Origin of the sequence: Streptomyces sp. D2-8 (assembly GCF_023184515.1) — a bacterium.
Classification (GTDB): Bacteria; Actinomycetota; Actinomycetes; order Streptomycetales; family Streptomycetaceae; genus Streptomyces.
On record NZ_JAAHBP010000018.1, the window covers coordinates 56,777 to 114,447 of the forward strand.

47 protein-coding genes and 4 pseudogenes (2 of these 51 running past the window's edge) are annotated in these 57,671 nt (G+C 70.0%); 34 read left to right on the top strand and 17 right to left on the bottom strand.

Annotated elements, in window-relative coordinates; all coding sequences use genetic code 11:
* The 5 genes from G3I77_RS27500 to G3I77_RS27520 all read right to left on the bottom strand — a co-directional run.
* Positions 1-1,271, bottom strand: the 5' portion of a protein-coding gene (locus G3I77_RS27500; protein WP_374387061.1) for a glycoside hydrolase family 3 N-terminal domain-containing protein. 1,027 nt of this gene lie to the left of the window's left edge; 1,271 of the gene's 2,298 nt are visible here — the first part of the coding sequence; the start codon lies at positions 1,269-1,271; its stop codon lies off the left edge, out of view.
* A 167-nt stretch (positions 1,272-1,438) separates the two neighbouring features.
* Positions 1,439-2,326 carry a carbohydrate ABC transporter permease gene (locus G3I77_RS27505; protein WP_248507999.1) on the bottom strand — a complete coding sequence of 296 codons (888 nt, stop codon included), beginning with the start codon at positions 2,324-2,326 and terminating at the stop codon, positions 1,439-1,441.
* 6 nt (positions 2,327-2,332) lie between these two features.
* Positions 2,333-3,319: a carbohydrate ABC transporter permease gene (locus G3I77_RS27510; RefSeq protein ID WP_189722532.1), complete on the bottom strand. Its 987-nt coding sequence runs from the start codon at positions 3,317-3,319 to the stop codon at positions 2,333-2,335.
* A gap of 48 nt (positions 3,320-3,367) precedes the next feature.
* Positions 3,368-4,666, bottom strand: a complete 1,299-nt coding sequence (locus tag G3I77_RS27515; RefSeq protein WP_248508000.1) for an extracellular solute-binding protein — start codon at positions 4,664-4,666, stop codon at positions 3,368-3,370.
* A gap of 406 nt (positions 4,667-5,072) precedes the next feature.
* Positions 5,073-6,080 (bottom strand): LacI family DNA-binding transcriptional regulator, encoded by a 1,008-nt coding sequence (locus G3I77_RS27520; RefSeq protein WP_248508131.1) that lies wholly within the window; start codon positions 6,078-6,080, stop codon positions 5,073-5,075.
* Positions 6,081-6,619: 539 nt separating this feature from the next.
* Here G3I77_RS27520 and G3I77_RS27525 point away from each other — a divergent pair.
* Positions 6,620-9,178: a GH32 C-terminal domain-containing protein gene (locus G3I77_RS27525; protein ID WP_282574029.1), complete on the top strand. Its 2,559-nt coding sequence runs from the start codon at positions 6,620-6,622 to the stop codon at positions 9,176-9,178.
* Between the two features lie 323 nt (positions 9,179-9,501).
* Positions 9,502-9,678, top strand: a pseudogene (locus G3I77_RS27535) (aminoglycoside phosphotransferase); the annotation flags it as partial.
* Positions 9,679-9,814: 136 nt separating this feature from the next.
* Here the strand turns inward: G3I77_RS27535 and G3I77_RS27540 are convergent.
* Positions 9,815-10,099, bottom strand: coding sequence for a hypothetical protein (locus G3I77_RS27540; protein WP_248508001.1), 285 nt, complete (start codon positions 10,097-10,099; stop codon positions 9,815-9,817).
* Between G3I77_RS27540 and G3I77_RS27545 the strand changes: the two genes are divergently transcribed.
* A complete protein-coding gene (locus G3I77_RS27545) occupies positions 10,099-10,425 on the top strand; it encodes a beta-galactosidase small subunit (RefSeq protein ID WP_248508002.1) in 327 nt (108 codons plus the stop codon). The genes G3I77_RS27540 and G3I77_RS27545 overlap by 1 nt on opposite strands.
* A 31-nt stretch (positions 10,426-10,456) precedes the next feature.
* Here G3I77_RS27545 and G3I77_RS27550 read toward each other — a convergent pair whose 3' ends face one another.
* Positions 10,457-10,642 (bottom strand): substrate-binding domain-containing protein, encoded by a 186-nt coding sequence (locus G3I77_RS27550; protein ID WP_248508003.1) that lies wholly within the window; start codon positions 10,640-10,642, stop codon positions 10,457-10,459.
* A gap of 185 nt (positions 10,643-10,827) precedes the next feature.
* On the opposite strand from G3I77_RS27550, the gene G3I77_RS27555 reads away from it, so the two are divergent.
* From G3I77_RS27555 to G3I77_RS40935, 3 genes and pseudogenes are all read left to right on the top strand, one after another.
* Positions 10,828-11,454: a hypothetical protein gene (locus tag G3I77_RS27555; RefSeq protein ID WP_248508004.1), complete on the top strand. Its 627-nt coding sequence runs from the start codon at positions 10,828-10,830 to the stop codon at positions 11,452-11,454.
* Between the two features lie 293 nt (positions 11,455-11,747).
* Positions 11,748-12,041, top strand: a pseudogene (locus tag G3I77_RS40930) (X2-like carbohydrate binding domain-containing protein); the annotation flags it as partial.
* Positions 11,926-12,255, top strand: coding sequence for a hypothetical protein (locus G3I77_RS40935; protein WP_308311423.1), 330 nt, complete (start codon positions 11,926-11,928; stop codon positions 12,253-12,255). The pseudogene G3I77_RS40930 and the gene G3I77_RS40935, both read left to right, overlap by 116 nt.
* A gap of 220 nt (positions 12,256-12,475) precedes the next feature.
* On the opposite strand, the gene G3I77_RS27565 is transcribed toward G3I77_RS40935, so the two are convergent.
* Entirely contained in the window at positions 12,476-13,537 is a 1,062-nt protein-coding gene (locus G3I77_RS27565; RefSeq protein WP_248508133.1) for a LacI family DNA-binding transcriptional regulator, read from the bottom strand.
* A 433-nt stretch (positions 13,538-13,970) separates the two neighbouring features.
* Here G3I77_RS27565 and G3I77_RS27570 point away from each other — a divergent pair.
* Positions 13,971-14,291: pseudogene (locus G3I77_RS27570) on the top strand (MarR family winged helix-turn-helix transcriptional regulator); the annotation flags it as partial.
* A gap of 110 nt (positions 14,292-14,401) precedes the next feature.
* Here G3I77_RS27570 and G3I77_RS27575 read toward each other — a convergent pair.
* Positions 14,402-14,845: an ATP-binding protein gene (locus tag G3I77_RS27575; RefSeq protein WP_248508006.1), complete on the bottom strand. Its 444-nt coding sequence runs from the start codon at positions 14,843-14,845 to the stop codon at positions 14,402-14,404.
* Positions 14,846-14,952: 107 nt separating this feature from the next.
* A complete protein-coding gene (locus G3I77_RS27580) occupies positions 14,953-15,210 on the bottom strand; it encodes an STAS domain-containing protein (RefSeq protein WP_248508007.1) in 258 nt (85 codons plus the stop codon).
* A 284-nt stretch (positions 15,211-15,494) separates the two neighbouring features.
* Here G3I77_RS27580 and G3I77_RS27585 point away from each other — a divergent pair, with 284 nt between their 5' ends.
* From G3I77_RS27585 to G3I77_RS27620, 8 genes are all read left to right on the top strand, one after another.
* Positions 15,495-16,190 carry a GAF and ANTAR domain-containing protein gene (locus G3I77_RS27585; RefSeq protein WP_248508134.1) on the top strand — a complete coding sequence of 232 codons (696 nt, stop codon included), beginning with the start codon at positions 15,495-15,497 and terminating at the stop codon, positions 16,188-16,190.
* A gap of 452 nt (positions 16,191-16,642) precedes the next feature.
* Positions 16,643-17,728, top strand: a complete 1,086-nt coding sequence (locus G3I77_RS27590) for an S-(hydroxymethyl)mycothiol dehydrogenase (RefSeq protein ID WP_248508008.1) — start codon at positions 16,643-16,645, stop codon at positions 17,726-17,728.
* Entirely contained in the window at positions 17,728-18,363 is a 636-nt protein-coding gene (locus G3I77_RS27595; RefSeq protein ID WP_248508009.1) for an MBL fold metallo-hydrolase, read from the top strand. The genes G3I77_RS27590 and G3I77_RS27595 overlap by 1 nt, the downstream gene beginning before the upstream one ends.
* Positions 18,364-18,673: 310 nt before the next feature.
* Positions 18,674-19,735, top strand: coding sequence for a chorismate-binding protein (locus G3I77_RS27600; protein WP_248508010.1), 1,062 nt, complete (start codon positions 18,674-18,676; stop codon positions 19,733-19,735).
* 201 nt (positions 19,736-19,936) lie between these two features.
* Entirely contained in the window at positions 19,937-20,767 is an 831-nt protein-coding gene (gene folP, locus G3I77_RS27605; protein WP_308311427.1) for a dihydropteroate synthase, read from the top strand.
* A 169-nt stretch (positions 20,768-20,936) separates the two neighbouring features.
* A complete protein-coding gene (locus G3I77_RS27610) occupies positions 20,937-21,299 on the top strand; it encodes a bifunctional 3-phenylpropionate/cinnamic acid dioxygenase ferredoxin subunit (protein WP_248508012.1) in 363 nt (120 codons plus the stop codon).
* A complete protein-coding gene (locus tag G3I77_RS27615) occupies positions 21,296-22,459 on the top strand; it encodes an FAD-dependent oxidoreductase (protein ID WP_248508013.1) in 1,164 nt (387 codons plus the stop codon). Before G3I77_RS27610 ends, G3I77_RS27615 begins: the two co-directional genes overlap by 4 nt.
* A gap of 132 nt (positions 22,460-22,591) precedes the next feature.
* Positions 22,592-23,722, top strand: a complete 1,131-nt coding sequence (locus tag G3I77_RS27620) for an aromatic ring-hydroxylating dioxygenase subunit alpha (RefSeq protein ID WP_248508014.1) — start codon at positions 22,592-22,594, stop codon at positions 23,720-23,722.
* A 64-nt stretch (positions 23,723-23,786) separates the two neighbouring features.
* Here G3I77_RS27620 and G3I77_RS27625 read toward each other — a convergent pair whose 3' ends face one another.
* Positions 23,787-24,533 (bottom strand): IclR family transcriptional regulator, encoded by a 747-nt coding sequence (locus G3I77_RS27625; RefSeq protein ID WP_248508135.1) that lies wholly within the window; start codon positions 24,531-24,533, stop codon positions 23,787-23,789.
* Between the two features lie 209 nt (positions 24,534-24,742).
* Here G3I77_RS27625 and betA point away from each other — a divergent pair, with 209 nt between their 5' ends.
* From betA to G3I77_RS27680, 11 genes are all read left to right on the top strand, one after another.
* Positions 24,743-26,401 (top strand): choline dehydrogenase, encoded by a 1,659-nt coding sequence (betA, locus tag G3I77_RS27630; protein ID WP_248508015.1) that lies wholly within the window; start codon positions 24,743-24,745, stop codon positions 26,399-26,401.
* Between the two features lie 195 nt (positions 26,402-26,596).
* Positions 26,597-28,066 carry an aldehyde dehydrogenase family protein gene (locus tag G3I77_RS27635; protein WP_248508016.1) on the top strand — a complete coding sequence of 490 codons (1,470 nt, stop codon included), beginning with the start codon at positions 26,597-26,599 and terminating at the stop codon, positions 28,064-28,066.
* Positions 28,067-28,085: 19 nt separating this feature from the next.
* A complete protein-coding gene (locus G3I77_RS27640) occupies positions 28,086-29,171 on the top strand; it encodes a glycine betaine/L-proline ABC transporter ATP-binding protein (protein ID WP_248508017.1) in 1,086 nt (361 codons plus the stop codon).
* Positions 29,171-31,180 (top strand): proline/glycine betaine ABC transporter permease, encoded by a 2,010-nt coding sequence (locus tag G3I77_RS27645; RefSeq protein ID WP_248508018.1) that lies wholly within the window; start codon positions 29,171-29,173, stop codon positions 31,178-31,180. Before G3I77_RS27640 ends, G3I77_RS27645 begins: the two co-directional genes overlap by 1 nt.
* A gap of 13 nt (positions 31,181-31,193) precedes the next feature.
* Complete coding sequence (locus tag G3I77_RS27650; RefSeq protein WP_248508019.1) at positions 31,194-32,156, top strand: ABC transporter substrate-binding protein; 963 nt, start codon at positions 31,194-31,196, stop codon at positions 32,154-32,156.
* Between the two features lie 227 nt (positions 32,157-32,383).
* Positions 32,384-34,822, top strand: coding sequence for an FAD-dependent oxidoreductase (locus G3I77_RS27655; protein ID WP_248508020.1), 2,439 nt, complete (start codon positions 32,384-32,386; stop codon positions 34,820-34,822).
* A 22-nt stretch (positions 34,823-34,844) separates the two neighbouring features.
* Positions 34,845-35,708 (top strand): bifunctional methylenetetrahydrofolate dehydrogenase/methenyltetrahydrofolate cyclohydrolase, encoded by an 864-nt coding sequence (locus G3I77_RS27660; protein WP_248508021.1) that lies wholly within the window; start codon positions 34,845-34,847, stop codon positions 35,706-35,708.
* Complete coding sequence (gene glyA / locus G3I77_RS27665; RefSeq protein ID WP_248508022.1) at positions 35,705-36,988, top strand: serine hydroxymethyltransferase; 1,284 nt, start codon at positions 35,705-35,707, stop codon at positions 36,986-36,988. The genes G3I77_RS27660 and glyA overlap by 4 nt, the downstream gene beginning before the upstream one ends.
* Positions 36,985-38,217, top strand: coding sequence for a sarcosine oxidase subunit beta family protein (locus G3I77_RS27670; protein WP_193478683.1), 1,233 nt, complete (start codon positions 36,985-36,987; stop codon positions 38,215-38,217). Before glyA ends, G3I77_RS27670 begins: the two co-directional genes overlap by 4 nt.
* A 20-nt stretch (positions 38,218-38,237) precedes the next feature.
* Complete coding sequence (locus G3I77_RS27675; RefSeq protein ID WP_248508023.1) at positions 38,238-41,477, top strand: sarcosine oxidase subunit alpha family protein; 3,240 nt, start codon at positions 38,238-38,240, stop codon at positions 41,475-41,477.
* A complete protein-coding gene (locus G3I77_RS27680; RefSeq protein WP_248508024.1) occupies positions 41,470-42,075 on the top strand; it encodes a sarcosine oxidase subunit gamma in 606 nt (201 codons plus the stop codon). Before G3I77_RS27675 ends, G3I77_RS27680 begins: the two co-directional genes overlap by 8 nt.
* Before the next feature lie 107 nt (positions 42,076-42,182).
* Here the strand turns inward: G3I77_RS27680 and G3I77_RS27685 are convergent, their stop codons facing one another.
* Positions 42,183-42,974, bottom strand: coding sequence for an IclR family transcriptional regulator (locus G3I77_RS27685; protein WP_248508025.1), 792 nt, complete (start codon positions 42,972-42,974; stop codon positions 42,183-42,185).
* Positions 42,975-43,030: 56 nt separating this feature from the next.
* Entirely contained in the window at positions 43,031-43,903 is an 873-nt protein-coding gene (gene purU, locus G3I77_RS27690; RefSeq protein ID WP_248508026.1) for a formyltetrahydrofolate deformylase, read from the bottom strand.
* A 191-nt stretch (positions 43,904-44,094) separates the two neighbouring features.
* On the opposite strand from purU, the gene G3I77_RS27695 reads away from it, so the two are divergent.
* Both G3I77_RS27695 and G3I77_RS27700 read left to right on the top strand, forming a co-directional pair.
* Complete coding sequence (locus tag G3I77_RS27695) at positions 44,095-45,237, top strand: aromatic ring-hydroxylating dioxygenase subunit alpha (RefSeq protein WP_248508027.1); 1,143 nt, start codon at positions 44,095-44,097, stop codon at positions 45,235-45,237.
* A gap of 3 nt (positions 45,238-45,240) precedes the next feature.
* Positions 45,241-47,535, top strand: a complete 2,295-nt coding sequence (locus G3I77_RS27700; RefSeq protein WP_248508028.1) for an FdhF/YdeP family oxidoreductase — start codon at positions 45,241-45,243, stop codon at positions 47,533-47,535.
* 216 nt (positions 47,536-47,751) lie between these two features.
* Here the strand turns inward: G3I77_RS27700 and G3I77_RS27710 are convergent.
* Positions 47,752-47,937 (bottom strand): annotated as a pseudogene (locus tag G3I77_RS27710) (sulfurtransferase FdhD); the annotation flags it as partial.
* Positions 47,938-47,962: 25 nt separating this feature from the next.
* The gene (locus G3I77_RS27715) at positions 47,963-49,345 is read right to left on the bottom strand and encodes an L-serine ammonia-lyase (RefSeq protein ID WP_248508029.1); all 1,383 of its coding nucleotides are present in this window, start codon (positions 49,343-49,345) and stop codon (positions 47,963-47,965) included.
* A 178-nt stretch (positions 49,346-49,523) separates the two neighbouring features.
* Here G3I77_RS27715 and G3I77_RS27720 point away from each other — a divergent pair, with 178 nt between their 5' ends.
* Positions 49,524-50,795, top strand: a complete 1,272-nt coding sequence (locus G3I77_RS27720; protein ID WP_248508030.1) for an alpha-L-rhamnosidase C-terminal domain-containing protein — start codon at positions 49,524-49,526, stop codon at positions 50,793-50,795.
* Positions 50,796-50,964: 169 nt separating this feature from the next.
* On the opposite strand, the gene G3I77_RS27725 is transcribed toward G3I77_RS27720, so the two are convergent.
* The gene (locus G3I77_RS27725) at positions 50,965-51,465 is read right to left on the bottom strand and encodes a GNAT family N-acetyltransferase (RefSeq protein WP_248508031.1); all 501 of its coding nucleotides are present in this window, start codon (positions 51,463-51,465) and stop codon (positions 50,965-50,967) included.
* A gap of 88 nt (positions 51,466-51,553) precedes the next feature.
* Positions 51,554-52,495: a chlorophyllase gene (locus tag G3I77_RS27730; RefSeq protein WP_248508032.1), complete on the bottom strand. Its 942-nt coding sequence runs from the start codon at positions 52,493-52,495 to the stop codon at positions 51,554-51,556.
* A 277-nt stretch (positions 52,496-52,772) separates the two neighbouring features.
* Here G3I77_RS27730 and G3I77_RS27735 point away from each other — a divergent pair, with 277 nt between their 5' ends.
* From G3I77_RS27735 to G3I77_RS27755, 5 genes are all read left to right on the top strand, one after another.
* Positions 52,773-53,360 (top strand): TetR/AcrR family transcriptional regulator, encoded by a 588-nt coding sequence (locus tag G3I77_RS27735; protein WP_248508033.1) that lies wholly within the window; start codon positions 52,773-52,775, stop codon positions 53,358-53,360.
* Between the two features lie 226 nt (positions 53,361-53,586).
* A complete protein-coding gene (locus G3I77_RS27740) occupies positions 53,587-55,305 on the top strand; it encodes an FAD-dependent monooxygenase (RefSeq protein ID WP_248508034.1) in 1,719 nt (572 codons plus the stop codon).
* 321 nt (positions 55,306-55,626) lie between these two features.
* Complete coding sequence (locus G3I77_RS27745; protein WP_248508035.1) at positions 55,627-56,784, top strand: SchA/CurD-like domain-containing protein; 1,158 nt, start codon at positions 55,627-55,629, stop codon at positions 56,782-56,784.
* Between the two features lie 100 nt (positions 56,785-56,884).
* Positions 56,885-57,298, top strand: a complete 414-nt coding sequence (locus G3I77_RS27750) for a cupin domain-containing protein (RefSeq protein ID WP_248508036.1) — start codon at positions 56,885-56,887, stop codon at positions 57,296-57,298.
* A protein-coding gene (locus G3I77_RS27755; RefSeq protein ID WP_248508037.1) for a beta-ketoacyl synthase crosses the window boundary here: on the top strand, positions 57,295-57,671 show its 5' portion. The gene runs 892 nt beyond the window's last position; only the first 377 of its 1,269 coding nucleotides appear in the window; the start codon lies at positions 57,295-57,297; the stop codon falls past the right edge of the window. The genes G3I77_RS27750 and G3I77_RS27755 overlap by 4 nt, the downstream gene beginning before the upstream one ends.

The following is a 57,671-nucleotide window of genomic DNA, read 5'->3' on the forward strand; positions in this document are numbered from 1 at the left end:
GCCCAGTCGCCGAGCATGGCTTGCGTGCTGTCGGCGTTGGGGCCGATGACCGCGATCGTCCGCGGCCTGTCCCGGCTCCCGGCGCGCCCCGTTCCGTCCGAGGCCAACCCGCCCTCGAGGGGCAGGATCCCCTCGTTGCGCAGCAACACCAGGGAGCGTCGGGCGGTTTCGAGGTTGAGGTCGGCGTGCGCGCGGCAGCCGATCACCTGCGCCTGCCGCTCGGGGTCGGGGGCGCGGGGGTTCTCGAAAAGTCCGAGCTCGAACTTCAGCCGCAGAACCCGCCGTACCGCGTCATCGATCTGCTTCTCTTCGATCAGGCCGCGGGCGACCGCCTCCTGGGCGCCCTCGAAGAACTGCGGCGTGGCCATGATGAGGTCGTTCCCGGAGTTGACGGCGACCGCCGCCGCCTCGGCGTAGTCGGCGCAGGTCCGCTGGTCGTAGACCATCCGGCCGACGTTGTCCCAGTCGGTCACCAGCGTCCCGGTGAAGCCCCACTCGCCCTTGAGTACGTCGTTGATCAGCCACCGATGCGCGGTGATGGGCACCCCGTCGATGGACTGGTAGCCGAGCATGAAGCCGCGGCATCCGGCCCGTACCGCCTGCTCGAAGGGGGGCAGGAACCACGAGCGCAGCTTGCGGGGGCTGAGATCGGCTTCGCTGGCGTCGCGCCCGCCCAGGGTTTCGGAGTAGCCCGCGAAGTGCTTCGCATACGCCAGCACGGCTGTCGGGTCGCTGAGGCCGTCGCCCTGGTAGCCGCGTACCATCGCCGCCCCGAGTTCACCGATCAGGAACGGGTCCTCGCCGAACGTCTCGTTGATCCGGCCCCAGCGCAGGTCCCGGGTGATGCACAGCACCGGGGAGAACGTCCCGTGGATTCCGGTCGCCGCGATCTCGGTCGCGGCCGCTCGGGCGACTCGGTGGAGCAGGGAGGGGTCCCACGTGCAGGCCATGGCCAGCTGGGTCGGGAAGATGGTCGCCCCCGGCCAGAACGAGTGGCCGTGGATGCCGTCGTCGGCTGTCAGCAGCGGTATGCCGAGCCGTGTCCGCCGGGCCAGTTCCATGGCCTGCGGCATGAGGTCGGGAGACACATGCAGGACTGCCCCGGCCAGCTTGGCCGACACGATGTCCGCCAGGTCCCCGTGTTGTGCGTCGAGCATCAGCAGCTGCCCGACCTTCTCCGGCAGGGTCATCCGGGACAGCAAGTCGTCGGTTCTCGCTTCCACGGACACTTCCGGATCCAGGTACGCGGCAGAGTGGACCGGCTGTCCCACGGTGTTCTCCAAGAGATGAGTCGTCACAGATCAGAGAGTTGATGGGCGACGGTGAGTGCTTCGTCGCGCGAACCTTGCCGCCCGGCGCGGCGGGGCTCGCGTGCCGTCCGTCCGCCGCTCTGGGCGGGACAGGTACGGCATGGGGCGGCGGGGCGGGAGCCGGGGTGTCACTTCAGGCCGGTGGTGGCGATGCCGGCCACGAACTGTCGCTGGAAGAGCAGGAAGACGATCATCACCGGCAGCAGGACGACCATGGCGCCGGCGAGCAGGATGCCGAAGCGGGTGAAGGACTGTCCGCTGCTGGCCAGGGCGAGGCCGACGGGGAGGGTGTACTGGCTCTCGTTCTGGGCGACGACCAGGGGCCACAGGAAGTTGTTCCAGGAGCCGAGGAAGGTGATGATCCCGAGGGTGGCGAGGGCCGGCTTGGTCAGCGGAAGGATGATCTTCGCGAAGATGGCCAGTTCGCGGCAGCCGTCGACGCGGGCGGCGTCGATCAGTTCGTCGGGCAGGGTGGAGATGAACTGCCGCATCAGGAACACCCCGAAGGGCGTGGCCAGGAACGGCAGGATCAGCCCGAGCAGGGAGCCTGTCAGCTGCATGTTGGCCACCAGCACGTACAGCGGGACGAAGGTGACCAGGCCGGGGATCATGAGGGTCCCCATGACCAGCAGGAAGACGGCGCGCTGTCCGCGGAACTCCAGCTTGGCCAGGGCGTATCCGAGCATCGAGCAGAAGATCAGGTTGCCCGCGGTCACGGCGAGGGCCACGATCACGGAGTTGGCGAACATGCTCGTGAAGTCGAGCGTGCTGAACAGCTCACCGTAGTTGGCGGTCGTGGGCGCCGTGGGGATCAAGACGGGCGGGACCCTGCGGATGTCGGCCTCGGGCTTGAACGACCCGGACAGCATCCACAGGAACGGCGCGATCATCAGCAGCAGGGCGCCGGCGAGCGGTAGGTACAGCCAGGGCCGGCCCCAGTTCTGCCGGATGCGGCGGCGCCTCAGGGCGCGGTCCGTGCCCGGTTGTGGCGTTCGGAGAGTGGAGAGGGTGCTCATGAGGCATCAGTCCTTGTCTCGCAGCACGCGGAACTGCAGCACGGTCAGCGCGACGATGAGGACGAAGATGACGTAGCCGGCGGCCGACGCCATCTCGTAGTTGCCGTTGCCGAACTGTTTGTAGGCGTACAACGTCGCCGACAGGGTGGAGTCCAGCGGTCCGCCATCGGTCATCACGAACGGCTCGTCGAAGAACTGCAGATAGCCGATGCCGGTGGTCACGGCGGTCAGCAGCAGGGCCGGCCGCAGGAGCGGGAAGGTGACCCGCCAGAACCGCTGCCACGGCCCGGCGCCGTCGAGTTCGGCCGCCTCCATCAGGGATTGGGGCACGGACTGCAGACCAGCCAGCATGATGATCATGACCGTGCCGAGGTTGCGCCACACCGCCATCACGATCATGACGGGCAGGGCGAAGCGGGTGTCCGCCAGCCAGGCCGGACCGTCGATCCCGAACCAGCCCAGGACGAGGTTCGCCAGTCCCGCGCGCGGTTCCAGGAGCGTCTTCCACACCACGGCGACGGCCACGATGCTGGTGATCACCGGCAGGTAGAAGCCGACCCGGAAGACGGCCCGGAAGCGGCGGATGCCCCGGTCGAGGGCAACCGCCGCCGCGAGCCCGGCGGCCAGGGTCAGGGGCAGGGCCACCAGGACGAACACGGCCGTATTGCGCAGAGCCGTGAAGAACTGCGGGTCCTCAAAGAGGCGTACGTAGTTGTCGAAGCCGACGAACGACACGCTCAGCGGTGTGCGCAGGTCCGCGCTCTTGGTGTCGGTCAGGCCCATCAGCAGCGACCACACCACCGGCAGCAGCATGAAGGCCAGGAACAGCGCGAGGAACGGGGCGGCGAGGACCCAGGCGGCCCGGGCCTGCCTGCCGCGCGCCGTGCTCCGGAGCCCGGAGTGCCGGCGATCGGCACTCCGTTCCGACCCTGCGGTGCCCTGCTCGTGAGTGTCGCCCCGCTCGGGGAGCGTTTTCGTGGACATGGATGTCATCCGTCCGTACGAGGGTTGTCCGTACGAGGGGTACGCACGCGGCGGCGCTCAGCGGCCGGTGCCGATGCTGGTGGCCTTGGACTGCAGCGTCTTCTGCACCTCGGCGACGGTGGCCTTGCCGAGGGTGAGCTTCTCCAGTTCGGAGTCGATGGTGTCGGCGATCTGCTGCCAGGTCGTGATGGCGGGCGGCGCCTTGCTGACCTCGAGCTGCTCGGCGAACGCCTTCAAGGTCTCGTCCTCGGTCAGCTTCCCCTCGGTCCACGCCTGGGGCGAAGGAGGCAGGCTGCCGGTGGCCTTGGAATAGGTCGCGAGGTTGGCGGGCTCGGTCAGGAACTGGGCGAACTTCCATGCCGCGTCGGGGTTCTTGGCCTCCTTGAACACCGCCAGGTCGCTGCCGCCGGCGAACCCGGCGGGTTGCTTGGTGTACGGCATCGGCATGGTCTTCCACTTGCCGTCCAGCTCCGGGGCGTCCTTGTGGAGGCTGCCGCCGGCCCACGCACCCTCCTGGTAGACGGCGATCAGCCCGTCGCGGAAGCCCTGCACGTTGTCCGACCTGTCGGTCGGCGCCAGGCCCTGCTTGGGAACGCTCGCGTAGTCCTGCAGCGCCTTGGCGACCTCGGGCGAGTCGAAGGTGAACTTCCCGGTCTTGGCGTCGTAGATGTCACCGCCCTGCTGCCAGACCATCGGCACCCAGAAGATCCAGGAGTTGAAGCCCATCACCAGCCCGCTGGCATGGCGCAGCTTGGGGTTCTCCTTGCCGGTGGTGGCCTGGATGGCCTTGAGGTCCTTCAGGTACCCGGCCCGGTCGCTGGCCAGGGCGCCCTTGATACCGGCCTTCTTGGTGATGTCGGTCCGGTAGAAGACCGCTTGGGTGTCGGCGATGAACGGGACGCCGTAGGAGATGCCCTTGTACTTGGTGGTGTCCCACTGGCCGGGGTAGAAGTCCGAGGGCTTGATCGACGTCGGTGTGGCCTGGAAGCCGTTCAAGGCGGCCATCTCGGCCATCCAGGTGCTGCCCACCATGGACATGTCCGGTGTGTTGCCGCCGGCTATCGCGGTGGTCAGCTTGTCGTGGGCGCCGTCCCACGGGACCGCGGTGATCTTGACGTCTGCGTCCGGATTCTCCTGCTCGAACTTCTTGGCCAGTTCCTTCAGGTCGTCGTCGGGGTCGCCCATGGACCACATGACCACCGTCCCCTTGGCCTTGCCCGCGCCGATCTCGGCGGGGGCATCGTTGCCGGGGCCGGCGTCCTCGCTCCGGCCGCAGCCGGTGGCCACGAGGGCTGCCGTGACGGTGACGCACAGGGTCTGGACGGTTCTGACAGCGTGACGGGTAGTGATACGCATGATGCGGCTCCTTGCCATTGAGCGAGACAGGCGCGGGGGGCGGCGAAGGGTAGGAAGGGGTGGGCGCCCGGATGGGCCGGCTCACGAGTGGGCAGCGTCTGTGGTGACAGCGGCGGTGGTTCCTCGCGGGTCGCGGTGGGAGCGTCCGACGCGGAGTGGGGAGTGGCCGGGCGGGATGTGCCAGGCGCCCCTTCGGTGTCCCGGATCGGGAAACGGCCGGCGGAAAGTGCAGGTGGGCGGTGCCGCGTGAACGCAGGCGCGGCCGCCGGATGTGGTGAGGAAGGCGCCGAAGAGGGTCGCCCAGGTTTCAAGGAGAGAGGTTTCAAGGAGACGGGGGCGGTGCGTCACCGGCAACGCACCGCCCGGCCGCGAGGCGCCATCACTTACGCATCGCGATGACGCCGCGTCAGTTCGAACTCGGCTCTAACGTCGAGCCACGGATCACGAGGCTGGTGGGAACGATGCGCGAGGGAGCGGCCTCCGGCGATCTGCGCACGTGGTCGAGCAGCAGGCGAGCCGCCGCCTCACCCATTTCCCGCATCGGCTGGCGGATGGTGGTCAGCGCCGGATAGGTGTACGACGCCACCTCGACGTCGTCGAACCCCACCACGGCGACATCCCGCGGAATCTTGAGGCCGGCCTCGTGCAGGGCCGCGATCACGCCGGCTGCCAAGGGGTCGTTGTGCCCGAAGACCGCGTCGAACTCCACGCCGTCCGCGAGAGCTTGCGCCACCGCGCTCCGGCCGTCGTCGAACAGGAAGTCGCCGCAGATGATTCTGCGTGGGTCCAATTCGATCCCGGCCTGCGCATACGCGTCGACGAAGCCGCCCAGCCGTTCCTGCGTGCACCCGTACTCATCAGGGCCGGTCACCACCAGAGGGCGACGGCGGCCGATGTCCAGCAGGTGGCGCGCCGCCTGCACACCGCCCTCCCGGTTGGTGGTGGCCACGTAGGGGAATCCCGGCCGCTGGAAGCGGTCGTCGATCAGCACCACCGGCAGTCCGGCCTCGTGCAGTTCCGTGATGGATCCCAGGGCCCCTTCGGGCTCTATCACCAGCAGCCCGTCGAACGACTTGGCAGCGACCTGCAGGCCCAGCCTGCGCAGTGACTCCTCACCGCGGTTCCAGGTCAGCATCCGCAGCCCGAAGCCCTCGGCCTCCAGCGTTTCGACGACCGCCTGCACTATGCCGGCCCAGGCCCAGGCCAGGTCAGGTACCAGCATGCCGATCATCTGTGTCGTGCCGCGTGCGAGCCCCACTGCCCCGGCGCTCGGCACATAACCGAGTTCCGATATCGCCTTGCGGACCTTCAAGACGGTGTTCTCGTTGATCTCGCCCTTGCCGTTCAGCACCCGCGAGACCGTCGTCTTGCTGACCCCGGCCCGCGTGGCCACGTCGGCGATAGTGACTCCCATGTCACCTCCCCTCCCTTCCTGCAGAGGCGGAAGACTTCCCTCCCGCACCGAAGGGCCGATCGTACAGAGCCCCGTGGAACCGGTACCGGAATCGGTCCCGGAACCGGTTTCGGTAGCGGTTCCGGCAGTGAAGCACCGAAAGGCCCGACCGGTCAACAGGCCGGAAACAACTCGTTCACCGGCCCGTCTCGGCGTCGACGATGAGGCCGAAGCTTGCCGGGCGGCCCCCACCCCACCCCTCTGACCTGGGCGGTCACCGAACCCGAGGCCGCCAATGCCAACGGGTCGGCGCGGTTCGCGACCACCGACGACAGCCGATGACCTGCCGGTCATGCCGGAGCAATCGCGCCCGGACCGTTGACGCGGAGGCCGGATTGGGCTTCATAATCGGGCACTCGCTGTCATCGATGACACAAGTCAACGATGACACCCTCGGCCGACGGCACGGAAGCCGGTATCGGCCTGGGGTGCACTTTTCGGTCCGTCGCGCAGAAGCCGCAGTCACCGCTGCGTGGACGGCCGCGGGACTAGGAGACACCATGAGCTCTGCACGCGTATCCCGGCATGCCCGGATACGGCTGATGGCGGCGGTGGCGACCGTCTGCGCCCTGTCCGCAGCTCCGCTCGCCCCTCAGGCCGTCGCTGCGGACACCCCGCCGTACACCGAGACCTACAGACCCCAGTTCCACTTCACTCCGGAGAAGAACTGGATGAACGACCCCAACGGGCTCGTCTATTACAAGGGCGAGTACCACCTCTTCTACCAGTACAACCCCAACGGCAACACCTGGGGCGACATGTCCTGGGGGCACGCGGTGAGCAAGGACTTCGTGCACTGGGAGGAGTTGCCGCTCGCTCTGTCGCACGACGACGAGGAGATGGTGTTCTCCGGCGGCGCGGTCGTCGACTGGAACAACACCACCGGCTTCGGCACCAGGAAGAACCCGCCCATGGTGGCGATCTACACCAGCGCCTACAAGAACGGCGGCAAGCAGGCCCAGTCACTCGCCTACAGCACCGACCGCGGCCGCACCTGGACCAAGTACCAGGGCAATCCCGTCCTCGACATCGGCTCCGACAACTTCCGCGACCCCAAGGTCCAGTGGCACGAGCCGACCAAGAGCTGGCTGATGACGGTGTCGCTGTCCGCCGAGCACAAGGTGCGGTTCTACTCGTCGAAGAACCTCAAGGACTGGGACCTGCTCAGCGAGTTCGGGCCGGCCGGCGCGACGGGCGGCGTGTGGGAGTGCCCCGACCTGTTCCCCCTCGCGGTCGACGGGGACGAGAACGACATCAAGTGGGTCCTGGTCGTCAACATCAACCCCGGTGGCATCGCGGGCGGTTCGGGCTCGCAGTACTTCATCGGCGACTTCGACGGCGAGAAGTTCACCGCCGAGGACAAGGGCACCTACACCCCGCCCACCGGCACGGTGGTGCAGGACTTCGAGGGCACCGACTTCGGTTCGTGGACGACGACCGGAACCGCGTTCGGCCAGGGACCGGCAACCGGGGCGGTGGACTGGCAGGGGGCCGTCGAGGGCTTCGACGGCAGGGGTCTCGCCAACAGCTTCCACGGCGGTGACGGGACCACCGGCACCCTCAGCTCGCCCGAGTTCACCGTCGACAGCCCCTACTTGAACTTCAAGGTCGGCGGCGGACGGCATCCACACGAGGCCGGAACCGTCATGGACAGGACTCCGCCCGAGGGCACGGTCCTCGCCGACTTCGAAGGCGGAACCTACGGCGACTGGACGGCGACCGGAGACGCCTTCGGCAGCGCACCGGCCAACGGCACCCTCCCCGACCAGGGGCAAGTCTCCGGCTTCCTGGGAGACGGGCTGGCCAACACCTTCCTGAACGGCGACTCCACCACCGGCACCCTTACCTCGCCCGAGTTCACCATCGACAGGAAGTACATCAACTTCCTCATCGGTGGAGGCAACCACCCGGCCGGCTCCGACCACCCGACCGCCGTCGAGCTCCTCGTGGACGGCCAGGTCGTCCGCGGCGCCACCGGAAAGGACGCCGAGGCTCTCAACTGGGCCTCCTGGGACGTCGAGGACCTCGTCGGCCAGAAGGCGCGGATCAGGATCGTCGACGACAACACCGGCGGCTGGGGCCACATCAACGTCGACCACATCATGCTGTCCGACGCCGAGGCGCAGCCCGTCTCCCAGGAGACGTCCGTCAACCTGGTCGTCGACGGCAAGGTCGTCCGCAGCGCGACCGGCGCCGACAGCGAGACCCTGGACTGGGCGTCCTTCGACCTGCGCCCGTACGCCGGCAAGAGGGCGCAGATCCAGGTCGTAGACATGAACACCGCCGGCTGGGGCCACGTCATGGCCGACCAGTTCACCGCCGCCGACAAGCCCGCCCTCTCCGCCGTACAGCGCGCCGACTGGGCCGACTACGGCAAGGACTACTACGCGGCCGTGTCCTGGGAGAACGCACCGGGCGGCAAGCGCTACATGATCGGCTGGATGAACAACTGGGACTACGGCCAATCCACCCCCACCTCCCCCTGGCGCAGCGCGCAGAGCATCCCCCGGGAAATGGCACTGCGCACGATCAACGGCCAGATCCGGCTGACCAGCAAGCCGGTGCGCAGCCTGGAGTCCCTCCGGAACAAGCGCCCGGCCACGGCGTCCGGCGTCACCGTCAAGAGCACCTCCAAGCCCCTGATCAGCCGCGCAGCCAAGGGCAAGGCGCTCGACATCGAGGCGACCTTCTCCCTCAAGGACGCCGACCGCTTGGGCCTGAAGGTGCGCACCGGCGCGGGCGGCGAGGAGACCGTCATCGGCTACGACACCACGACCCAGGAGCTGTACGTCGACCGCACCCGCTCCGGCGCCGTGGACTTCAACAGCACCTTCCCCGGCGTCCAGACGGCACCCCTGAAACCCAAGAACGGCAAGGTCACGCTGCGGATCCTCGTCGACTGGTCGTCCGTCGAGGTCTTCGGAGGCAATGGCGAAGCGGTGATCACCGACCAGATCTTCCCCGACCCCTCCAGCACCGGCGTCGAGGTCTTCGCCGAAGGCGGCACCGCCATCCTCGACCACATGCAGGCGTGGCATCTGGAGTCCATCTGGCGGTGACGAGCCGCGGGTCCGTGCGCCGGTCGCCCAGGGGCGGCGACCGGCCCGCGGCTCGGCCGAGGGGGAACCAGGCGCCGATGGGCGCCGCCGTGCGGTGCCCAGTTCAGGACGTGAGGATGGTGAGCGGCACTGAGTGCTGGGCGTCCCAAACGCCCGGGTCAGCGTCCGACTACCGTGGCTCCGCATGCCCCATACCGAGATCGACATCACCGCGGATCTGGTCCGGGACCTGCTGCTCGACCAGCACCCGGACCTGGCCGGTCGTCCTCTGAAGCTCGGCGCGCGTGGCTGGGACAACCAGCTGTGGCGGCTCGGCAACATCTCGTCCGGTGGTGGACGCCGCGACCCTGCGCCGCGCCCGCGGCTGGGCGGTGCTGACAGCCCTCAGCGGCATCCTCATCGGAGAGGCCGGCCTTCATGGCCGCCCGGGCGGCAAGGCCACCTGGGGCCCACCCGCCCACGCCGCGCTGCGACGCCTCATCGCAACGATCCGCCGATGAACGCGCTGTCCACCGTGGGTGGCAAACGCCTCCGAGGTTGCTGGCACTGGAGGGCGGGAGCCTCTTGCGCAGGGCCGTGATGACGTGAGGCGGGGCAGAGCCACCAGCCAGCCGCTCACCCCGAGGGCCCGCAGGCCTACGGAAGCCCTTCGGCCATGTCGACGATCCGCTCGAAGAAGAACTCGTGCTTGAGGAAGGAGACGTCGTACTCGTGGCCCGGATACGGCGGGATCAGCTGGGCTGCCTGCATCAGTCGCCAGCCGTCCCGCAGCGCCGCCACCCCCGACTCGTAGGGCGGTTCGTCGCTGTCGCCTGTGGTGGGTGAGGTGCGGCCGGTGCCGTCGTACAGCGACCAGCCGACGACGTGCGAGTCCAGGGCGGAGTTGGCCAGGTACAGCACCAGCACCTGCTGCCGCGACAATGCAGACGCCCTATGTCCGCCCGCAGGAGAACGGCAACCGTCCGGACGTCCGCTGGGCGGCCATCGGCGACGGGGCCGGCCGGGGGAGCCGCGTCGAGGGCGAGGACCTCTTCCACCTGGCCGCGCGACGCTGGACCGACCGTGGGCTCGACGCCGCCCGGCACCAGCACGAGCTGATCCCCGGCCCGGTGGTCCACCTGCACACCGACCACGCCGTCCAGGGCCTGGGCAGCGCCTCGGTGGGCCCCGGCGTCCTGCCGCGGCACCGGCTGGAGCTCGGACCGGCCCGATTCACCTTCGTGCTGACGCCGCTCGGCCCGGAATGAAGCACCGAGAGGTACCACCGGGAGACCGGGGTCAGCGGGGTGGCGGAGCGCAGCTCTCGCGGAACGTGAGCACCGGCGCGAGCAAGGTGATCTGATCCGTCGCCCGCCCGTTCACGCGGGCCAGAACCAACTCCATTGCCCGCGTACCGAGTTCGCGCGCGGACCCGGTCGCCGCGGTGAGCCGGGGCGACTGCCGCTCGGCCAGTTCCTCCGGCACAACGCCACCACCGAGGCGTCCTCGGGCACGCCCCGGCCGTAGTCCCGCAACAAGCAGAGCAGAGGGCCGACCGCACCCTCGTTCTGCACCACGAAGCCCGTCGTGCCGGGCCGGTCGGCCAGGATCCGGGCGAGCACCCCGGCTTCGGCGACATCGGCCTGGAACTCCCCGCGCCACCCTGGCCAGTGGCCCCCGCGCGAGCCGCCGACGAGCATGACGACTTCGAGCCGGGCGACGTGCGGCCGTCCTGGATCTCGCTGCGCGACCGCCCAGCCGAGCTGGTCACCCTGAAGGAACGCGACGGCTGGCTGACCCTGCGTGCCCGGGGCGGCTCCCTGGACGAGCCGGACGTGATTCTCCTCGGCCGCCGTCAGCAGCACCTCGCCTTCCGGGCGCGGACCCTCGTCGCCCCCGCCGAAGGCCGCGGCGGCCTGGCCGTCTTCCTGGACGAGCGGCATCACTACAGTGTCGAGGCCGGTCCCGAGGGACGTATCCAGGTGATCACCCGGATCGGCTCGCTGCGTAGCGTCGCCGCTGAACTCACCCTCCCCGTTGCGCCGTTGGTGCTGACCGTGCGCACCGGACCGGCGCCTGAGCCCCAGGACTCGCGCAGCGGCCCCGACTCCCTGGTCTTCGGCGTCGAGACCGCCGACGGCACCGAAACGGAGCTGGCCTCACTGGACGGCCGCTACCTCTCCACCGAAGTGGCAGGTGGTTTCACCGGACGCGTGATCGGCCTGTACACCGCCGCCGGGACGGTTCACTTCGACTGGTTCGAGTACACGCCCGTCTCCGGTGAGGCGGCCCGCTGACCCAGTTCACCGACCGACTCGGCGGCCAGGCGCCATCCCCACAGGCCGCGGTCGGGTGCGGCTCCTGATGACTCCCATGGGTGTCGGACCCGCCCGTCAGCCGGTCACTTCCTTCAGTCCACCGCCGCGGCGCGCGTTCGCGGGGCCGCGGCGGCCCCCCACCCGCACGTCTGAAGGGACAGCACGTTGGATGAGACGCAACGCACCCCACGGCTCGGACACCGGAACCGGTCACGGCCGGGCGGTCGCCTCCGACGCGTCGTCGGCACCCCAACGGCACGACCTTCCGGGGCCTGTGGCACAACGGCACGCAGCTCGTCGCGGGCCGCGACTACACCGTGTCGGGCGACCGGCTCACCCTGACCGCGAGGGCGCTCACCCGCCTCGCGGGGGACCGGTCCCACGGCGTCAGGGCAACAGTGGAGGCCAGGTTCTCGCAGGGGCGGCCCTGGAAGATCGACATCATCTCCAGTGAGGTCCCCGTGCTCTCCGGCGCGAACGGCACCACCACCGGTTCCCTCACCATCCCCACCCGGTACCGCGGAGACGTGCTCGCCACGCTGGAGGCCAAGTACGCCGACGGCAGCAACGCCGGCAGCGCCGACTGGACTCCCTACCAGGAGTACGGCAGGGCCTTCGTCCCGAACCCACACGGCCGGCACCCTCACCCTGACGTCGGACCTCCTGTCCGCGCTCAAGGACGGCCAACGGGCGACCCTCACCTTCCACTTCTGGAGCGGCGCGAAGGTCACCTACCACGTCACCCGCACCGGCACCACGGTCACCGGCTCCACCTCCTGAACCGACCCGCCGCGGCCTACGTCAACGAGGCCGCGGCGGGGCCCCGGCTCCGCACCGCTCAAGTCCTGCGGGGCAACCGGTCACCAGCCGCCCGTCCCTGTCCCAGGAGTGCCGCCAGTCCTTGTCCCAGGAGTGCCGCCCGTTGAACCAGCTCCGCCTCGCCTCCCGTTACGTCCGCGATGGACCGCCCGAGCCAAGAGGGCCGGCGCTCGGAGGTCTCTCAGGCGCGCTTCGGCTTTCTCGGCTTCTTCGGCGGTGGAGCCGTGCTGTCTCGGACGGTCAGCGAGGTGGCGATCTCCACGCCGATCTGGGCAGGCCGCTCACCCCGGCCGAGGGCCAGCGCCAGCTCCGTGGCGACCGACGCCATCTCCGTGAGCGGCTGGTGCACCGTCGTGAGGGGCGGCTCCACCCAGGAGACGACCGGCAGATCGTCGAAGCCCACCACGCTCAGGTCGTCCGGGATGGTGAGTCCCAGTTCGCGCACCGCCTGATAGACGCCCAGGGCCTGGAGGTCGTTGACGGTGAAGATCGCGGTGGGGCGGTCGGGGAGAGTCAGCAGTGCGCGGGCGGCCTGGCAGCCGGCGTCCCGGCTGAGCTCGGCGTGGACGACCAGGTCGCGATCCGCGGGGAGGCCCGCCGCCTCCAGGGCGGAGGAGTAGCCGGCCCGCCGGGCCTGGAAGCAGGACACATCCTCCGGGCCGCCGATCATGGCGATGCGCTGGTGGCCGAGCTCGATCAGATGCCGGGTGGCCGACTGCCCGCCGCGCCAGTTGGTGGCGCCGACGAACGGAACGTCGTCGGGCAGTTCGCCCGTGGGATCGAAGACCACGAACGGGATCTCCTGGTCCCTCAGCTGCTCACGCTCCTCGTCGGAGAGCTGTGCCACGGAGAGCACACAGTGAGGCCTCCGGTCGACCATCTCGTCCACGGTCCGGGCCGGCGTGTCGTGCAGGCCGAACTCGGAGACCATGACCCCGACCCCGTTCTTGCTGGCGGTCCGCTCGACCCCGCGAATGATCTCCACCGCCCACATGCTCTCGAGCTCGCGGAAGACCAGCTCCACGGTGTTGTTGCGGCGGCCGGGGGGCTTCTTGTAGCCGTACCTGTTGATCAGCTCCTCGACCCGGGCACGGGTGTCGCTGGCCACGCCCGACCTGCCGTTGAGCACCTTCGAGACCGTCGGGATCGAGACCCCCGCCGACTGGGCGATATAGGCGATGGTGACCGGCCCCTTGCGGCCCTCGGACCCGTTCCGCTCGCCCTGTGGAGACACTCCCGCCATGCTGTCGGTCACGGTCACCTTTTCCTGGTCGCACAGACTCGCCGCCGAAGGCACGAGAGCGGCCTCGGATCGCGTGTCTTCACCTGCCGCCGTCATTGTGACACCAGATGCCACCAGGTCGATGGTCCCGCCGCCGCCCATGGGCTGCGACGTGGTACGTCACCGTAATGCCCTTGCGGAAGTGGAAGATGAGCGTCGCCGTCCGGCCGTTGAGCTGGTCGCCTCGTCCCCGATCGCTGCAGGGGACTCTATGGCGACGAGGGTGCGGGCGCCCAGGCGTTGTCGGCGACGGCGATGCTGCCCTGGGCGATCGCGCAGAACGGCTGACCGCCGTCGGAGTCCAGCATGGACAGGTCGCAACGGCACACGACCCGGGTACGGCCGGGACCCGGCCGCGGACCGCCGCTGTCCGGCCGCCGCGGGAGTCACCACCGCCCAGCTCGGCGCCCTGTTCGCGATGCACGGCCGGCCGGCCCTGACCCAGCAGGAGCGCGCCGGAGCTCTGGGCCTGCGCCAGTCCGCGGTGACGCCGCTGGTCGGACGGCTCGTTACCGCCGGACTCGTGACCAGGAGTGCCCACCTCCGGGAGCACCGGGCGGTGGTACTGGAATTGACGGCCGCGGGTGCCGCCGCACTGCGCGCCGCCGGTCCGGAGATCGACCGGTTCAACGCGGAGCTTCGCGATCTCCTCGGAGACGACGGCTTCGTTCAAGCCTCGGCCGCACTGGACGAGCTGGCGCACTGGCATCCGTAACCCAGGTTCTCCCGACTCGGCCAGAGGGGAGCTAAGAGGAGGGCGCGGGCCGCGAGTCGGGCACGGTCGCGGGCCACGGCTGGGCGATGAGTTGGAGCACGGTATGCGCCCTAGCCGACGGGGTCGGGCAGGGCGAGTTCGGCTATGACCTGCTTGCCGTCACGGGTCGGCCGGGTGTCGAAGCGGGTGCACAGGCGGGCGACCAGGTGCAGTCCGTGTCCGCCGACGCGGTGCCTGTCGGGTGCGAGCAGTACGGGCCGGTCCGGTGAGCCGTCACGGACGGTGATCCGCAAACGGTTCTCCTCCGTCACTTCCAGTAGGAGCCCACCGGGCCCCGGGGCGTGGCGCAGCGCGTTGGTGACCAGTTCGCTGACGACGATCTGCGCATCCTGGCTGACGGTGTGACTCGGAGGATGACCCGCCCGGGCGAGCAGGAGGCGTGCTGCGTGCCGGGTCTGGGTGATGGACATGCCTTCGGTGCCCCAGACGATGCCGTAGCGCAAGGGTGCTGCCTGGTGCTCATCCGGCGCCTGCTTCCTAAGCGGGATGATCATGATCTTTCCTGTAACGGTGAAAGGAATTCCGGTTACTGATCGTTTCTGTTTCGGGAGTTTCACTTACCCACTGTGGCCGCCCTTATGGGGGGCGCACCATCACGTCCTCATGTCCGAATCTTCCACCGTGAAGTGTTCCCGCGTGCCGCTGAGGTCGAGAAGCCTGCTGACCGCGGGCTGGAGGGGCCGAGCAGGATGAACCGACGGCCGTGGGAGTCGTGGCGGCGGCGGGCGTCGAGGAGGGCGTTGAGGAGCATGCTGTCGGCGAAGGTCACCTGGGACAGGTCCACCACTGTGGTGAGAAGGGCCGCCTGGTCGGCGGCCTGCCAGGGGGCTTCGAAGTCCTCGGCGTCCTCATAGTCCACTTCACCTCGCACGATCAGTCGGAACACCTGGTCGTCGTGTTTGACGTGCACCTTTGGGTCGAGGGCCGAATACATTCGGCCATCCTCACATGGAACAGAAGCCAGCCGCCGTGAAGGGCGTCACGCGCCCCACGCGGCAGAGCCCTTGGACCGTGGCCCGGCATGAACGCCGACGCGTATCGAGGGCTGTGCGGGTATCAGCACAGCGAGAGCAGGTCGTGAGTTCATGCTGTGGGAGGTGAGAGGCAGTGAAGCGGCTCGATTGCGATCAGCGCACGCTCGACATGATCGACTGGCTGTTGGAGACCGACTCGCTGCGGGAGTTTCTTCAGCGTTTGGTCGACGACGCGGTCAGTGCCTCCGGTGCGGACGGCTGCGGTGTGACGCTGCAGAGGAGAGGCCGGCCGCTGACCGTGGTCAGCACCGGGGAAGTGGCCGACAAGCTGGATGAGAAGCAGTACGGCCAGGACGACGGCCCCTGCCTGCAGGCCCTGCGTACCGGTCGGATCGTCCATGTGCCCGAGATGCTGGAGGAATCCCGGTGGGGACCTTATCCGCGCTTCGCGGCGGACCTGGGCGTCCGTTCTTCGATGTCCCTGCCGATTCCCGCACACAGCCACACCGCCGGGGCGCTGAACTTCTACGCCACCGACCCGGACGCCTTCACCGACAGCGACCGGCACGCGCTGAAGCTGTCCACAGCCCAGGTGGGCGGCGGGATCGCACTGGCGCAGCGGCTGGCCGACGCGGAAGACTTCGCCCGCGATCTCCAGACCGCACTCGCCTCACGCCGGGTGATCGACCAGGCCATCGGCAGCGTCATGCAACAACAGCAGTGCACCGAGGAAGAGGCTTTCGACTTGCTGCGCCGGCTGTCACAGCAGACCAACCTCAAACTCCACGACGTCTGCACACGGCTGCTGACCGACATAGCCGGCCGTCCCCCCACACCCGCTCCGCCGCTGCGCCCTCGTCCGTGACGGCACCTCGCGAAGGACGTGCGTACGCGCGACTCAGCTGTGCCGGCACGCCGTACCAACTGTCACCCCGTGAGGGGGCCGGTCAGCCGGCCGGCGACAGCCGTTCGCTCCCGCGGCCACGACAGCTGCGCACTCGCCCGCCCGGCTTCCCTGGCCGGAGGGCGCATCCCCGACGGCGCGGGCCTGTTGCCCGGAGCGCCAGGTGTGGCTTCACCCGTTCCTCGACGCCCTGCCCACCGTCGGCGTCACCGGCCCAGGCGCCCGCCGGCGGTTCGCCAGTGGAACGACCGTGGCGTTGACCCCGCGGGCTGAGCTGCCCGGCCGAGTCGACACGGTTGGTGTCAACCCCTTGACCCTCGGCGTGCTCCTCCACGATGCTCGGTTGCGTATAGCGGTGCGTGTATCGAATGAGGCAACGCACTCGCGAGGGTATCCCGCTTGAGGAGCAGCTCATGGCTCACGAGGTTCGTGCCGTCGTCGCCCGGAAGAAGGGCGCACCGGTCTCCGTCGAGACGATCGTCGTCCCGGATCCGGGTCCGGGTGAGGCGCTGGTCAAGGTCGAGGCCTGCGGCGTCTGTCATACCGATCTCCATTATCGCGAGGGCGGGATCAACGACGACTTCCCCTTCCTTCTGGGGCACGAGGCGGCAGGTCGCGTCGAGGCGGTCGGAGAGGGAGTCACCGGCGTGGAGCCCGGCGACTTCGTCATCCTCAACTGGCGTGCGGTGTGCGGCCAGTGCCGGGCTTGCAGCAAGGGCAAGCCCTGGTACTGCTTCGCCACCCACAACGCCACACAACCGATGACGCTGCTCGACGGCACCCCGCTCTCGCCCGCCCTCGGCATCGGCGCCTTCGCGGAGAAGACGCTCGTCGCCGCCGGGCAGTGCACCAAGGTGGACCCCGCGGCCCCGGCGGCGGCAGCCGGTCTGCTCGGGTGCGGCGTCATGGCCGGCTTCGGCGCGGCCGTGAACACCGGCGCCGTCGGCCGGGGGGACTCCGTCGCCGTCATCGGCTGCGGCGGCGTCGGCATGGCCGCCGTCGCGGGGGCGAGGCTCGCCGGAGCGAGCAAGGTCATCGCCGTCGACATCGACCAGCGCAAGCTGGACCGGGCCATGGCCATGGGGGCCACCCACATCGTCGACGGGGCGAAGGGCGACGTCGTGGAAGCGGTGCGCGAACTGACGGGCGGCTTCGGCGCGGACGTCGTCGTGGAGGCGGTCGGTCGCCCCGAGACGTACCGTCAGGCCTTCTACGCCCGCGACCTGGCCGGCACGGTCGTGCTGGTCGGCGTGCCCACCCCGGAGATGAAGGTGGAGCTGCCCCTGCTCGACGTCTTCGGGCGGGGCGGCTCACTGAAGTCCAGCTGGTACGGCGACTGCCTGCCCTCGCGCGACTTCCCGGCCCTCATCGACCTGTATCTGGGAGGCCGTTTCGACCTGGACGCGTTCGTCTCCGAGACCATCGGCCTCGGTGACGTGGAGGAGGCGTTCGAGAAGATGCACCGCGGCGACGTGCTGCGCTCGGTGGTGGTGCTGTGATGGCCGGCGCGCCGCGCATCGAACACCTCGTCACCAGCGGGACCTTCAGCCTCGACGGCGGGACCTGGGACGTCGACAACAACGTTTGGATCATCGGTGACGACGACGAGGTGGTCGTCATCGACGCGGCGCACGATTCCGACGCCGTCCTGGAGACCGTCGGTGACCGTCGCCTCTCGGCCGTCGTGTGCACCCACGCCCACGACGACCATGTGCGCGCCGCACCGGACGTCGCTCTGGCCACGGGCGCGCCCATCCTCCTGCACCCCGACGACCAGGTGTTGTGGAAGATGGTGCACCCCAACCGTCGGCCCGACAGGCCGCTCGCCGACGGTGACGAACTCAGGGTGGCGGGCATCGGCCTGCGTGTGCTCCACACGCCCGGACACGCTCCGGGTGCCGTGTGCCTGTACGCCCCCGAACTGGGCGCGCTGTTCAGCGGTGACACGCTGTTCGCAGGAGGACCCGGCGCGACCGGGCGTTCCTACAGCGACTTCGGCACGATCATCGGCTCCATCGGTGACCGGCTGCTGACCCTCCCGGGCGAGACGGTCGTCCACACCGGACACGGCGGGACGACGACCGTCGAGGCGGAGGCACCACACCTGGAGGAATGGGCCGCCCGCGGCTGGTGACAGGGCTGCCGCCATGCCGGCCGGGGCGAGCGAATGCCCGCATGTCTCCTCGCTCGAGACCCGCGAACGAGAGCCCGCCCCGATCGGCATGCCAGCGCGATCCCGTCGGCACGCCCGCGTACCTGCCAGGCACGCCCACGTACCTGGCGGGCATGCCCGTGACACCGGCCATGGGCGGCCGTGACACCGGCCATGGTGGCCATGGTGGTCGTGGCCTCGGCCGTGGTGGACGTGCCCCCCGGCCGCCGTGGCCAGGAACGACCGTAAAGACGCAGGACCATCCGCCCCGTCGGCCCCCGGACGAACCGCCATGCACGCTCCCGCCCCGATGGCCCGCTTCGGCGGCCTCGTCGCCACTGATCTGCGCGAGGTGACCAGCGACCCCGCCGCCTTGGACTCCTCCGGCTTCTGGGCGGTCGTCGCGGACTTCGAAGGCCGCCTGGTCTGCGCGCGGTTCGGCAGGCTGCGCCGCGCGCAGGTACCCGCGCCGCGGACCGGCGGCTGGCCGGGCCCGGCCGCCGGCGACTGGACCTCGTCGCTGGACCGCACCGCCTACATCGCGGGCGTGCGCCGCATCCGCGAGCACATCGCGGCGGGCGATGTCTACCAGGCCAATCTCTGCCGCGTGCTCTCCGCACCCCTGCCCGCCCCGGCCGCCGCCGACATCGACGCGCTGACCGCGCTGCTCGCCCGAGGCAACCCCGCGCCCTACGCCGGTACGGTCCGGCTTCCCGCGCACGGTGTCGAAGTGGCCACCGCCTCACCCGAACTCTTCCTGCGCCGCACCGGCCGGATCGTGGAGTCCGGGCCGATCAAGGGCACGGGCCGTACCGCGGGCGACCTGCTGGAGAAGGACCATGCCGAGAACGTGATGATCGTGGATCTGGTCCGCAACGACCTGGGGCGGGTCTGCGCCACCGGCTCCGTGACCGTTCCGGCCCTGTGCGCCGTCGAGCGGCACCCGGGCCTGGTGCATCTCGTCTCCACCGTGCGCGGGGAACTGGCGCGGGGCGCGGGCTGGCCCGAGCTGATGGCCGGGGCCTTCCCGCCGGGTTCCGTGACCGGCGCGCCCAAATCCAGCGCCCTGCGCATCATCGACGCCCTGGAGACCGCGCCCCGCGGCCCCTACTGCGGTGCCGTCGGTTGGGTCGACGCCGACCGGGGGACCGGTGAACTGGCCGTGGCCATCCGCACCTTCTGGATCGACCGTGCCGCTCCGGCGGGGCCGGTGCTGCGTTTCGGTACGGGCGCCGGCATCACCTGGGGGTCCGACCCCGGGCTGGAGTGGGACGAGACCGAACTGAAGGCCTCTCGGCTGCTCCCTCTGGCGTCGGGGCCGCAGAGGGAGGCCGAGGCCTTCCACCTGCCTTGACAGTGCCGCACGGCCGTCCTCAGACTCGTTGCTCAGATCGCACATTGTTCCTCTATATGCAACGAGGTCAACCGGTCCCATGATGATTCCCGCACACCTCCTCGCCGATACCCGAGTCGCATGAGCACCGCCGCCCGGCCCGGCGAGGCCGCTCCCGCGCTCCGTCCGCGAGGTCTTCCCCGTCCTGACCGGACCCTTGTGATGGGCATCGTGAACGTCACGCCCGACTCGTTCTCCGACGGCGGGCGGTGGTTCGACCCGCGACGGGCCGTCGCGCACGGCCTCGCGCTGCTCGACGAGGGCGCGGACATCCTGGACGTGGGTGGCGAGTCGACCCGCCCCGGCGCCGCGCGCCCGGAAGTGGGGGAGGAGCTGCGGCGCGTACTGCCGGTCGTGCGCGAACTCGCCGCCGCGGGTGCGACGGTCAGCGTCGACACCATGCGGGCCGAGGTCGCCGCCCGCGCCATGGAGGCCGGCGCCGCCCTGGTCAACGACGTCTCCGGCGGACTCGCCGACCCGGCGATGCTCCCGCTGATGGCGCGGGCCGGGACGCCCTACGTCCTCATGCACTGGCGCGGGCACTCCGCGGGGATGCAGGCGAACGCCGTGTACGACGACGTCGTCACCGACGTGGTCGACGAGTTGCGGGCGAGAGTCGACGTGGCCCTGCGCGCCGGGGTCCCGGTGGACTGTCTCGTCGTCGACCCGGGGCTCGGGTTCGCCAAGCACGCCGAGCACAACTGGCGGCTGCTCGGCCGTCTCCCGGAGGTCGCCGCGCTCGGCCGGCCGGTTCTGGTGGGTGCGGCACGGAAGTCCTTTCTGGGCCACCTGCTGGCGGACCCGGAGACGGGGCGGCCCCGGCCGGCGCACCTGCGGGACGCGGCCACCTCGGCGGTGTCGGTCCTGGCCGCCGCGCAGGGCGCCTGGTGCGTGCGCGTCCATGACGTCGCCTCGACGGCCGACGCGGTGCGCGTGACCGCGCGGTGGGGTCTTGAATCCACCGCGAATCAGCACTCCACGCTCCGGTTCTGAGGGGCGGCCCGCTCCGACCTGCGTTTCTTATGATGCAGGACGTTGTGTAATGCGCAACGCAAAATATTGGCGTCGACCGTCCATCGAACTCCTTGACAAGGATTCGCGGGCGCCTTCAAACTGGCGTTGCGTTCACCGCAATCCGTTTCGCTATACGCACCGAGGTGTCATGATGATTGCCGCGTGCCGTCTCGTGGATCTGCCCCGAGGCGAGGCCCACAGGCTCGACATCGACCCGCCGGTCTCGGTGTTCCACACCGATGACGGCGAACTCTTCGCCATCGACGACACATGCACCCACCAGGACGCCTCGCTCGCTGACGGCTGGCTGGAGGGCTGCGAGGTCGAATGCCCGCTGCACGCCTCGAAGTTCAACCTCAAAACCGGAGCTGTCGACGCCCCGCCGGCCAAGCTCCCGGTGCGCACGCACGAGGTCTTCGTCGAGGACGGCATGATCTACGTCCGGCTGTCCATGGCAGCCCCGAACCTGCCTCCCTGCATCGCCGCCCGTCTCGCCGGGGGCGTCGCGTGAGGACCGTGGCCGTGGTGGGCGCGTCGCTGGCCGGTCTGTCGGCGGCGCGCTCGTTGCGGAAGCAGGGGTACGACGGACGGCTGGTCGTCATCGGCGACGAAGTCCATCGGCCGTACGACAGGCCGCCCCTGTCCAAGGAGTTCCTGTCCGGCGGCGTCGGCGAGGCCGATCTCGCGCTGGAGCCGGACGGCGAGGACCTGCAAGCGGAGTGGCTGCTCGGAGCCCGCGCCGTCGGACTCGACGCCACGCCCCGCGCCGTGCGGCTCAGTGACGGCCGGGAGGTGCGGGCCGACGGCATCGTCATCGCCACCGGCGCCGCCGCCCGGACCCTGCCCGGCATGGACGGACTGGCCGGTGTGCACACCCTGCGCACGCTGGACGACGCCCGGGCCCTGCGGGACGAACTGTCCCGGGGCGGACGCCTGGTCGTGATCGGCGGCGGCTTCATCGGTGCCGAGGTCGCCTCCACTGCCCGCGCCCTCGGCCTGGACGTGACCATCGTCGAGGCGGCGCCCACGGCATTGGCCGGACCGCTCGGCCCGGCCATGGGGCGCATCGTCTCCGCCCTCCACGCGGACCACGGCGTACGCCTGTTGTGCGGCGTGGGCGTCAAGGGGCTGAGCGGCGAGACCCGCGTCGACGCGGTCCTGATGGAGGACGGCCGGAGCATCCCCGCCGACATCGTGGTCGTGGGTGTCGGGGCCCGTCCCTGCGTCGAGTGGCTGGCCGGATCCGGTGTCGAACTCGACGACGGTGTCAAGTGCGGTGCGGACGGCCGTACCAGCCTGGCCGGGGTGGTCGCGGTCGGCGACTGCGCCTCCTGGTACGACCCGCGCGCAGGCACCCACCGCCGGGTCGAGCACTGGACCGGCGCCCGGGAACGTCCGGACGCGGCCGTGGCCGCCCTGCTGTCCTGGGGCGAGTCCGAGCCGGGCCTGCCCCGGGCTCCGTACTTCTGGTCCGACCAGTACGGCGTGAAGATCCAGTTCGTCGGCAACGTGGCTCGCGCCGACAGCGTGACGATCGAGGAAGGCACCGCGGACGAGCGCAACGTCCTGGCCGTCTACCGGCGTGCCGGACATCCGGTCGCCGTGCTCGGGATGAACCAGCCGCGGCTGTTCATGCGCTGGCGCAAGCATCTCGCGGCCCAGGCGCCCTGACAGGGGCGTAGGCCCCGTGCTCACAGCCGCTCCTGCACAGGGAGCGGCGCCGCTCCTTACCCGACGACGTCCGGTGTCGCTCGTCCCGGCGCGTGCATGCCCGATCCACGACGTATCCCCGAGGAGTGCACTGTGACTTCGACCGGCCTGCCGGAAAGCCTCATCGCCACCCTCCCCGGCTCCTCCTACACGGATCCCGAGATCTTCGCCCAGGAGCAGGAACGCATCTTCGAGGCGATGTGGTTCTGCGCCGTGCGCTCCGCCGACCTCGCCGGGCCCGGTGCCTTCCGGACCGTCGAGGTGGGCCGCGAGAGCGTCCTGATCACCCGCGCACGGGACAACTCCATACGCGCCTTCCTCAACGTCTGCCGACACCGCGGAGCCAAGCTCTGCACGGCGGAGGCGGGCGAGGTCAAACGCGCCTTCCAATGCCCCTATCACGCCTGGACGTACGACCTGACGGGCAAACTCGTCGCGGCACCCAACCTCACCAAGATGCCCGACATCAGCCGCACCGCGTACGGCCTGGCGGCAGTGGCCACGCGGGAATGGCTCGGCTACGTGTGGGTGTGCCTCGCGGAGACCCCGCCCCCCTTCGACGAGGTCGTGGGGGATGTCGTCGCGCGCCTGGGCGACACGGAGTCGATCGAGCACTACGACATCGACAGCCTCGAGGTCGGCAAGCGCATCGTCTACGACGTGAAGGCGAACTGGAAGCTCATCGTCGAGAACTTCATGGAGTGCTATCACTGCGCGACGATCCACCCCGAGCTGACCGAGGTGCTCCCCGAGGTCGCCGAGGGGTACGCCGCCCAGTACTACGTGGGCCACGGTGCCGAGTTCGGCGACGAGGTCAAGGGCTTCACCGTCGACGGCTCCGAAGGCCTCGACCGCATTCCAGGCATCACCGAGGACCAGGACCGCCGTTACTACGCGATCACCGTCCGGCCGCAGGTCTTCATCAACCTCGTGCCCGACCATGTGATCTTCCACCGGATGTACCCGGTCGCCGTGGATCGCACCATCGTCGAGTGCGACTGGCTCTACCTCAAGCACGTCGTGGAGAGCGGCAAGGACGTCAGCCGATCGGTTGAGCTGTTCGACCGGGTCAACCGTCAGGACTTCGACGCGTGCGAGCGCTGTCAGCCCGCCATGAGCTCCCGGCTGTACGCCAAGGGCGGGATCCTCGTGCCCAGCGAGCATCACATCGGTGAGTTCCACGCCTTCGTCCAGGAGCGGCTGGGCGTGGGGCTGCCACAGTAGTGGCGGTTCACGGGCGGGCCGGCATCTGGAGTGCGGGGCGCCCGTCGAAGGCGGCGCGGCGGGGTCAGCCCAGGTAGCCCATGCGATGGCTGATCTCGTCCGCGCCCTTGACCAGCACCGGAGCGAGGTCGTGCATACGGTCCTCGGTGAGCCGGTACGCCGGTCCGGAGGCGCTGATCGCCGCGATGACGTCTCCGTCCCTGTTGCGTACCGGGGCGGCCATGGCGTGCAGCCCGATCTCGAACTCCTCCAGGGTCCAGGAGTAGCCACGTTCGAGCGCCTCGGCGAGGTTCTTCTCGAGCTTGGTCTTCGCGGTCAGGGTGCGGGGGGTCACCTTCTTCAGACCGACCGCCGACAGCAGCGCGGCACGCTCCTTCGCCGGCATGTGGGCCAGCAGGATCTTGCCGCTGGAGGTGGCGTGCAGCGGCGTCAGCTGGCCGACCCAGTTGAACGCCGTGACGGCACCCGGGCCGCGCACCTGGTACAGGTTGATCGCGTACTGCTGCTGCATCACGGCGAGGTTCACGGTCTCGCCGATCTCCTCGGCGAGACGCTCGCAGACCGGGCGGCTCTGCTGGGTGATGTCGATGCGGCCGGTGACCGCGCCGGCAAGGCGGACGATGCCGAAACCGAGGCGGTACTTGCCGCGCTCGCCCGCCTGTTCCACCAGGCCGCGTCCCTCCAGAGCGCCCAACAGCCGGAACGCGGTCGACTTGTGGACGTCGATCTCGGCGGCCACCTCGCTGACGCCGGCCTCGCCGCGCCGGGCCAGGATCTCCAGCACGGTGATGGCGCGGTCGACGGACTGCACCCCACCGGTCGGGGCAGTCGTCGTTTCGGTATCTGGATGGTAGTTGCTCACAACGCAACTATACGGCCGTTAAACATAGGCGACAGCGGTGCAGGTCACGAGCCTGGTGCCAGCCATGTGCAAGTTGCGTTGTTCGCAACCTGGTGCGCATAGCGATACGGGTACTAGCATGCCGCGCATTCTCAACGGCGCGAGCGAGACGAGGCCTCATGGCTGACTTGCAGTACGACTTCGTCATCGTCGGTGGTGGATCGGCCGGCAGTGCACTGGCCAACCGGCTCTCCGCGGACCCCGGCAACCAGGTACTGGTCCTGGAGGCGGGCAGGCCCGACTACCCCTGGGACGTCTTCATCCACATGCCCGCGGCACTGACCTACCCGATCGGCAGCCGGTTCTACGACTGGAAGTACGAGTCCGAACCGGAGCCCCACATGGGCGGCCGGCGCGTCTACCACGCGCGAGGCAAGGTGCTGGGCGGTTCCAGCAGCATCAACGGCATGATCTTCCAGCGCGGCAACCCCATGGACTACGAGCGCTGGGCGGCCGACCCGGGCATGAAGACCTGGGACTACGCACACTGCCTGCCGTACTTCCGGCGGATGGAGAACTGTCTCGCCGCCGACCCGGACGACGAGTTCCGCGGTCACGACGGTCCTCTCGTCCTGGAACGCGGGCCTGGGGCCAACCCGCTCTTCAAGGCCTTCCTGAAGGCTTCCGAGGAGGCGGGTCATGCCCCCACCGACGACGTGAACGGCTACCGGCAGGAAGGTTTCGCCAGGTTCGACCGCAACGTCCACCGCGGCCGCCGCCTGTCGGCCTCCAAGGCGTACCTCAAACCCGTGCGAAAGCGCCCCAACCTCACGATCAAGACACGCGCCCTGGTCACCCGCGTCCTCTTCGAAGGCAAGCGGGCCGTCGGCGTCGAGTACCGGCGAGGCCGCGGCAGACCCCAGCGGGTGCGTGCCCGCGAGATCATCCTCTGCGGAGGCGCGATCAACTCCCCGCAACTGCTCCAGCTCTCGGGCGTCGGCAACGCCGAGGAACTGCGCGCGCTCGGCATCGACGTCGTACACGATCTGCCGGGTGTCGGCGAGAACCTCCAGGACCACCTGGAGGTGTACATCCAGTACGGCTGCAAGCAGCCCGTCTCCATGCAGCCGTACCTCGCGAAGTGGCGCGCCCCCTTCATCGGCCTGCAGTGGCTCTTCCGTACCGGCCCCGCCGCGACCAACCACTTCGAAGCGGGCGGCTTCGTCCGCGGCAACGACGACGTGCCCTATCCCAACCTGATGTTCCACTTCCTGCCCGTCGCGGTCCGCTACGACGGCTCCGTGCCCGCCGGCGGGCACGGCTACCAGGTGCACGTCGGGCCCATGTACTCCGATGCCATCGGCTCGGTGAAGATCAAGAGCAAGGACCCGGCCGAACACCCCGCGCTGCGCTTCAACTACCTGTCCACCGAGCAGGACCGCCGCGAGTGGGTCGAGGCCGTCAGGGTCGCCCGCGAGCTGCTCAACCAGCCCGCCATGGCCCCGTACAACGCCGGGGAGATCTCGCCGGGACCCTCCGTCGAGACCGACGAGGAGATCCTCGCCTGGGTCGCCAAGGACGGCGAGACCGCGCTGCATCCGTCGTGCACCTGCAAGATGGGCACCGACGAGATGGCCGTCGTGGATCCGGTCAGTATGCGGGTGCACGGGGTGGAGGGGCTGCGTGTCGTCGACGCGTCGGTGATGCCCTACATCACCAACGGCAACATCTACGCGCCTGTCATGATGATCGCGGAAAAGGCGGCCGACCTCATCCTGGGGAAGAACCCGCTGCCGCCGTCCACCGCCGCGTATTACCGGCACCGCTCCCAGCCGTAACCACCAGTTTTCAGACAGTCGGCAGGCCCGGAGGCGAGGCGCTCCGGGCCTGCCGCGTAGTCTCACCGTGGCTGTCTCCTTGGCATAACGTCATCGGTCACCCCCTTGACGTGGGGTGCAGCCTTCTACAAAGTGTTCCACCACAAGCAATTCGGTGCACGATGCGCAACGCGATTCCTTCGAAGGGCCCTCGACGTGGCAGATCTGTACGTGGATGGAAAATGGCGGGATCCCGTGGCCGGGGGCCACCGGGACATCCGCTGTCCCGCCGACGGTACGCTCTCCGCGACCGTGTCCGAATGTACGCGCCCCGACACCGAGGCGGCCATCGCCGCCGCCCGCCGGGCCTTCGACGAAGGTCCCTGGCCGCGCACCTCCGAGCGCGAGCGCGGCGCACTCCTCCTGCGCACGGCCGAGATCCTCGAGCGCGACGCCGACGCGTTCGCCCGCGCCGAATCGCTGGACACCGGCAAACGGCTGGTGGAGAGCGAGTACGACATCGCCGATGTCATCTCCTGCTTCCGCTACTACGGAGGGCTCGGCGGCACCGATGCCGGCCGGGTGATCGACACCGGCCGGGAGGACGCCGTCAGCCGCGTCGTGTACGAGCCGATCGGTGTGTGCGGACTGATCACCCCGTGGAACTACCCGCTGCTCCAGGCGAGTTGGAAGGTCGCCCCCGCTCTCCTCGCGGGCAACACGATCGTCCTCAAGCCCAGCGAACTCACCCCCTCCACCTCGATCCTGCTGATGCGGGCCCTCGAGGAGGCCGGGCTCCCGGACGGAGCGGCCAACCTCGTCCTGGGGGCCGGGCCCGAGGCGGGCGCACCCCTCGCCGAGCACCCCGCCGTCGACCTGGTCTCCTTCACCGGAGGCCTGGACACCGGCAGACGCATCATGGCCACCGCCGCCGCGACCGTGAAGAAGGTCGCGCTGGAACTCGGCGGCAAGAACCCCAATGTCGTCTTCGCCGACGCCGACTTCGAGACGGCCGTGGACTTCGCGCTCACGGCCGTCTTTCTGCATTCTGGGCAGGTCTGCTCGGCCGGCGCCCGGCTGATCGTCGAGGACTCGCTGCACGACCGGTTCGTCGACGAGGTGGTTCGCCGCGCCCGGCTGATCCGCCTCGGCGGCCCCTTCGACCCGCAGGCCGACACCGGAGCGCTGATCTCCGCACAGCACCTGGCGAAGGTCGAGGCGTATGTCGCGGCCGGACTCGCCGAAGGTGCCGTCCTGCGCTGCGGAGGCGAGCGCCCCGACGACCCGGCCCTGGCGAACGGCCACTTCTACCCGCCCACCGTGCTCGACGAGTGCGGTCAGGACATGCGCGTGGTGCACGAGGAGTCCTTCGGGCCCGTGCTCACCGTGGAGCGCTTCACCGGCGAGGACGACGCGGTGCGCATCGCCAACGACACCGAGTACGGACTCGCGGGCGCCGTCTGGACCCAGGACGCCGGCAAGGCCCAGCGGGTCGCCCGCCGGCTGCGCCACGGCACGGTGTGGATCAACGACTACCACCCCTATGTCCCGCAGGCGGAATGGGGCGGGTTCGGGCACTCCGGCGTGGGCCGCGAGCTGGGACCCACCGGACTGGAGGAGTACCGCGAGGCGAAACACATCTGGCAGAACATCCACCCGCGGCCGCAGCACTGGTTCCGCGGCTGAACGCCGAAAGAGGTCGAACATGACCCCAGCAACAACAGAGGCGCCGCGGCGCAATCCTCCCCAGGATCCGGCACCCACCCCGGTCATATCCGTGCGCGATCTGTGGAAGGTGTTCGGGCCCAAAGCGGACCAGGTACCGGCCTCCGAGGAACTGCGCGGGCTCACCCGGCTCGAACTCCTGGACCGCACCGGGTGCACCGCCGCCGTGCGCGACGTGAGCTTCGATGTCGCGCCCGGCGAGGTCTTCGTCGTCATGGGCTTGTCCGGATCCGGAAAGTCCACCCTGGTGCGCTGCCTGACCCGGCTTATCGAACCCACCGCCGGCGAGATCGTCTTCGAGGGTGAGGACATCCGCGGCGCCGACGAAAAGCGCCTGCGTGAACTGCGCCGCAGCAAGTTCTCCATGGTCTTCCAGCACTTCGGTCTGCTGCCCCACCGCCGCGTCGTCGACAACGTGGGGTTCGGACTGGAGATCCGCGGCATGAGCCGGTCCGAGCGCACCAGACGGGCCTTGGAGGTCGTCGAACTCGTCGGGCTCTCCGGCTACGAGAACTCCTACCCCGACCAGCTCTCCGGCGGCATGCAGCAGCGCGTCGGTCTCGCCCGGGCGCTCGCCGGCGACCCGGACGTACTCCTCTTCGACGAGCCGTTCTCCGCGCTCGACCCGCTGATCCGCCGTGACATGCAGAACGAGGTCGTCCGGCTGCACCGCGAGGTCGGCAAGACGATGGTGTTCATCACGCACGACCTGTCCGAGGCGCTGCGCCTGGGCGACCGCATCCTCATCATGCGCGACGGCGGGATGGTCCAGTGCGGCACCGGCGACGAACTGGTCGGGGCCCCCGCCGACGACTACGTACGCGACTTCGTCAGGGACGTGCCCCGCGGTGACGTCCTGACCCTGCGGTGGATCATGCGCCCGGCGGAGCCCGACGACCCTCTGGACGGCCCCGAGCTCGGCCCGGACGTCGTGGTGAAGGAGGCCACACGGGCGGTGCTCGCGGCCGACAGACCGGTCAAGGTCGTCGAGAACGGCAAGCTGCTCGGCATCGTCGGTGACGAGGAGATCCTCACGATCGTCGCCGGGCAGGAAGGCGACGCGTGATGACCGTCGCCGTGCGGAAAACGCAGAAGCCGGAGAGAACCGGGACCGAGGAGTCACCCCCTCCCGCCCGGCGTGAGCGCAGGATCAGCCGGTCCATGGCCGTGGCCGCGATCCTGCTCGTCTGGCTGGTGCTCTTCGCCGTGCTGCGCGGCAAGCAGACCCTGACCCTGGCCGCGGCCGACCTGACCGATCTGCACCGCTGGTTCAACGACGTCAACGACTCGATCGGCGCGAACCGCAACTCCAACCCGCTCTTCCTCTACTTCTTCAACGAGATCCGCCTGGTCATCGACACCCTGGTGACCTTCGTGCAGGATCTGATCTCGCAGCCGACCCCGGGCCGCCCGGTTCCGCAAGTCGGCTGGCTAGGCGTCGTAGGCGTCGTCGGCTACGTCTCCTGGGCCGTGGGCAACTGGCGCGTGGCGCTGCTGGCCGTGGCCGGCTTCATCTTCCTCGGTCTGCAGGGGCTCTGGCAGGAGAGCATGGACACCCTGGCGCTGACCCTCTCGGCGGTCTGCGTGGCACTGCTGTTCGCCATTCCCCTGGGCGTGTGGGCCGGGTTGTCGGACCGGGTCAACCGGGTCGTGACGCCGTTCCTGGACTTCATGCAGACGATGCCGACCTTCGTCTATCTGGCGCCACTGACGCTGTTCTTCCTGATCGGTCCCGCCTCCGCCACGATCGCCACCACGATCTACGCGGCACCACCGGCGATCCGCATCACCGCGCACGCCATCCGCTCCGTGCCACAGGCCACGGTCGAGGCGGCGGACTCGATGGGCGCGACGCGGCGGCAGGCGCTGCTGAAGGTCCTGCTGCCGATGTCCAAGCGGACCGTGGTGATGGGCATCAACCAGACCATCATGGCCGCCCTGGCCATGGTGACCATCGCGGCCCTGATCAACGCGCCCGGCCTCGGCGCGACCGTCATCCAGGCCCTGCAGTCGCTGAGCGTCGGCACGGCCTTCAACGCGGGTCTGGCGATCGTCGTCCTGGCGATCGTGCTGGACCGCGTCACCACCGCGGCGAGCGGCCGGGCTGAGGCGGCCCGGCGTTCGGGCAGTCCCCTTCTCAAGTGGCGGCGGCACCTGCTGGCGGCCGGGGGAGTGGTGGCGCTGGTGCTGGTGTATCTGTCGCACACCTACGTGTGGGCGGCCGAGTTCCCCGGTGAGGGCCGAGTCGGCAGCGCCATCTCCAGGGCGGCGGCCGATGTGACCACCTGGGCACAGGACAACCTGTCGGGCCTGACCAACGCCTTCCGTGACGCCCTCACCAACGGCCTGCTCAATCCGTTCCAGACCCTGCTGACCGACTCCCCGTGGTGGCTCGTCGGCGCGGCCATCATCGCGATCGGCACGGTGCTCGGCGGGTGGCGCGCCGGTGCCACCACCGTCGTGTGCGTAGGCCTGCTGGTCGGCACGGGTCTCTGGTCGGACGCCATGACGACACTGGCGTCCACCGCCGTGGCGACGGTGCTGGTGATGCTGCTCGGCGTCGTCGCCGGGGTGTGGATGGGACGCAGCGCGCTGGTGGACCGGCTGGTCCGGCCCACCCTGGACGCGGCCCAGGTCATGCCGCCGTTCGTCTATCTCGTGCCGTTCCTCGCGCTGTTCGGCGCGACACGGTTCACCGCCATCGTCGCCGCCGTCGTCTACGCGGCGCCGGTCGCCATCAAGATCATCGCCGACGGGGTGCGGGCCGTGCCCGCGACCACCGTCGAGGCGGCGACGTCCACCGGGTGCAACACCTGGCAGATCATCACCAAGGTTCAACTGCCCATGTCGAAGGGCGCCCTGACCCTCGCGACCAACCAGGGCCTGATCTACGTGCTGTCCATGGTCGTCGTGGGCGGCCTGGTGGGCGCGGGTGCCCTCGGCTACGACGTCGTGGCCGGGTTCTCGCAGGGCCAGCTGTACGGCAAGGGACTCGCGGCCGGACTCGCCATCGTCCTGCTCGGAGTCATGTTCGACCGGATCACACAGGCAGCGGCTCGCCGCGCCGGTACATAAGGAGCACCACACCATGGCACGACACTGGAGAGCCGGCGCGGCCGGCCTGGCCGTTCTCGGCCTCACCCTCACGGCCTGCGGCGGCGCCAAGGTCGGCGACGACAGCGCGGGCGGTTCAAGCAGCTCGGGCAAGTGCAGCACCTTCAATCTCGCGATCAACCCGTGGGTGGGCTACGAGGCGAACGCGGCGGTCCTCGCCCACGTCGCCGAGCACGACCTCGGCTGCAAGGTCGAGAAGAAGAACCTGAAGGAGGAGATCGCCTGGCAGGGCTTCGGGACGGGCGAGGTCGACGCCGTCGTCGAGAACTGGGGCCACGACGATCTGAAGAAGAAGTACATAGACGAGCAGAAGACCGCCGTCAACGCGGGGCCGACCGGCAACAAGGGCCTCATCGGCTGGTATGTGCCGCCGTGGCTGGCGAAGGCGCACCCGGACATCACCGACTGGAAGAACCTGAACAAGTACGCGTCGAAGTTCAGGACCTCGGAGTCGGGCGACAAGGGGCAGCTCCTCGACGGCGACCCGTCGTTCGTCACCAACGACGGGGCGCTGGTGAAGAACCTCAAGCTCGACTTCAAGGTGGTGTACGCGGGCAGCGAGACCGCGCTCATCCAGGCGTTCCGCAACGCCGAGAAGAACAAGGAATGGGTGATCGGCTACTTCTACGAGCCGCAGTGGTTCCTGTCCGAGGTGCCGCTGAAGAAGGTCAGCCTTCCCGAGTACAAGGAGGGTTGCGACGCCGACACCGAGAAGGTCGCGTGCGACTACCCGGTGTACGAACTCGACAAGATCGTCAGCGCGAAGTTCGCCAAGTCGGGCAGCCCGGCCTATGACCTGGTGAAGAACTTCACCTGGACGAACGACGACCAGAACACCGTCGCCAAGTACATCGCGGTGGACAAGATGTCGCCCGAGGCGGCGGCGAAGAAGTGGGTCGAGGCCAACCGCGACAAGGTCGACGCCTGGATCAAGTAGGGCGCACGACCGCCCTGGTGAACCCCGCCGGCAAGGCCCGGCAGGCTGAATCCTCAGCCTGCCGGGCCTTGCCGTTTTCCGGTGATTCCTCCCCGCCGCCTCCGGGGGTTTTTCCGGCGTCGCGGACCCCTTGACACGCATGTCCACGGCGGGCACATTGAGTTGCGCAACCTGAACCCTGTTGCGCACACAGCAACTGGATCGCTTTCAACGTCGGAGGTGCGGCGATGGCGGGACCCCGGGTGGTCATCATCGGAGCGGGCGTCGTGGGAGCAGCGCTCGCCGATGAGATCTCCGCGCGAGGCTGGACCGAAGTGACCGTGGTCGACCAGGGCCCGCTGCCCGCCACCGGGGGATCGTCGTCGCACGCCCCGGGCCTGGTCTTCCAGACCAACCCCTCCAAGACCATGACGGAGATGGCCCGTTACACCGTTGAGAAGTTCTGCTCGCTCGACGTGGCCGGCCAGCCCTGCTTCCTCCAGGTCGGCGGCCTGGAGGTGGCGACCAGCCCGGAGCGCGTCACGGAACTGCAGCGGCGCCACGGCTGGCTCGCCTCCTGGGGCATCGAGTCCCGGCTGCTGAGCACCGAGGAGTGCGTCGAACAGCACCCGCTCGTCAACCCGGACAAGGTCCTCGCCGGCCTCCTCGTGCCCACGGACGGCCTCGCGAAGGCGGTCCTCGCCGTCGAGGCGCAGATCCGCCGGGCCACCGAGCGCGGCGTGCGCTTCCTCGACCGCCACGAAGTCCTCGACATCCAGCGGGCCGACGGCAAGGTGGCGGGCGTCGTCACCGACCAGGGCGAGATCCCCGCCGACATCGTCGTGTGCTGCGCCGGCATCTGGGGCCCGAAGATCGCCCGCATGGTCGGCATGAACCTCCCCCTCACGCCGCTCGGCCACCAGCTCGCCTGGACGGGCCCGGTACCGGCCCTGGCGGGCCAGACGCAGGAGGCGGTCCGCCCGATCCTGCGCCACCAGGACGCCGACCTCTACTACCGCGACCGCTTCGACGGGCTGGGTATCGGCTACTACGGCCACCGCCCGATGCCGATCTCAGTCGACGACATCCTCTCCGTGGACGAGGCCGACGAGATGCCGTCCGTCCTGAAGTTCACCGAGGAGGACTTCGAGGAGGCCTGGAGCGAGACCCGGTCGCTGCTCCCCGCGACCAAGGACGCCAAGGTCGAAGAGGGCATCAACGGCCTGTTCTCCTTCACCACCGACGGCCTGCCGCTGCTCGGGGAGTCCCCGGACGTCAAGGGTTTCTGGGTCGCCGAGGCTGTCTGGGTCACCCACTCCGCGGGCGTCGGACGGGCCATGGCCGAATGGCTGGTCGACGGCTACTGCTCCTCGTTCGACCTGCACGAGTGTGACGTCAACCGCTTCGAGCCGCACCAGCTCTCGCCGGAGTACGTGCTGGCCCGCGACTGCCGGAACTTCGTCGAGGTCTACGACATCCTCCACCCCCTCCAGCCGTCGGGAGACCCCCGCCCGATCCGCACCAGCCCCTTCCACGCCCGCCAGCAGGAGCTGGGCGCCTTCTTCCTGGAGGCGAACGGCTGGGAGCGCCCCCAGTGGTACGAGGCCAACGCGGGCCTGGTCGAAGGCCGTTCCATCGTCACCCCCAACGACTGGGCCGCGCGGTACTGGTCGCCCATCGTCGCCGCCGAGGCCCAGACCACCCGTGAGACCGTCGCGATGTACGACATGACGGCCCTCAAGCGGCTCGAGGTCAGCGGGCGCGGTGCCGGCGAGTTCCTGGAGCGGCTGTGCACCGGCAAGGTCGCCAAGTCCGTCGGCTCGGTGACGTACACCCTGCTCCTCGACCACGACGGCGGCATCCGCAGCGACATCACCGTCGCCCGGCTGGCCCCCGACCTCTTCCAGGTCGGCGCCAACGGCAACCTGGACCTCGACTGGTTCACCCGTCACCTCCCCGCCGACGGCACGGTCCAGGTCCGCGACATCACCCCCGGCACCTGCTGCATCGGCCTGTGGGGCCCGCGTGCCCGCGACGTCCTCCAGCCGCTCACCGACGCCGACTTCTCGGCGACCGGCCTGAAGTACTTCCGGGCCAAGCGCGCTCACATCGGCTCCGTCCCCGTCACCGCGATGCGGCTGAGCTATGTCGGTGAGCTCGGCTGGGAGCTGTACACCACCGCCGACCTCGGCGGGAAGCTGTGGGACACCCTGTGGCAGGCGGCCGAGCCGCTCGGCGGCATCGCGGCCGGCCGCGGCGCCTTCAACAGCCTCCGCCTGGAGAAGGGCTACCGCTCCTTCGGCACGGACATGACCTACGAGCACGACCCCTACGAGGCCGGAGTCGGCTTCGCCGTCAAGCTCGACAAGGACGACTTCATCGGCAAGGCGGCGCTGGAGCGCCGTAAGGCCGACGTACGGCGGAAGCTGACCTGCCTCACGATCGACGACCCGAAGGCGGTCGTCATGGGCAAGGAGCCGGTGTACGACGGCGACTGCGCGGTCGGGTACGTCACGAGTGCCGCGTACGGCTACACGATCGGCAAGGGGATCGCCTATGCGTGGCTGCCGGCGGAGCTTGCCGCTCCGGGGACGGTTGTGCATATCGGCTACTTCGACCAGTCCGTCGAGGCCGTGGTCGCCGAGGAGCCTCTGTTCGACCCGACCATGTCCCGCCTCCGTGGCTGACCGCAGGGAAGGAACACCGCCGGTGACCACCGCACAACTGCTCGACGGCAAGGCCACTGCCGGCATCGTTCGCCGCGAACTCGCCGAGCGCGTGGCCAAGTTGGCCGCCACCACGGGCCGTGTACCGGGCCTCGGCACCGTCCTGGTCGGCGACGACCCCGGCAGCCACGCCTACGTCGGCGGCAAGCACCGCGACTGCGCCCAGGTGGGCATCGCCTCCATCCGCCGGGAACTGCCCGCCGACGCCTCGCAGCAGCAGGTCGAGGAGACGATCGACGAACTCAACGCCGACCCCGCCTGCACCGGCTACATCGTCCAGCTGCCCTTGCCGCGTCACCTCGACGCGGGCGCCGTACTGGAACGCATGGACCCGGCCAAGGACGCCGACGGACTGCACCCCGTCAACCTCGGCCGGCTCGTCCTCGGCGTCGAGGCCCCGCTGCCGTGCACCCCGCGCGGCATCGTCGAACTGCTCCGCCGCCACGACGTGCCGCTCGCCGGAGCGCGGGTGTGTGTGATCGGCCGGGGCATCACCGTCGGACGGCCCATCGGGCTCCTCCTCACCCGCAGGTCCGAGAACGCCACCGTCACCCTCTGCCACACCGGCACCAAGGGCCTGGCCTGGCACGTACGCGAGGCGGACATCGTCGTCGCGGCCGCCGGCTCGCCCGGCTTGATCACCAAGGACATGCTGCGCCCCGGCGCGGCCGTCCTCGATGTCGGTATCACCCGCACCGACCAGGGGCTGGTGGGGGACATCCACCCGGACGCCTCCCAGGTCGCCGGATGGCTGGCCCCGATGCCCGGGGGCGTGGGCCCCATGACCCGGGCCATGCTGCTCGCCAATGTCGTCGAGGCCGCCGAGAGGAACGCGAACACCGTATGAACGCGCTGAACACCCCCCTGGCGGAGCTGGACCCCGAGGTCCACGCCGCGCTCCGCGCCGAACTGCACCGCCAGCAGTCCACCCTGGAGATGATCGCCTCCGAGAACTTCGCGCCCTCCGCCGTGATGGAGGCCCAGGGCTCGGTCGCGACCAACAAGTACGCCGAGGGCTACCCCGGCCGCCGCTACTACGGCGGCTGCGAACACGTCGACGTCACCGAGCGGCTGGCCATCGAGCGGATCAAGTCCCTCTTCGGCGCGGGCTTCGCCAACGTGCAGCCCCACTCGGGCGCCCAGGCCAACACCGCCGTCTTCTTCGCCCTCCTCCAGCCCGGCGACACCGTCCTCGGCCTCGACCTCGCGCACGGCGGGCACCTCACGCACGGCATGCGCATCAACTACAGCGGCAAGATGCTCAACGTCGTGCCGTACCACGTGTCGGAGGCGGACCACCTCGTCGACATGGACGAGGTCGAGCGGCTCGCCAAGGAACACCGCCCCAAGATGATCATCGCGGGCTGGTCGGCGTACCCGAGGCAGCTGGACTTCGCGGCCTTCCGCCGGATCGCCGACGACGTGGGCGCCCTGCTCATGGTCGACATGGCGCACTTCGCGGGACTGGTGGCGGCGGGCCTGCACCCCAACCCCGTACCGCACGCCCACGTCACGACCACCACGACCCACAAGACACTCGGCGGCCCGCGCGGCGGCGTCATCCTCACCAACGAGGCCGACCTCGCCAAGAAGATCAACTCGGCGGTGTTCCCCGGTATGCAGGGCGGCCCCCTGGAGCACGTCATCGCCGCGAAGGCGGTGTCGTTCAAGGTCGCCGCGTCACCGGAGTTCGCCGAACGCCAGGCCCGTACGCTCGCCGGCTCCCGCATCCTCGCCGAACGCCTCACCCGGGCGGACGCGGCGGCGGCCGGGGTGAAGGTCCTCACCGGAGGCACGGACGTCCACCTCGTCCTGGTCGACCTGCGGGACTCGGAGCTCGACGGCCGGCAGGCCGAGGACCTGCTCCACGAGGTCGGCATCACCGTCAACCGCAACGCCGTGCCCTTCGACCCGCGCCCGCCCATGGTCACCTCGGGCCTGCGCGTCGGCACCCCGGCCCTGGCCACCCGCGGCTTCACCGAGGAGGACTTCGCCGAGGTCGCGGACGTGATCGCCCTCGCCCTCCAGCCGGAGCCGGACGTGCCCGCCCTGCGCGCCCGCACGGAGGCCCTGGCCGCCAAGCACCCGCTCTACCCCCACCTGTCCGAGGACGGAGTCGCCCGATGAGCCCCCGCACCCCCGGCGCCGAGCTCCCCGAACACCCCGACTGGCTGTGGCGCAACCCCGAGCCGAAGCGCTCGTACGACGTCGTCGTCGTGGGCGGCGGCGGCCACGGTCTGGCCACCGCCCACTACCTGGCGAAGAACCACGGCATCACCAACGTCGCCGTACTGGAGAAGGGCTGGCTGGCGGGCGGCAACATGGCCCGCAACACCACGATCATCCGCTCCAACTACCTGTGGGACGAGAGCGCCGGCATCTACGAGCACGCGCTCAAGCTCTGGGAGGGACTGGCGGACGAGCTCGACTACCCGATCCTGTTCTCCCAGCGCGGCGTACTGAACCTCGCCCACAGCCTCCAGGACGTCCGCGACAGCGTGCGCCGCGTCGAGGCCAACCGCCTCAACGGCGTGGACGCCGAGTGGCTCGACGCGGACGGCGTCAAGGACGTCTGCCCGATCGTCAACATCTCCCCGGACGTGCGCTACCCGGTCCTGGGCGCGACCTACCAGCCGCGCGCGGGCATCGCCAAGCACGACCACGTGGCGTGGGGCCTCGCCCGCTCCGCCGACGCCGCCGGGATCGACATCATCCAGAACTGCGAGGTGACCGGCCTCGACGTCGTCGGCAACCGGGTGGTGGGAGTCCGGACCACCCGCGGCCCGATCGCCGCGGGCAAGGTCGCGCTCTGCTCGGCGGGCCACACCTCGGTCCTCGCGGCCATGGCGGGCGTCGAACTCCCCGTCCAGAGCCACCCCTTGCAGGCCCTGGTGTCGGAGCTGCTGGAGCCGGTGCACCCGACGGTGGTCATGTCCAACGCCGTCCACGTGTACGTCAGTCAGGCGCACAAGGGCGAGCTGGTGATGGGCGCGGGCATCGACGCGTACAACTCCTACACCCAGCGCGGCGCCTTCCACATCATCGAAGAGCAGATGTCGGCGGCCCTGGAACTCTTCCCGGTCTTCGCCCGCGCCCACGTCCTGCGCACCTGGGGCGGCATCGTCGACGTCAGCCCCGACGCCTCACCGATCATCGGCCTCAGCCCGGTCGACAACCTCTACCTCAACTGCGGCTGGGGGACCGGCGGTTTCAAGGCCACCCCGGGCGTCGGCTGGGTCTACGCCCACACCATCGCCCACGACACACCGCATCCGCTGAACGCCCCCTTCTCGCTCGACCGTTTCACCACCGGCGCGCTCGTCGACGAGCACGGCGCGGCCGCGGTGGCCCACTAGGACCATCAGGGAGCCGACCCATGCTGCTGATCCCCTGCCCGTGGTGCGGGCCCCGCGACGAGGCCGAGTTCCACTACGGCGGCCAGGCCCACGTGCCGTACCCGCAGGACCCGACCTCCCTCACCGACGAGGAGTGGGCCCGCTACCTGTTCTTCCGCGACAACCCGAGGGGCCCCTTCGCCGAGCGCTGGAGTCATGCGGCGGGCTGCCGCCGCTGGTTCAACGCGGTGCGTGACACATCGACGAACGAGATCCTGACGGTGTACCGGGCGGGGGAGGAGCGCCCTGCCACCTTCGCATCACGTTCAGTGCATGCAGCCCGTCCGGCGCTTGAGGACGAGTCCGTCCAGGCCGAAGGGGGGTCTGGGGGCGCAGCCCCCAGCGGGGTCGAAGGGGCGGAGCCCCTTCAGGACGGGAAGGGGAAGGGCGGCGGGGGCGAAACCACCCAGCCCTTCCGCCACCCCACCCGCGGCCGAATCCACCGCGACACCCCGGTCACCTTCACTTTCGACGGCACCGAATACCAGGGCCACAAGGGCGACACCCTCGCCTCCGCCCTCCTCGCCAACGGCGTCATCCAGACCGGCACCAGCATCAAGCTGGGCCGCCCACGCGGCATCTTCTCGGCCGGCGCCGAGGAACCCAACGCGGTCGTCCAGATCGAGGCCCCGTTCCCCGAGCCCATGCTCCCCGCCACCACCGTCGAGCTCTACGACGGCCTCGTGGCGAGCAGCCTCCCCGGCCAGGGCCGCCTCGCCACCGACCCGGACCCGGCCCGCTACGACGCCGTACACACCCACTGCGACCTCCTGGTGGTGGGCGCGGGCCCGGCCGGACTCGCCGCGGCGGCAGCCGCCGCCCGCTCGGGTGCCCGCGTCATCCTCGCCGACGACCAGCCGGAACCCGGCGGCAGCCTCCTCGGCACCGGCGAACACCTCGACTGGGTGAGCGAGACGACAGCCCGGCTCGACGCCGCCCCCGACGTACGCGTCCTGCGCCGCACCACCGTCTTCGGCTACTACGACGACAACCACCTGCTCGCCGTGGAGCGCCGTACCAACCACCTGGGCGCCGAGGCCCCCGAGCACGTCTCCCGCGAGCGCGTCTGGCGCATCCGCGCCCGCCGGGTCGTCCTCGCCACCGGCGCGCACGAACGTTCGCTGGCCTTCGCGGACAACGACCGCCCCGGCGTGATGCTGGCCGCCTCGGCCCGCACCTACGTCAACAAGTACGGGACCCTGCCCGGCCGCCACGCGGTCGTCTTCACCACCAACGACAGCGCCTACGCGGCGGCCCTGGACCTCGCCGCGGCGGGCGTGGCCATCGGGGCCGTCGTCGACACCCGCACCGAGCCGGGGGAGTGGGCGACCCGCGCCCGCCAGGCCGGCATCGAGGTGCTGACGGGCCATGCGGTCACCGCCACGGACGGCGCCCCCCGGCTCACCTCCGTGACCGTCGCCCCGTACGGAGAGTCCGTGGGGCAGCGGGAGTTCGCCGCCGACCTGCTCCTGGTCTCCGGCGGCTGGAACCCGGTGGCGCACCTGTTCAGCCAGGCGGGAGGCAAGCTCCGCTACGACGAGGGGCTCGGTACCTTCGTCCCCGACGCCTCCCGGCAGGCCGTCGAGGTCGCGGGCGCCGCGAGCGGTGTCCTCGACCTGGTCCGGGTCCTCGCGCAAGGAGCGGCGGCCGGAGCCCGCGCGATCGAGGCCGAGGGCTACACCTCAGAGGAGGTCGAGCTGCCCCAGGCGGCCACGCCGCCGCAGACGCCGCCCATGCGGGTCTTCACCGTCCCGGGCCGGGAAGGCGCCCCGCGCTTCGTCGACCTGCAACGCGACGTCACCGTCGACGACCTGGCCCGGGCGGCCGGTGCCGGCATGCGCTCCGTCGAGCACACCAAGCGCTACACCACGGCCGGCACGGCGAACGACCAGGGAAAGACCTCCGGCGTCCTGGCCAGTGGCGTCGTCGCGGAACTGCTCGGCGTGGACATCTCCGCGCTCGGCACGACCACGTTCCGCCCGCCGTACACCCCCGTCTCCTTCGCCGCCCTCGCCGGCCGCGACCGCGGTGCCCTGCTCGACCCGATCCGCACCACCGCCCTGCACAAGTGGCATGTCGCGCACGGCGCCCTGTTCGAGAACGTCGGCCAGTGGAAGCGGCCCTGGTACTACCCGCAGGACGGCGAGGACATGGAGACGGCCGTGCTGCGCGAGTGCGCGGCCGCCCGCGAGGGTGTCGCCTTCATGGACGCCTCCACCCTCGGCAAGATCGATGTCCAGGGCCCGGACGCCGGCGTGTTCCTCGACCTGCTGTACACCAACATGATGAGCACCCTGAAGGTCGGCATGATCCGCTACGGCGTGATGTGCCGCCCGGACGGCATGGTCTTCGACGACGGCACGGTGATCCGCCTCGGCCAGGACCGCTACCTGGTCACCACCACGACGGGCAACGCCGCCGCCGTGCTGGACTGGATGGAGGAGTGGCTCCAGACGGAGTGGCCCGAACTGCGCGTCCACTGCACGTCGGTGACCGAGCAGTGGGCCACCGTCGCCCTGGTCGGCCCGCGCTCCCGCGAGGTCCTCGGCTCGCTCGCGCCCCGACTCGCCGTCGGGAACGAGGACTTCCCGTTCATGGCGTGGCGTGAGACGACCGTCGCCGGCATCGACGCGCGGGTGTGCCGGATCAGCTTCTCCGGCGAACTCGCCTACGAGATCAACGTGTCACCGTGGGAGGCCCTCGCCCTGTGGGAGGCGCTCTACGAGGCCGGCGCCCCGTACGGCATCACCCCTTACGGCACGGAGACCATGCACGTCCTGCGCGCGGAGAAGGGCTATCCGATCGTCGGTCAGGACACCGACGGCACCGTGACGCCGCAGGATCTCGGCATGAGCTGGGTGGTGTCGAAGAAGAAGCGGGACTTCATCGGCAAGCGGTCCCACGCCCGTGCCGACACCGCCCGCCCCGACCGCAAGCACCTGGTCGGGCTGCTTCCGGACGACCCGGGCACGTTCCTCCCCGAAGGCACGCACCTGGTCGCCGGCAGTGTGCTGCCGGCGCCGCCGGTCCCGATGCTCGGCCACGTCACGTCCAGCTATCGCAGCGCGGCCCTCGGCCGGACCTTCGCCCTCGCGCTGGTCAAGGGCGGCCGGGACCGCATCGGTGAGCGACTCTATGCCCCCGTGGGCGACCGGCTGGTCCCGGTGACCGTCGCGAGCCCCGTCCTCTACGACCCCGAGGGAGCCCGCCGTGATGGCTGACACCGCCGTTACCGCCCCGCCCCGCAGCCCGCTGTCGCCTGCCGCCGGCCGGCTGGCCGCCGCGACCCGCACCTCCGGGGGCGCGGTCCGGCTGGCGGAACTGCCCTTCCTGACCCAGGTCAATGTGCGTCTCGACCCCAAGGGGGCGGCGGCGGACGCCGTGGGGCTGGCGCTGGGACTCCCCCTTCCCGTCGAACCCGGCACCGTCGTCCGCGCCGGGGAGCTGACCGTGCTGTGGCTCGGCCCCGACGAGTGGCTCGTGGTGGGCCCGCCGGGCGGCCAACAGGGCCTGGAGAGCCGGATCCGTGAGGCCGCGGGCGACGAGCCCGTGTCCGTCATCGACGTCTCGGCTCAGCGCACCACGCTCCTCGTCGCAGGTCCCCGGGCCCGCGACGTGCTGGCCCACGGCTGCTCGCTGGACCTTCACCCGCGGGTCTTCGGCCCGGGGCGCTGCGCCCAGACGAACCTGGGCCGCACCCAGGTCGTCCTGGTCGCCCGTGACGACCCCGGGGCCGGGTTCTGGGTGCTGGTCCGTTCGTCCTTCGCCGGCTATCTGACGGACTGGCTGCTGGACGCGGCTGTGGAGTGGACGGGCTGACGCGGACAGCACAGAAGCGGCGGCGGTGATCCTGTGTCCGGATCGCCGACCGCCGCTTGTCGTGAGGGTCCTGTCCTGGCCGGCGGCCGAGGCGCGCTTCCCGGGCCTCAGCCCGCGTAGCCGAGACGGCGGCTGAGCTCGTCCGCTCCCGCGACCAGCAGCGGCGCGAGTTCGCGCAACCGCTCGTCGGTCATCCGGAACGCCGGCCCCGACGCGCTGAGGGCGGCGATGACCTCGCCGTCTTCCGAACGTACGGGAGCGGACAGGGCGTTGAGGCCCTCCTCGTACTCCTCCACCGTGATGGCATAGCCCTGCTCACGGGCTTCGGACAGGTCCGCCTCCAGCTTCTTCCTGGAGGTCACCGTGCGCGGTGTCAGACGGGGGAGGCCGGCCTCGGCGAGGAGCGCGTCGCGGTCCTCGCGGGCGAGGTGGGCCAGGAGGATCTTGCCGCTCGACGTGCAGTGCAGCGGCGTCAGCCGTCCCACCCAGTTCTGCGCGGCGATGGCCGACGAGCCGCGCACCTGGTAGAGGTTGATCGCGTGGGGGGACTCGAGAACGGCGATGTTCAGCGTCTCGCCCACATCGTCGACGAGACGCTCGCAGATCCCGCGCCCGTGTCTGGTGACGGCGATGCGGCCCGTCACGGCGCCGGCCAGGCGCACGACGCCGAAGCCGAGACGGTACTTTCCGCGTTCGCTCTCCTGCTCGACCATCCCATGCGCTTCCAGCGCGCCGAGCAGACGGAAAGCGGTGGACTTGTGGACGTCGATCGCCGCGGCCACCTCACTCACGCCCGCCTCGCCGTGCTGGGCGAGGATCTCCAGCACGGCGACAGCACGGTCAACGGATTGCACTCCGCCACTGGGAGCGCCTGCGGACTCGGCGCCGAAGTTGCTCATGGCGAAACCCTAGGCGAAATAGTCAACAGGCGTGAGGGGGTGGAGGTCATTTTTCCTCAGCGGAAGACGACCGTACGGTTGCCGTTGACCATGATGCGGCTCTGGCTGTGCCATTCCACCGCCCGCGCCAGGACCTGCGCCTCGACGTCGCGCCCCAGGGCGACCATGCTGTCGGGCCCCAGTGAGTGGTTCACGCGGATGACGTCCTGCTCGATGATGGGTCCCTCGTCGAGGTCCGGGGTGACGTAGTGGGCCGTCGCTCCGACGAGCTTGACGCCGCGGTCGTACGCCTGGACGTAGGGGCGGGCGCCCTTGAAGCTCGGCAGGAACGAGTGGTGGATGTTGATCGCCCGGCCCTCGAGCTGCTTGCACAGGTCGTTCGACAGGATCTGCATGTAGCGGGCGAGGACCACCAGGTCGATGTCCAGCTCGTCGACGAGCTCCAGAAGTCGTGCCTCCGCCTCGGGCTTCGTCTCCCGGGTGACGGGCACGTGGTGGAAGGGAATCCCGTAGCTCTCGGCGAGCGGCTCGAAGTCCCGGTGGTTGGAGACGATCGCCGGCACCTCGATGTTCAGCGCGCCGGTGCGCCAGCGGAAGAGCAGGTCGTTCAGGCAGTGCCCGAACTTCGACACCATGATCAGCGTGCGCGTCGGCGTCGACGCCTCGTACAGCTGCCAGGAGATCCGGTACGCCTCCGCCACCTGGGCGAAGCCGGACTTCAGGTCCTCCAGCGACGTGTCCGGGTCTGAGACGTCGAAGTGCACCCGCATGAAGAAGCGGTCCAGCAGCCGGTCGTCGAACTGCTGGCTCTCCTGGATGTTCCCGGAGTGCCGGACCAGGAAGCCGGTGACGGCGTGGACGAGGCCCGAGCGGTCGGGGCACGACAGGGTGAGGACGAACTCGCGGCCGGTTGTGGGTCCAAGAGACACGGAGCCCTCCCAGAGAGGTGCGTATTACGCAACAGCCTGACTGATACGCAACATGGTCCAGGCTGCGACGGTCTGTGGTCAAGGGCTTGACAGCGCTTCGGCCGGACTGCACCGTGAGTTGCGTAGCAAGAAGCTCGTTGCACATGAGGCAACCACTCGCCCGACCGAGGCGCTTCACTCCGAGGTGAACCATGACTACGACCGGCCTGCCGGAGAGCCTGATCGCGACCCTCCCCGGTGACCACTACACGGACCCGGAGATCTTCCGCCTGGAGCAGGAACACATCTTTGAATCCATGTGGTTCTGCGCGGCGCGCTCGTCGGAACTGTCGAAGCCGGGCGCCTTCCGGACCGTGGACGTCGGGCGGGAGAGCGTCCTGCTGACCCGGTCGCGGGACGGCTCCGTGCGGGCCTTCTTCAACGTGTGCCGGCACCGGGGCGCGAAGCTGTGCACACAGGAGTCCGGTGAGGTGAAGCGGGCCTTCCAGTGCCCGTACCACGCCTGGACCTACGACCTGAACGGCAAACTCGTCGCGGCCCCGAACCTGACGAAGATGCCGGACGTCGGACGCACGGAGTACGGCCTGGCGAGCGTGGCGGTACGCGAGTGGCTGGGCTATGTGTGGGTGTGCCTGGCCGAGAATCCGCCCTCGTTCGAACAGTCGGTGATCGCGGAGGTGGTCGCGCGCCTGGGCGACGCGGAGTCCATCGAGCGATACGACGTCGAGAGCCTGGAGGTCGGCCGGCGGATCGTCTACGACGTCAAGGCCAACTGGAAGCTCATCATCGAGAACTTCATGGAGTGCTACCACTGCGCGACCATCCACCCCGAGCTGACCGAGGTACTGCCGGAGTTCGCCGACGGGTTCGCGGCGCAGTACTACGTGGGACACGGCGCCGAGTTCGGCTCGGACGTCCAGGGCTTCACCGTGGACGGTTCGGAGGGCCTGGACCGTATCCCCACGGTCTCCGAGGAGCAGGACCGCCGGTACTACGCGATCACGGTGCGCCCGCAGGTGTTCATCAACCTGGTCCCCGACCACGTGATCCTCCACCGGATGTTCCCGGTGGCGGTCGACCGCACGATCGTGGAGTGCGACTGGTTGTACCTGAAGGGCGTGGTGGCAAGCGGCCGGGACGTGAGCCGGTCGGTCGAGCTGTTCGACCGCGTCAACCGGCAGGACTTCGACGCCTGTGAGCGCTGCCAGCCCGCGATGAGCTCCCGGCTGTACGCCAAGGGCGGCGTCCTGGTGCCCAGCGAGCACCACATCGGCGAGTTCCACGACTGGGTCCAGGACCGCCTCGGCACCCGCTCGAACCTCGCGGAGCGCTAGGCGATGACCCGCGAAGCGCCTGCCGAGGACCCCGGTGACTCCCGTCTGCGGGTGGGCCCGCCGAAGGACCACGCCGCGGGCCTTCCCGCGGTCACGTCCTCGCTGCGCCACGCCCACGCGCAGATGGGCGTCCGCCGCAGCCTGCTGACGCTGCTGAGCGTCAACCAGAAGACGGGATTCGACTGCCCGGGCTGCGCCTGGCCCGAGCCCGGGCACCGGCACCGTGCCGAGTTCTGCGAGAACGGCGCCAAAGCGGTGGCCGAGGAGGCTACCCTGCGCCGGGTCGGCCCCGGCTTCTTCGCCGCGCACACCCTGGCGGAGCTGGCCGGACGCAGCGACTACTGGCTCGGTCAGCAGGGCCGCCTCACCCACCCCATGTACCGCCCCGCGGACGGCGACCGGTACCGGCCGATCTCCTGGGACGAGGCGTTCGCCGTCATCGCCCGGGAGCTGGGTGCTCTCGACTCACCCGACCAGGCCGCCTTCTACACCTCCGGCCGGGCGAGCAACGAGGCGGCCTTCCTCTACCAGCTGTTCGTCCGGCTCCTCGGCACCAACAACCTGCCGGACTGCTCCAACATGTGCCACGAGTCGAGCGGCTCCGCCCTGACCGAGACCATCGGCATCGGCAAGGGCAGCGTCCGGCTGGAGGACCTGTACGAGGCCGACCTGATCCTCGTCGTCGGGCAGAACCCGGGCACCAACCACCCCCGGATGCTCTCGGCACTCGAGACCGCCAAGGATCGGGGGGCCCGGGTCATCTCGGTCAACCCCCTCCCCGAAGCGGGCCTGTTGCGCTTCAAGAACCCCCAGCGGCCCTCCGGAGTGCTGGGCGCAGGAACTCAACTCTCCGACCTCTTCCTGCAGATCAGGCTCGGCGGCGACCAGGCCCTCTTCCAGGCCTTCAACCGCATGCTCCTGGAGGCGGAGGACGACACTCCCGGCACGGTCCTCGACCATGACTTCATCACCGCGCACACCCATGGCTTCGAGGAGTTCGCCGACCAGGCCCGCAAGACATCCTGGGACGACGTCCTGGAGGCGACCGGGCTGTCGCAGCGGGAGATCAGGGAGGCGTTCCAGGAGGTGCTGTCCGCCCGGAAGATCGTCGTGTGCTGGGCCATGGGCCTCACCCAGCACCGCCACTCCGTGCCGACCATCCGCGAGGTCGTCAACTTCCTGCTGCTGCGCGGCAACCTCGGACGCCCCGGCGCCGGGCTCTGCCCCGTGCGCGGGCACTCCAACGTCCAGGGCGACCGGACCATGGGCATCCACGAGAAGCCGGACGCCGCCTTCCTCGACGCGCTCGGCACGGAGTTCGGCTTCGTGCCGCCGCGCCATCACGGCCACGACGCGGTGGAGACCATCCGGGCCATGCGGGACGGCCAGGTACGGGTCTTCGTCGCGCTCGGCGGCAACTTCGTCTCCGCCGCCCCGGACACCGACGTCACCGAGCGAGCTCTGCGCACCTGTGAGCTCACGGTGCAGATCTCCACCAAGCTCAACCGGTCCCACGCGGTGACCGGCCGACAGGCGCTCATCCTGCCCTGCCTGGGCCGCACCGAAGCCGATCTGCGGCCCGGCGGGGAGCAACGGGTGACGGTGGAGGACTCCATGGGCCTGGTGCACTTCTCGCGTGGCCGGCTGGCGCCCGCCTCGGACGTCTTGCTGAGTGAGGTCGCGATCATCTGCCGGATGGCGAACGAGGCCCTCGGCAGCGGCGGCCCGCAGGTGCCCTGGGCCGACTTCGAGGCGGACTACGACCGCATCCGGGACAGGATCGCCCGGGTGATCCCCGGCTTCGAGGACTTCAACGGCCGGGTGCGCCGGCCGGGCGGCTTCGCCCTGCCCCACCCGCCACGCGACGAGAGGCGCTTCCCCACCAGGACAGGACTGGCCAACTTCACCGTCAACCCTCTGGATGTGCTGCGCGTCCCGCAGGGTCGGCTACTCCTCCAGACCCTCCGTTCGCACGACCAGTACAACACCACCATCTACGGCCTGGACGACCGCTACCGGGGCATCCACCAGGGCCGCAGAGTGCTCTTCGTCCACCCGGACGACCTCGCCGCGCACGGCCTGACCGAGGGCGATCCGGTCGACGTCGTCAGCGAGTTCTCCGACGGGGTCGAGCGCCGGGCACCGGCCTTCCGAACCGTCGCCTATCCCACCCCGCGCGGCTGCTGCGCCGCCTACTTCCCCGAGACCAACGTCCTCGTACCGCTGGACTCCACCGCGGAGGTCAGCAACACGCCGACGTCCAAGTCCATCGTGGTCCGGCTGGAACCGGCGCGCTGACGGCACAGCCGTCAGCCGCGCGCCCACGCGGCCTCGCGCATCGCCGCCGCGTACACGTCCGCCGTGGCCGCGGCGGACGTGTCCCAGCCGGACGACGCGGCGTGCCGGGTGGCGGCGGCGCCCATCCGGGTCCAGAGCGCCGGGTCGTCGACGAAGCGGCGCCTGGGCCCGCGCGTAGTCCGCCGGCCTGTGCCCCGGCACGAGGACGCCGCTCACCGCTCTCGCGCCCGCGCAGCACACGATGTTCGTCAGCTCCTCCACCCGGCCGAGGATCGCGAGGGGCTTTCCGTTCAGCCGGATCTCCAGCGGCTCCTCCGCCACCAGGGTGTCCGGCCGGCTGCCCACCGCCCCGTCCCGGATGCGCAGGACGCGTCGTCGTTCGGTGACCCGTCCCCCGCACACTCCCCAGAACCCGGCTGCCGCGTCGTCAGCACTCGATGACGTTGACCGCGAGCCCGCCGCGGGCCGTCTCCTTGTACTTGACCTTCATGTCGGCGCCCGTCTCCTTCATGGTCTTGATGACCTTGTCCAGTGAGACGTGGTGGCGGCCGTCGCCCCGCAGGGCCATCCGGGCCGCGGTGACGGCCTTGACCGCAGCCATGCCGTTGCGCTCGATGCACGGGATCTGCACCAGGCCGCCGACCGGGTCGCAGGTCAGGCCCAGATTGTGTTCCATACCGATCTCGGCGGCGTTCTCCACTTGTTCGGGCGAGCCGCCGAACACCTCCGCGAGTCCGCCCGCGGCCATGGAACAGGCGGCGCCGACCTCGCCCTGGCAGCCGACCTCGGCGCCCGAGATCGAGGCGTTCTCCTTGAACAGCAGGCCGATGGCACCGGCCGCCAGCAGGAACCGGACCACGGCGTCGTCGTCGGCTCCGTGCACGAAGTTGACGTAGTAGTGCAGGACCGCCGGGATGATGCCGGCCGCGCCGTTCGTCGGGGCGGTGACCACCCGGCCGCCGGCCGCGTTCTCCTCGTTGACCGCCATGGCGTAGAGGGTCACCCACTCCAACGCCCGTCCCGCCGGGTCGCCCTCGGCCCGCAGCGCCTTGGCCACGGCGGTGGCCCGGCGGCGGACCCTGAGCCCGCCCGGCAGGATCCCCTCACAGGACAGGCCGCGTGCCACGCACTCCCGCATCACCCGCCAGATCTCCAGCAGCCCCGCGCGGATCTCCTCCTCGGTCCGCCAGGCCAGCTCGTTCTCCAGCATCAGCGCCGAGATCGACAGACCCGTCTCCCGGGTCAGGCGCAGCAGCTCGTCGCCGCTGCCGAACGGGTACTTCACCACCGTGTCGTCGACCTTGACCCGGTCCGCGCCGGCGGCCTCCTCGTCGACGACGAACCCGCCGCCGACCGAGTAGTAGGTGGCCTCCAGCAAGGGCAGCCCCTCGCCGTCGTACGCGAACAGCCTCATGCCGTTCGCGTGGTACGGCAGGGAACGGCGGCGGTGCAGGACCAACTGCCTGTCCGTGTCGAAGGGGATCTCGTGGGTGTCGCCGAGCTCGCAGCCCAGCAGACGCAGTCGGCCCGTCGACCTGATCCGCTCCACGTCCCGTTCGGCCACGCCGACGTCCACCGTGTGCGGCTCGTGGCCCTCCAGACCGAGCAGGACGGCCTTGGGGGTGCCGTGACCGTGCCCGGTGGCCCCCAGGGAGCCGAAGAGCTCGGCCCGTACCGACGCCGTCCGCGCGAGCAGATTCTCGTTCTCCAGCCTGCCGGTGAACATGCGGGCGGCCCGCATGGGACCGACCGTGTGCGAACTGGACGGGCCTATGCCGACGGAGAAGAGGTCGAAGACGGAGATGGCCACGAGCGGGCTCCCTTGTCTGCACGTGGGTGTGGCGGGAGGTGCGAGCGAAACCTCTCGACCGCGGACGCCAGGTTTCTGATTAAGCAACCAGCATCTCTATGCGCAACAGCCTTTCTCCTGTGTTCCAGGTTGTCAAGACGCCCGCCGCGCGAGCTGGTGCTTGCCGCCTCTTGACGTGTTGCGCGTCACATCAGGCCGCGACGAACGCCTGGGCTGGACGGGGGACATCAGCCTGTTCGCGCCGACGGCCAACTACCTGGTCGACACTCGTGCGTTCCTGTCCCACTGGATGGCCGACGTCCGCAACTCCGAGTACGCCAGCGGCGACCTGCCGGCGGTCGTACCGAGTCCGAAGGGCGAGTTCGGCGACAGCGGTGTCGGCTGGTCCGACGTGATGATCACCGTGCCGTACTCCGTGTGGCGCTCCTATGACGACACCCGCATCCTGCGGGAGAACTACCCCGCCATGCAGAAGTTCTTCCAGTTCGTGCGCGACAGTGCCGGACCGGACCTGCTCGAGCCGGGCCGCACCACCTTCTTCACCAACGACTGGCTGCACCTGGACGATCCGACCGAGCAGGGCATCCTCGGCACCGCCTACTACGCCGGGAACGCCCGCATGATGGCCGAGGTGGCCGAGGCCCTGGGAGACGAAACGGCGGCATCCGACTACAGCAAGCTCTCCGCCGACGTCCGCGACGCCTTCACCAGGGCCTACGTCGCAGCCGACGGCACGGTCAAGCGCAACTCGCAGACCGGATACGCGCTCGCCCTCGGCATGGACCTGATCTCGGATCAGGCATTGGTCGAGAAGGTCGGCGAGAAGTTCGTGGCCAAGCTCGCCCTCACCGACTACCACCTGCGGACCGGCTTCATCGGCACACCGCTGCTGCTGCCCGCGCTGAGCAGGATCGGCCGGGACGACCTGGCCTACAAGATGCTGCTGCACAAGGACTACCCGTCCTGGGGCTACGAGGTCGCAGGCGGTGCCACCACCATGTGGGAACGCTGGAACTCGATCATGCCCGACGGCAGCTTCGGCCCGGTCGACATGAACTCCTTCAACCACTACGCCTACGGGGCCGTGGGGGACTGGATGTTCCAGAACATCGGCGGCATCTCGGCGCTCAAGCCCGGCTACCAGCGCTCCCGCATCGCGCCGGTCCCCGGAGGGAACCTGACGGAGGGCTCCGGAAGCCTCAAGACCGTCTACGGCCTTCTGTCGTCGAAGTGGAGCACCGGCAATGGTCCTGTCGGCCTGAAGGCGACGGTGCCGGTCAACACCGTCGCGGAGGTCCATGTGCCGGCGCACGGCCGTACGGCGGTCTCCGAGAGCGGCCGGCCGGCCGACGCCGCCAAGGGTGTCCGGTTCCTCAGGATGGAAGACGGGGCTGCCGTGTTCGAGGTCGGCTCGGGCTCCTACGACTTCCGCGTCGACACCGACCGCTGACCTGCCGTATGGAAAAGGGGCTGTGGCTGACGGCCCGGGTCGCCCCGGGCCAGGCACCTCCGAGCCCGGCCCGGGCTACCTCCGGTGACGAGGAAGGCGTCACCGTGAGGAACCCGTCGTCAGGGGCCGGGCCGGGCGGTATCACGGCCTCGACGAGTGCCCGTGGCACTCACACAGCGCGTTCCATGCACACCAGTTGATCCCGCGCGTCCCATGACTCGGTGACGGTGAAGCCGAGCCGCTCGTACAGGTCAATGGCCCCGGTTCGCCATCTCCAGACCGACAGTCGCACGGTGCCCACGCCGTTCTCCGCGGCATGTGCCAGCGCGGCACCGAGCAGGCCGGACGCGACTCCCCGGCCCCGGAATGCCGGGTCCGTCCAGAGTCGCTTGACCTCCGACCGCCCTTCCGCAGGGGCGGTCATCACCACACAGCCCACAGCGGCGTCCTCGCTCACGGCGACCAGCACGACATCGTGGGCAAACGCGGTTCTCGGGTCGGAGATCTCCGCCCGGTAGCGGCCCGGCACCGCGTCCACATCGGCAACGGCCGCGCCTTTCTCGGCCTCCGTCCGCAGGTGGTAGGCCGCCAGCAACGCGGCCAGGCCGTCCTCGCCGGAAGCGGCCCGGCCCGGCCAGCGGACGATGGCGAGGTCACCTCGATCAGTCATGGCGCCCAGCATCACACGACAGAAGCCGCAGGCGGTTCCCGCCGGATGAGGTCGCCCGCCCCGAGCGGGGGGACCCGGTGAGGCCGGCCTACTTGCTCTGCACCTTCCCCAGCGGGTCGGGGTCTTCCTCCAGCGCGGTGGCCGCCGCCTTCCAGCCGGTGTCCCCGGGGTAGAGGGCGCTGCGCAGGTAGGCCGTGGTGAGCTGCTGGATCAGGGCGACGCGTGCGGGACTCTCGTCGGTCGTCTCGGCGACCTCGTATCCGGGGATCCCGCCGAGCGAGTGCTCCGCCCCGAACAGCGTGAGCAGGCTCTTGTTCCCCGGGCTGTAGGTGTAGGGGTCGATGAACCAGTCGGGTCCGCGAGTGGACAGGTGGGACTGGTCGTTGTCCCCGGCGACGATGAGGGCCGGTGTGGTCATGGAGTCGAAGGACGGCTTCAGGAAGGGGAGGTGCTCGGCGGCGAACGGGGTCAGGTCGTCGCCGAGTCCGGTCAGGGCGAGCAGCACACCCGCCTTGATGCGGGGGTCGGACATGTCCTCGCCCGGCACACCGTCGGAGTCGAGGACACGCGCGCCCAGCAGCGTGCTCACCGTCTGGGCTCCCCAGGAGTGGCCGGCCGCGGCGACGCGATCGCGGTCGAGGCGCCCGGCGAGGCCCGGCACGGAGGCTTCCAGGGTGTCGAGTCCATCGAGCACGCGCTTCACGTCCTCGATGCGGAAGCGCCAGATCCGCGGGGTGCGGGTGTCCTCGGCGGGAAGGCCGAGTGTCCTGGAGTCGAGGTGGGTGGGCTGGACGACCACGAAGCCGTGGGCGGCCCAGAAGTCCGCCAGCGGGGCGTAGCCGTTCATCGACCAGCCGAAGCCGTGCGAGAAGACGAGGACGGGCAGATCACCGCCGGTGGCGGGGGCCGACACCCGGACCTGAAGGTCCTCGCCGCGGCCCGGGGCGGGCAGAACGACTGGCTTGGCGGATATCACCACGGTGGGCGTACCTGCGGTCCTCTGTGCGGTCGTCGTATTCGAGTCGGACATGGAAGTGCCTTCCGTTCGGTTCTACGCGGTCTTGGTGCGGCTGGGCGGGCGGTCGGCGGCCCGGCCGGGTCAGGCGCAGGGGGGTGTCTCCAGGCGCGGTCCGGCAACGTCGGGTGACGACTGAGGCTTGCTCTTCCGTCCAGCTGAGGTGTGGTCGCGGCAACGGCCTGGCCGACCGTCCCCCGGTCTGCCATCATGAGCTAAACGGAGCCTCGTTCCGCTTACGATACGGAACGTTGTTCCGTTTTGCAACATCACGGAAAGGAAGGCTGTCGCAGTGAACGGCAACGACGAGAGCGCGGGAAGCCCGGCCAAGTCCAAGCGCAAGGACGCCCGGCGCAACCAGCAGGTCCTGCTGGACGCGGCCGCCACGGTCTTCGTCACCTCGGGCGTGGAAGCACCGGTACGCGACATCGCGGCCGAGGCCGGTGTCGGGGTGGGCACGATCTACCGCCACTTCCCCACCCGGGCGGACCTCGTCATCGCCGTCTACCGCCACCAGGTCGACGCCTGCGCCGAAGCCGGTCCGGCCCTGCTGGCGTCCAGCCCGACCCCTCACGCCGCCCTGGGGAGGTGGGTCGACCTCTTCGTCGACTTCCTGGTCACCAAGCACGGCCTGGCCGCCGCGATGCAGGGGGACAGCGCAGGGTTCGAGACGCTGCACGCCTACTTCCTCGACCGACTCCTGCCGGTGTGCAGCCAGCTCCTCGACGCTGCCGCCGCCTCCGGCGAGATCCGCTCCGATCTCGGCGCCTACCAACTCATGCGCGGTATCGGAAACCTCTGCGTCGGAGCGGACAGCGACCCCCGCTACGACGCACGCCGACTGGTCGCGCTTCTCGTCGCCGGACTGCGCCGACCGTAGCCCGCTGCCCCGTCAGCCGCCCATCGGTCCCTCCGTTCTGCGACGGGCTCGAGCCCGGGCGGCGATGCCTCGTGCACCGCCGCCCGCGGCTGCTCCGAACAGCCGACCATGTCGCCCGGCAGGACGGCAGCCCACTGAGGTGCCCGCCGCCGCCCGTACCCGGACACGCCGGCATCGCGAAGCAGGCGGGTGAAGCCTGAGCCGCCGTCAGCTTCCGGGGGCATGCATGAGGATCTCCGCCGTATCCGGCTGGGTCGGCGGCATCGACGCGCTGGAGGCGAGAGTGACGAACGAACAAGCCGGGCAGACGGGCCCCCAGACCATCAGCGTCCCGGTCCTCATCGTGGGCGGCTCCCTGGTCGGCCTGGCAACCTCGTTGTTCCTGGGACGGCTGGGAGTACCGCACGTGCTGGTGGAGCGCCACGCGGGCACCTCCATCCACCCGCGAGGCCGCGGCAACAACGTCCGCACGATGGAACTGTTCCGGGTGGCGGGTGTCGAGAAGGCGATCCAGGAGGCGGCCGCCACCCTTGCCGTCAACCACGGCATCCTCCAGGCGCCCACCCTGGTCGGCGACGCGGGCGAGTGGCTGTTCAAGGACATCGACCCGGGCGGCGGTCTGGCCCGCTTCAGCCCCAGCGCCTGGTGCCTGTGCAGCCAGAACGACCTTGAGCCGGTCCTGCTCGAGCACGCCCGCGGGCACGGAGGCGACCTGCGGTTCTCCACCGAGCTGATGTCCTTCGACAGCGACTCCACCGGTGTGACCGCCGTGGTCAAGAGTCGCGAGACGGGCGAGCACACCACCATCCGCGCGGACTATCTCGTCGCCGCAGACGGACCGCGCAGTCCCGTGCGTGAGCAACTCGGCATCGCCCAGAGCGGGCCCGGCGACCTGTTTCACAACGTCAGCCTCACGTTCCGCTCCCGCCGTCTCGCCGACATCGTGGGTGACCGCCACTTCATCGTCTGCTACCTGACGAACCCGGAGGCCGACGGCGCCCTCCTGCCGGTGGACAACCGCGAGAACTGGGTCTTCCACGCCCCGTGGCACCCTGAAGAGGGCCAGTCCCTGGAGGAGTTCACGGACGAGCGGTGCGTCGAGCACATCCGCCGGGCGGTCGGGGTCGCCGACCTCGACGTGGAGATCACCGGCAAGGCGCCGTGGCACGCCGCTCAGCGGGTCGCCCGCAGTTATCGGTCGGGACGTGTGTTCCTGGCCGGTGACTCGGCTCATGAGATGTCCCCCACCGGAGCCTTCGGTTCCAACACCGGCATCCAGGACGCGCACAACCTCGCCTGGAAGCTGGCCGCGGTGCTCGACGGCTGGGCGGGGGAGCAACTGCTGGACACGTACGACGCCGAGCGCCGTCCCGTGGCCGAGGCCACCAGCGCGCGGGCCGCGGCCCGGTCGGCCGAGCACAGCCATCCCGGATTCGCCGCGCCGCCCGGAGCCGGCGGCGGTGGCCCCCGGCAGGGCATCCTCAACGTGGCCCTCGGCTACCGCTACCCGCAGGGCGCCGTCGTCGGCGCCGATCCCGCGGTCCCGGTGGTGCCGGAGAGCCTCGACCTGTCCGGCGGACCCGGCAGCAGGGCGCCTCACCTGTGGGTGCGTCGCGGGGACGAACGGATCTCGACGCTCGACCTCTACGAGCGGTCCCTCGTGCTGCTCAGTGGCGCCGACGAGCCGAACGCATGGCACGAGGCCGCAATCCGCCTCGCCGACGAGCTGGCCCTCCCGCTCAGGTCGTACCGGGTGGGCGACGGAGCACAGGCCGACCTGGTGCCGGAGGGCGACGCCGACTGGGCGGAGCGCCACGGAACGGGCCCCGGGGGTGCCGTACTCGTCCGGCCCGACGGGTTCGTCGTATGGCGGTCGCCGGGTCCGGACGCCGACGCCGAGGCGGTGCTGCGCCAGGTCCTGAGGAGCGGGCTGGCCATCGCCTGAGTCCCGCGGCCGCATCCGCCCCCTTCGCCATCGGCGCCTTTGGCGCCGATGGCGAGCTTCTCAGCCGGCGGGCGTACGGGGACACCACCGAGGCGCGGATGGGCTCATCACCCATGCGGGGGAGCGCGACCGGCAGGCCGAGGACCACGCGGATGGCCTGCTTCTCTTCGCGCGTCTCGGCTGACCGCCTCCCGGCCGGCCACTCACGTACTTCATCCGAGTCGCGCGATGCGCGGGGACAGGCACAGGATCGAGAAACGCTGACGTCGCATCACTGCGGCCAACGTTCACTTTCCCCTCCGCGAAGGAGTTGTGCGCAGGATGACCACCACTTCCGAACGGGTGGCAGGTTCGCGGGCGCGACAGGCGTCGCACCATGTCTCCCAGTCCGTGTTCGACGGTTCCCGGCTCCGGGTCGTCCTCCTGGTCGACGTCCACGACGGAGCCCAGCAGGAGTTTCTCGAGGCCTACGAACAGTTGTGCCACCAGGTCGCGTCCGTCCCCGGGCATGTCAGCGACCAGCTGTGCCAGTCGATCGAAAACCCCTCCCAGTGGCTCATCACCAGTGAGTGGGAGAGCGCCCCGCCGTTCCTCGCCTGGGTCAACAGCGAGGAACACGTGCGGATGGTCGAGCCGCTGCACAGCTGCGTGCGCGACACCCGGTCGTTGCGCTTCCACGTCGTCCGCGAGACCGGCGGCCCGGCGAACGACGCGGGCCAGGCGGAGCGCCGGCTCCAGACGGCCCCCAGGGTCGGTGACGGTCTGATCCGGCACGCGCTCACCTTCACGGTCAAGCCGGGCAGCGAGGAAATCGTCGCCAAGATCCTCGCCGACTACGCCTCGCCCGAGCCGAAGGTCGACGACACCACCCGGCTGTGCCGCACCTCGCTGTTCATGCACGGCAACCGGGTGGTGCGGGCCGTCGAGGTGCGGGGCGACCTGCTGGCCGCGCTGCGCCACGTCGCCCGGCAGCCCGAGGTGAGGGCCGTCGAGGAGGCCATCAATCCCCATCTGGAGCAGGACCGGGACCTCAACGACCCCGAGTCCGCCCGGGTCTTCTTCACCAGGGCCGCGCTGCCGGCCGTCCACCATGTGACGGCAGGGCGGCAGGACTCGCGGGCCGAGCGGTACGCCCTGTACTACCCGGCGCGGCCGGAACTCGGCATGAAGCTGGCCGAACTCCTGGCCCGGCAGGACGAGGCGGCGGCGGACGACCCGCGCAGCCCGATCCTGCGCAGCACGATCTTCCAGCGTGACGACGTCGTCGTACGGCTCATCGACGTGCACGGCGGACTCGAGGCCGCCGAACCCGTCCAGGTTCTCGGTCTGTCCGACGCGGCGCGGGTGGCCGAGCTGACGACTCTCCTCGACGAGGCCACGGGCAGAAGCGCGTCCGCGTCGAAGGACGACAGCCTCGCGCGCTGCCTCGAACTGGCGCGCATGGACCTCGTCACCGACCGCCGGTCGCCCGACGCCTGATTCGTCATCCGGCGGGAGAGGCGGTTCCCGCCTCTCCCGCGTTGGAGCAGCACACCATTCGGAGGAACGCGTGATCACATCTCGTCCCAGAATCGTGAGCATGAGCGAGGTCGAGTCCAACTGCCGGCGAGGCGGTGACCTGCGCGCCATGCTCACTCCCGCCACGGTGGGCGCCACCAGTGGCTTCATGGGAGTGGCCCTCATCCAGCCCGGCGACCGAATCGCTGAGCACTACCACCCGTACTCCGAGGAGTTCGTGTACGTGGTGTGCGGGCAGCTGGAGGTGGACCTGGATGGTGAGCCGCACCCGCTCCAGCCCGAGCAGGGGCTGCTGATTCCCATCAACGTGCGCCACCGCTTCCGCAACGTCGGCCAGGTGGAGGCCCGGATGGTCTTCCACCTCGGCCCACTGGCCCCGAGCCCGCCGCTGGGCCACGTCGACACCGAGGAAACCGACGCCGGGTCCGCAGTGGTGGGGGCGGAGGCGGCCGAACGACGGCAGGTCAGGTCATGACGAGACGAGTGGCGGTCACCGGCATAGGCATCGTCGCTCCCGGCGGCATAGGCGTACCGGCGTTCTGGAGTCTCCTGGCGGACGGGCGTACGGCGACACGGGCCATCACGTTCTTCGACCCGTCCGGTCTGCGTTCGCGGATCGCCGCCGAGTGCGACTTCGATCCCGCGGCCCACGGGCTGGACGCGCGGGACGTCGAACGGTGCGACCGCTACATCCAGTTCGCCCTGGTCGCGGGGGACGAAGCGGTACGGGACGCCGGTCTCGACCTGGCCGCCGAAGACCCTTGGCGGGTAGGCGTCTCCCTGGGTACCGCGGTCGGCGGCACCACGCGGCTGGAGAAGGACTACGTCCTGGTCAGCCACCACGGGCA

What these genes read in the sequence shown, in the direction of transcription:
- G3I77_RS27730 (WP_248508032.1), bottom strand. Translation starts at nt 52,495, where the DNA reads ATGTCCGACTCGAATACGACGACCGCACAGAGGACCGCAGGTACGCCC.
- G3I77_RS27595 (WP_248508009.1), top strand. Translation starts at nt 17,728, where the DNA reads ATGGCCGGCGCGCCGCGCATCGAACACCTCGTCACCAGCGGGACCTTC.
- G3I77_RS27585 (WP_248508134.1), top strand. Translation starts at nt 15,495, where the DNA reads ATGATCGACTGGCTGTTGGAGACCGACTCGCTGCGGGAGTTTCTTCAG.
- G3I77_RS27590 (WP_248508008.1), top strand. Translation starts at nt 16,643, where the DNA reads ATGGCTCACGAGGTTCGTGCCGTCGTCGCCCGGAAGAAGGGCGCACCG.
- G3I77_RS27610 (WP_248508012.1), top strand. Translation starts at nt 20,937, where the DNA reads ATGATGATTGCCGCGTGCCGTCTCGTGGATCTGCCCCGAGGCGAGGCC.
- G3I77_RS27745 (WP_248508035.1), top strand. Translation starts at nt 55,627, where the DNA reads ATGACCACCACTTCCGAACGGGTGGCAGGTTCGCGGGCGCGACAGGCG.
- G3I77_RS27575 (WP_248508006.1), bottom strand. Translation starts at nt 14,845, where the DNA reads ATGATCATCCCGCTTAGGAAGCAGGCGCCGGATGAGCACCAGGCAGCA.
- G3I77_RS27640 (WP_248508017.1), top strand. Translation starts at nt 28,086, where the DNA reads ATGACCCCAGCAACAACAGAGGCGCCGCGGCGCAATCCTCCCCAGGAT.
- G3I77_RS27670 (WP_193478683.1), top strand. Translation starts at nt 36,985, where the DNA reads ATGAGCCCCCGCACCCCCGGCGCCGAGCTCCCCGAACACCCCGACTGG.
- G3I77_RS27515 (WP_248508000.1), bottom strand. Translation starts at nt 4,666, where the DNA reads ATGCGTATCACTACCCGTCACGCTGTCAGAACCGTCCAGACCCTGTGC.
- G3I77_RS27520 (WP_248508131.1), bottom strand. Translation starts at nt 6,080, where the DNA reads ATGGGAGTCACTATCGCCGACGTGGCCACGCGGGCCGGGGTCAGCAAG.
- G3I77_RS27650 (WP_248508019.1), top strand. Translation starts at nt 31,194, where the DNA reads ATGGCACGACACTGGAGAGCCGGCGCGGCCGGCCTGGCCGTTCTCGGC.
- G3I77_RS27505 (WP_248507999.1), bottom strand. Translation starts at nt 2,326, where the DNA reads ATGAGCACCCTCTCCACTCTCCGAACGCCACAACCGGGCACGGACCGC.
- G3I77_RS27675 (WP_248508023.1), top strand. Translation starts at nt 38,238, where the DNA reads ATGCTGCTGATCCCCTGCCCGTGGTGCGGGCCCCGCGACGAGGCCGAG.
- G3I77_RS27750 (WP_248508036.1), top strand. Translation starts at nt 56,885, where the DNA reads ATGAGCGAGGTCGAGTCCAACTGCCGGCGAGGCGGTGACCTGCGCGCC.
- G3I77_RS27510 (WP_189722532.1), bottom strand. Translation starts at nt 3,319, where the DNA reads ATGACATCCATGTCCACGAAAACGCTCCCCGAGCGGGGCGACACTCAC.
- G3I77_RS27740 (WP_248508034.1), top strand. Translation starts at nt 53,587, where the DNA reads ATGAGGATCTCCGCCGTATCCGGCTGGGTCGGCGGCATCGACGCGCTG.
- G3I77_RS27645 (WP_248508018.1), top strand. Translation starts at nt 29,171, where the DNA reads ATGACCGTCGCCGTGCGGAAAACGCAGAAGCCGGAGAGAACCGGGACC.
- folP (WP_308311427.1), top strand. Translation starts at nt 19,937, where the DNA reads ATGGGCATCGTGAACGTCACGCCCGACTCGTTCTCCGACGGCGGGCGG.
- G3I77_RS27655 (WP_248508020.1), top strand. Translation starts at nt 32,384, where the DNA reads ATGGCGGGACCCCGGGTGGTCATCATCGGAGCGGGCGTCGTGGGAGCA.
- G3I77_RS27680 (WP_248508024.1), top strand. Translation starts at nt 41,470, where the DNA reads ATGGCTGACACCGCCGTTACCGCCCCGCCCCGCAGCCCGCTGTCGCCT.
- G3I77_RS27695 (WP_248508027.1), top strand. Translation starts at nt 44,095, where the DNA reads ATGACTACGACCGGCCTGCCGGAGAGCCTGATCGCGACCCTCCCCGGT.
- G3I77_RS27545 (WP_248508002.1), top strand. Translation starts at nt 10,099, where the DNA reads ATGCAGACGCCCTATGTCCGCCCGCAGGAGAACGGCAACCGTCCGGAC.
- G3I77_RS27700 (WP_248508028.1), top strand. Translation starts at nt 45,241, where the DNA reads ATGACCCGCGAAGCGCCTGCCGAGGACCCCGGTGACTCCCGTCTGCGG.
- G3I77_RS27600 (WP_248508010.1), top strand. Translation starts at nt 18,674, where the DNA reads ATGCACGCTCCCGCCCCGATGGCCCGCTTCGGCGGCCTCGTCGCCACT.
- betA (WP_248508015.1), top strand. Translation starts at nt 24,743, where the DNA reads ATGGCTGACTTGCAGTACGACTTCGTCATCGTCGGTGGTGGATCGGCC.
- glyA (WP_248508022.1), top strand. Translation starts at nt 35,705, where the DNA reads ATGAACGCGCTGAACACCCCCCTGGCGGAGCTGGACCCCGAGGTCCAC.
- G3I77_RS27565 (WP_248508133.1), bottom strand. Translation starts at nt 13,537, where the DNA reads ATGGCGGGAGTGTCTCCACAGGGCGAGCGGAACGGGTCCGAGGGCCGC.
- G3I77_RS27525 (WP_282574029.1), top strand. Translation starts at nt 6,620, where the DNA reads ATGAGCTCTGCACGCGTATCCCGGCATGCCCGGATACGGCTGATGGCG.
- G3I77_RS27685 (WP_248508025.1), bottom strand. Translation starts at nt 42,974, where the DNA reads ATGAGCAACTTCGGCGCCGAGTCCGCAGGCGCTCCCAGTGGCGGAGTG.
- G3I77_RS27725 (WP_248508031.1), bottom strand. Translation starts at nt 51,465, where the DNA reads ATGACTGATCGAGGTGACCTCGCCATCGTCCGCTGGCCGGGCCGGGCC.